The organism is Streptomyces sp. VTCC 41912, from assembly GCF_045799175.1.
GTDB lineage: Bacteria > Actinomycetota > Actinomycetes > Streptomycetales > Streptomycetaceae > Streptomyces > Streptomyces albulus_C.
Genome location: NZ_JBJMAB010000051.1, coordinates 1 through 50755 on the forward strand (window position 1 = coordinate 1; position 50755 = coordinate 50755).

The 50755-nt window shown below is 74.9% G+C and carries 42 protein-coding genes and 1 pseudogene; 24 read left to right on the forward strand and 19 right to left on the reverse strand.

What is annotated here, in order from left to right:
* Positions 1-224: 224 nt before the first annotated feature.
* Positions 225-728 carry a cupin domain-containing protein gene (locus ACJ6WD_RS37330; RefSeq protein WP_376446995.1) on the reverse strand — a complete coding sequence of 168 codons (504 nt, stop codon included), beginning with the start codon at positions 726-728 and terminating at the stop codon, positions 225-227.
* 58 nt (positions 729-786) lie between these two features.
* Positions 787-1017 (reverse strand): hypothetical protein, encoded by a 231-nt coding sequence (locus ACJ6WD_RS37335; RefSeq protein WP_016576591.1) that lies wholly within the window; start codon positions 1015-1017, stop codon positions 787-789.
* A gap of 160 nt (positions 1018-1177) precedes the next feature.
* Between ACJ6WD_RS37335 and ACJ6WD_RS37340 the strand changes: the two genes are divergently transcribed.
* Together ACJ6WD_RS37340 and ACJ6WD_RS37345 are read left to right on the forward strand one after the other, a co-directional pair.
* Positions 1178-2110 (forward strand): DMT family transporter, encoded by a 933-nt coding sequence (locus ACJ6WD_RS37340; protein WP_407617473.1) that lies wholly within the window; start codon positions 1178-1180, stop codon positions 2108-2110.
* Between the two features lie 261 nt (positions 2111-2371).
* Positions 2372-3229, forward strand: a complete 858-nt coding sequence (locus ACJ6WD_RS37345; RefSeq protein WP_407617474.1) for an alpha/beta fold hydrolase — start codon at positions 2372-2374, stop codon at positions 3227-3229.
* A 58-nt stretch (positions 3230-3287) separates the two neighbouring features.
* On the opposite strand, the gene ACJ6WD_RS37350 is transcribed toward ACJ6WD_RS37345, so the two are convergent.
* The 5 genes from ACJ6WD_RS37350 to ACJ6WD_RS37370 form a co-directional block, all read right to left on the reverse strand.
* Positions 3288-4310 (reverse strand): TolB-like translocation protein, encoded by a 1023-nt coding sequence (locus ACJ6WD_RS37350; RefSeq protein WP_407617475.1) that lies wholly within the window; start codon positions 4308-4310, stop codon positions 3288-3290.
* Entirely contained in the window at positions 4307-5659 is a 1353-nt protein-coding gene (locus ACJ6WD_RS37355) for an MFS transporter (RefSeq protein ID WP_407617476.1), read from the reverse strand. The genes ACJ6WD_RS37350 and ACJ6WD_RS37355 overlap by 4 nt, the downstream gene beginning before the upstream one ends.
* A gap of 5 nt (positions 5660-5664) precedes the next feature.
* A complete protein-coding gene (locus ACJ6WD_RS37360) occupies positions 5665-6558 on the reverse strand; it encodes an alkaline phosphatase family protein (RefSeq protein WP_016573628.1) in 894 nt (297 codons plus the stop codon).
* A 130-nt stretch (positions 6559-6688) separates the two neighbouring features.
* Positions 6689-7639, reverse strand: coding sequence for a trypsin-like serine peptidase (locus tag ACJ6WD_RS37365; RefSeq protein ID WP_407617477.1), 951 nt, complete (start codon positions 7637-7639; stop codon positions 6689-6691).
* 106 nt (positions 7640-7745) lie between these two features.
* Positions 7746-8909, reverse strand: a complete 1164-nt coding sequence (locus ACJ6WD_RS37370) for a CaiB/BaiF CoA transferase family protein (RefSeq protein WP_407617478.1) — start codon at positions 8907-8909, stop codon at positions 7746-7748.
* Between the two features lie 132 nt (positions 8910-9041).
* On the opposite strand from ACJ6WD_RS37370, the gene ACJ6WD_RS37375 reads away from it, so the two are divergent.
* Entirely contained in the window at positions 9042-10460 is a 1419-nt protein-coding gene (locus tag ACJ6WD_RS37375) for a tetratricopeptide repeat protein (RefSeq protein WP_376447002.1), read from the forward strand.
* A gap of 10 nt (positions 10461-10470) precedes the next feature.
* Here the strand turns inward: ACJ6WD_RS37375 and ACJ6WD_RS37380 are convergent, their stop codons facing one another.
* The 6 genes from ACJ6WD_RS37380 to ACJ6WD_RS37405 all read right to left on the reverse strand — a co-directional run bounded on the left by ACJ6WD_RS37380 (position 10471) and on the right by ACJ6WD_RS37405 (position 20171).
* The gene (locus ACJ6WD_RS37380; protein ID WP_376558727.1) at positions 10471-12906 is read right to left on the reverse strand and encodes a SpoIIE family protein phosphatase; all 2436 of its coding nucleotides are present in this window, start codon (positions 12904-12906) and stop codon (positions 10471-10473) included.
* 96 nt (positions 12907-13002) lie between these two features.
* Complete coding sequence (locus ACJ6WD_RS37385; protein ID WP_407617479.1) at positions 13003-13776, reverse strand: uracil-DNA glycosylase; 774 nt, start codon at positions 13774-13776, stop codon at positions 13003-13005.
* A gap of 55 nt (positions 13777-13831) precedes the next feature.
* Positions 13832-15937 (reverse strand): PP2C family protein-serine/threonine phosphatase, encoded by a 2106-nt coding sequence (locus ACJ6WD_RS37390; RefSeq protein WP_407617480.1) that lies wholly within the window; start codon positions 15935-15937, stop codon positions 13832-13834.
* Positions 15938-16015: 78 nt separating this feature from the next.
* Positions 16016-17272 (reverse strand): ATP-grasp domain-containing protein, encoded by a 1257-nt coding sequence (locus tag ACJ6WD_RS37395; protein WP_407617481.1) that lies wholly within the window; start codon positions 17270-17272, stop codon positions 16016-16018.
* A 35-nt stretch (positions 17273-17307) separates the two neighbouring features.
* Positions 17308-18546, reverse strand: a complete 1239-nt coding sequence (locus ACJ6WD_RS37400; RefSeq protein WP_407617482.1) for an MFS transporter — start codon at positions 18544-18546, stop codon at positions 17308-17310.
* Positions 18543-20171, reverse strand: a complete 1629-nt coding sequence (locus ACJ6WD_RS37405; RefSeq protein WP_407617483.1) for an AMP-binding protein — start codon at positions 20169-20171, stop codon at positions 18543-18545. Before ACJ6WD_RS37405 ends, ACJ6WD_RS37400 begins: the two co-directional genes overlap by 4 nt.
* A 280-nt stretch (positions 20172-20451) precedes the next feature.
* On the opposite strand from ACJ6WD_RS37405, the gene ACJ6WD_RS37410 reads away from it, so the two are divergent.
* The 14 genes from ACJ6WD_RS37410 to ACJ6WD_RS37475 all read left to right on the forward strand — a co-directional run bounded on the left by ACJ6WD_RS37410 (position 20452) and on the right by ACJ6WD_RS37475 (position 38136).
* On the forward strand, positions 20452-21723 hold the full coding sequence (locus ACJ6WD_RS37410; protein ID WP_407617484.1) for a condensation domain-containing protein: 1272 nt from the start codon (positions 20452-20454) through the stop codon (positions 21721-21723).
* 153 nt (positions 21724-21876) lie between these two features.
* The gene (locus tag ACJ6WD_RS37415; protein WP_407617485.1) at positions 21877-24303 is read left to right on the forward strand and encodes an ATP-grasp domain-containing protein; all 2427 of its coding nucleotides are present in this window, start codon (positions 21877-21879) and stop codon (positions 24301-24303) included.
* A gap of 44 nt (positions 24304-24347) precedes the next feature.
* On the forward strand, positions 24348-26027 hold the full coding sequence (locus tag ACJ6WD_RS37420; RefSeq protein ID WP_407617486.1) for a carbamoyltransferase C-terminal domain-containing protein: 1680 nt from the start codon (positions 24348-24350) through the stop codon (positions 26025-26027).
* A complete protein-coding gene (locus ACJ6WD_RS37425; RefSeq protein ID WP_233660760.1) occupies positions 26024-27364 on the forward strand; it encodes a KamA family radical SAM protein in 1341 nt (446 codons plus the stop codon). Before ACJ6WD_RS37420 ends, ACJ6WD_RS37425 begins: the two co-directional genes overlap by 4 nt.
* Positions 27361-28632, forward strand: a complete 1272-nt coding sequence (locus ACJ6WD_RS37430; protein ID WP_331248125.1) for a pyridoxal phosphate-dependent aminotransferase — start codon at positions 27361-27363, stop codon at positions 28630-28632. Before ACJ6WD_RS37425 ends, ACJ6WD_RS37430 begins: the two co-directional genes overlap by 4 nt.
* 93 nt (positions 28633-28725) lie before the next feature.
* A complete protein-coding gene (locus tag ACJ6WD_RS37435; RefSeq protein ID WP_233660758.1) occupies positions 28726-29439 on the forward strand; it encodes a maleylpyruvate isomerase family mycothiol-dependent enzyme in 714 nt (237 codons plus the stop codon).
* Between the two features lie 20 nt (positions 29440-29459).
* On the forward strand, positions 29460-30593 hold the full coding sequence (locus tag ACJ6WD_RS37440) for an acyl carrier protein (protein ID WP_407617487.1): 1134 nt from the start codon (positions 29460-29462) through the stop codon (positions 30591-30593).
* A 26-nt stretch (positions 30594-30619) separates the two neighbouring features.
* Entirely contained in the window at positions 30620-30874 is a 255-nt protein-coding gene (locus tag ACJ6WD_RS37445) for an acyl carrier protein (protein WP_016573309.1), read from the forward strand.
* Positions 30871-32031, forward strand: a complete 1161-nt coding sequence (locus ACJ6WD_RS37450; RefSeq protein ID WP_407617488.1) for an acyl-CoA dehydrogenase family protein — start codon at positions 30871-30873, stop codon at positions 32029-32031. Before ACJ6WD_RS37445 ends, ACJ6WD_RS37450 begins: the two co-directional genes overlap by 4 nt.
* Entirely contained in the window at positions 32024-33193 is a 1170-nt protein-coding gene (locus tag ACJ6WD_RS37455) for an acyl-CoA dehydrogenase family protein (protein WP_407617489.1), read from the forward strand. The genes ACJ6WD_RS37450 and ACJ6WD_RS37455 overlap by 8 nt, the downstream gene beginning before the upstream one ends.
* Positions 33190-33846, forward strand: coding sequence for a 4'-phosphopantetheinyl transferase family protein (locus ACJ6WD_RS37460; protein ID WP_407617490.1), 657 nt, complete (start codon positions 33190-33192; stop codon positions 33844-33846). The genes ACJ6WD_RS37455 and ACJ6WD_RS37460 overlap by 4 nt, the downstream gene beginning before the upstream one ends.
* Positions 33843-35387 carry an AMP-binding protein gene (locus ACJ6WD_RS37465; RefSeq protein WP_233660753.1) on the forward strand — a complete coding sequence of 515 codons (1545 nt, stop codon included), beginning with the start codon at positions 33843-33845 and terminating at the stop codon, positions 35385-35387. The genes ACJ6WD_RS37460 and ACJ6WD_RS37465 overlap by 4 nt, the downstream gene beginning before the upstream one ends.
* A gap of 139 nt (positions 35388-35526) precedes the next feature.
* Entirely contained in the window at positions 35527-36477 is a 951-nt protein-coding gene (locus ACJ6WD_RS37470; protein WP_233660752.1) for a nucleoside hydrolase, read from the forward strand.
* A 222-nt stretch (positions 36478-36699) separates the two neighbouring features.
* Positions 36700-38136, forward strand: a complete 1437-nt coding sequence (locus ACJ6WD_RS37475; protein WP_407617491.1) for an oxygenase MpaB family protein — start codon at positions 36700-36702, stop codon at positions 38134-38136.
* Positions 38137-38190: 54 nt separating this feature from the next.
* Here the strand turns inward: ACJ6WD_RS37475 and ACJ6WD_RS37480 are convergent, their stop codons facing one another.
* Entirely contained in the window at positions 38191-38592 is a 402-nt protein-coding gene (locus ACJ6WD_RS37480) for a CU044_2847 family protein (protein ID WP_267953314.1), read from the reverse strand.
* Between the two features lie 212 nt (positions 38593-38804).
* On the opposite strand from ACJ6WD_RS37480, the gene ACJ6WD_RS37485 reads away from it, so the two are divergent.
* Positions 38805-40262: an SDR family NAD(P)-dependent oxidoreductase gene (locus tag ACJ6WD_RS37485; RefSeq protein ID WP_233660750.1), complete on the forward strand. Its 1458-nt coding sequence runs from the start codon at positions 38805-38807 to the stop codon at positions 40260-40262.
* Between the two features lie 36 nt (positions 40263-40298).
* Positions 40299-40673 (forward strand): MmcQ/YjbR family DNA-binding protein, encoded by a 375-nt coding sequence (locus ACJ6WD_RS37490; protein ID WP_233660749.1) that lies wholly within the window; start codon positions 40299-40301, stop codon positions 40671-40673.
* Here ACJ6WD_RS37490 and ACJ6WD_RS37495 read toward each other — a convergent pair.
* Positions 40660-41706 carry a zinc-binding alcohol dehydrogenase family protein gene (locus tag ACJ6WD_RS37495; protein WP_233660748.1) on the reverse strand — a complete coding sequence of 349 codons (1047 nt, stop codon included), beginning with the start codon at positions 41704-41706 and terminating at the stop codon, positions 40660-40662. The two genes, ACJ6WD_RS37490 and ACJ6WD_RS37495, sit on opposite strands and share 14 nt — an antisense overlap.
* Before the next feature lie 137 nt (positions 41707-41843).
* On the opposite strand from ACJ6WD_RS37495, the gene ACJ6WD_RS37500 reads away from it, so the two are divergent.
* Both ACJ6WD_RS37500 and ACJ6WD_RS37505 read left to right on the forward strand, forming a co-directional pair.
* Positions 41844-42110, forward strand: a complete 267-nt coding sequence (locus ACJ6WD_RS37500; protein WP_331248132.1) for a GlsB/YeaQ/YmgE family stress response membrane protein — start codon at positions 41844-41846, stop codon at positions 42108-42110.
* A gap of 146 nt (positions 42111-42256) precedes the next feature.
* Positions 42257-42838 (forward strand): TerD family protein, encoded by a 582-nt coding sequence (locus ACJ6WD_RS37505; protein WP_407617492.1) that lies wholly within the window; start codon positions 42257-42259, stop codon positions 42836-42838.
* A 108-nt stretch (positions 42839-42946) separates the two neighbouring features.
* Here ACJ6WD_RS37505 and ACJ6WD_RS37510 read toward each other — a convergent pair whose 3' ends face one another.
* Positions 42947-43762, reverse strand: a complete 816-nt coding sequence (locus ACJ6WD_RS37510) for a hypothetical protein (protein WP_331248133.1) — start codon at positions 43760-43762, stop codon at positions 42947-42949.
* A 156-nt stretch (positions 43763-43918) separates the two neighbouring features.
* Here ACJ6WD_RS37510 and ACJ6WD_RS37515 point away from each other — a divergent pair, with 156 nt between their 5' ends.
* A complete protein-coding gene (locus ACJ6WD_RS37515; RefSeq protein ID WP_233660745.1) occupies positions 43919-44185 on the forward strand; it encodes a hypothetical protein in 267 nt (88 codons plus the stop codon).
* A gap of 139 nt (positions 44186-44324) precedes the next feature.
* Here ACJ6WD_RS37515 and tatA read toward each other — a convergent pair whose 3' ends face one another.
* Positions 44325-44669, reverse strand: coding sequence for a Sec-independent protein translocase subunit TatA (gene tatA, locus ACJ6WD_RS37520; protein ID WP_233660781.1), 345 nt, complete (start codon positions 44667-44669; stop codon positions 44325-44327).
* A gap of 247 nt (positions 44670-44916) precedes the next feature.
* Between tatA and ACJ6WD_RS37525 the strand changes: the two genes are divergently transcribed.
* Both ACJ6WD_RS37525 and ACJ6WD_RS37530 read left to right on the forward strand, forming a co-directional pair.
* The gene (locus ACJ6WD_RS37525) at positions 44917-46332 is read left to right on the forward strand and encodes an LCP family protein (protein WP_407617493.1); all 1416 of its coding nucleotides are present in this window, start codon (positions 44917-44919) and stop codon (positions 46330-46332) included.
* A 92-nt stretch (positions 46333-46424) separates the two neighbouring features.
* On the forward strand, positions 46425-47813 hold the full coding sequence (locus ACJ6WD_RS37530) for a hypothetical protein (RefSeq protein WP_233660743.1): 1389 nt from the start codon (positions 46425-46427) through the stop codon (positions 47811-47813).
* A 46-nt stretch (positions 47814-47859) separates the two neighbouring features.
* Here the strand turns inward: ACJ6WD_RS37530 and mgtA are convergent, their stop codons facing one another.
* The gene (mgtA, locus tag ACJ6WD_RS37535; RefSeq protein WP_376443888.1) at positions 47860-50565 is read right to left on the reverse strand and encodes a magnesium-translocating P-type ATPase; all 2706 of its coding nucleotides are present in this window, start codon (positions 50563-50565) and stop codon (positions 47860-47862) included.
* Positions 50558-50755 (reverse strand): annotated as a pseudogene (locus tag ACJ6WD_RS37540) (transcriptional regulator); the annotation flags it as partial. The gene mgtA and the pseudogene ACJ6WD_RS37540, both read right to left, overlap by 8 nt.

A 50755-nucleotide genomic window follows, 5' to 3' on the forward strand; every position in this document is an offset into this window, starting at 1 on the left:
CCGCACCCAACAGCCCCGCGCAGCGGACAACGCCCGCGCCGCAGGCGCAACGGCGAGACGACCCACGGCGGGAAAGCTGACAACGTGGGAAGCCAGCCAAGCGCAGCGGCAACGCGCCGCAGGCGCAAAAACAGCAACCCCCATGGCGGGACAGCCGACCACGCCCCGCGCCGCCAGGCGCAAACAGCAACCCCCACGGCGGGAAAGCCAAAAACGTGGGAAGCCTAAAGACTCGGCAGGTTGATCACGACTGGCTCCTGCGTGCTGCGTGCGATCACCACCACGGCCTCTTCGTCGGGGCTGGGGTTCTCCTCGCGGTGGGGTACGTAGGGCGGGACGAAGACGTAGTCGCCGGGGGCGGTGCGCAGGCGGACCTCTTCGCGGTGGCCGTCGGTGTCGTCGGCGAAGACGAATTCGGGGTGTCCCTGGACGACGTAGATGGCGGTCTCGGACTCCCCGTGGTGGTGGTTGGCGGACGCGGTCGCGGGTGCGACGTGGGTCTGGCCCATCCAGATGCGTTCCGAGCCGACGCGGTGGCCGCTGATGGCGGCGAACCGTTGCATGCCGCCGGTCTGTGCGGTGTCGCCGTCGAGTGCGTTGGCGCGGACGTGGTGCAGCCGGTCCCGGAGGGGTGCCGGGTCGTGTGCGGGGGTGGGCTCGGGGCCGGGGAGGTGGGGGTGGAAAGCGTCGCCGGGGGCCGGGTCGGCGGGCGGGTCGTGCGGCGTCATGGCGGTCCTTTCGACGGGCCCGGGCGGGTGGGGCCGGGGCCCGTGGGCCGGCCGGGCGTCAACCGATCGCCACATGCTCCCATCGCAGCACGGACCGCGGTTCCGGCCCCGCCTGGCCCTCCGCCACCACCGGCCACGGCATGAGCAGGGGCGAGAGCCGCCCCGGGGCGATGGTGCGCCGGGTCGAGCCGCCGGGGCCGGGGCCGGCGGCGGGTGCGGAGGTGCAGCCGGCCGCGGCGAGGGACGCGGCGGCCAGCGCGGTGGCGAGGAGGGGAGAGATGCGGCGCACGGTCTCACGGTGCGGGAGGCGCGCCCGGTGGCCAAGCGACGCGCCGGGACGTCACGCGGACGAACGACAGCGGCGGACCCTCCTGCACGTCCGTGCCGGGCGGCCCGGCCGGGCTGCGGTTAGCGTCGGGGGCGGGGTCGGCCGAGGGAGAGGTGGGCGCGTGACGGTGTGGGTGCCCGTCGTCTTCGCGGTGCTCGCGGCGGCGTGCAACGCTTTGTCAACGGTGCTTCAGCGCCGCGCGGCACGCACCGTGCCGGTCTCCGCCCGGCTCCGGCTCGGCCTCTTCGCCGACCTGTTGCATCGGGCGGCGTGGCTGGGCGGGATGTTGATGGTGTTGCCGGCCGCCTGTTTCCAGGCGTTGGCGCTGTCGTTGGGTGCGTTGTCGGTGGTGCAGCCGCTCTTCGTGCTGGAGCTGCCGTTGGCCCTGCTCATCGGCCGGGTGTTGCTCGGCGGGCCGGTGCCGGTGCGGATCTCGGGGCGTGGTTGGGCCGGGGTGGGTCTGCTGGTCGTGGGTTTGGGCATCGCGCTGGCGGCGGCCGCGCCCACCGTGGGCCGGGACCACGCCCCGTTGAGCCGCTGGGTGCCGGCCCTGGTCGTGTGCGTGTCGGTGATCGCGGTGACGGTCGGGGCGGGGTTGCGCCGCGGGGCCGGCAGTGTGCGCGCGGCCTGCTTCGGCGCGGCGACCGCGGTGGGGTACGCGCTCACCGCCGCGCTGCTCAAGGACGCCACGCACGCGTGGGAGCGCGGCGGTCCGGCGGAGTTCTTCGTGTCGTGGCAGACCTACGGTTTCGCGCTGATGGGTGTGCTGGCGTTGTTCATGATGGAGAACGCGATGCAGTCCGGTCCGTTGACCGCCTCCCAGCCGGTGCTCACCCTGGGGGACGCGCTGATCAGCCTGTCGCTGGGGGTGACGCTGTTCGACGAGCGGGTCCGCGTCGGCTGGTGGCTGGTGCCGGAGGCGCTGGGCGTCGGCCTGATCCTGTGGGGGGCGGTGTTGCTGTCCCAGGTGTCGCTCGCCCGTGACCTGGCGACCGGTCAGACGGGGGAGCGGTTGGACCGGCCGCCGCGGGGGCGGAGGCGGGGGCGCGGCTGAGCCTCGATTCACCGGTCTGTTCCTGAAGTGATCTTTTGAGGAGGCGGGTGACTCGGCGACGTCGGCGTCCGAGACGCGTTCTGCGGTTTCCGGGGTGGGCGCTGCGGTCGGGTACGTGATCTGCTGCCGGAGCGTGAAGGACGTACATCCTCGTAGGTCACAAGGCGCACTTTCACTTCCCCCGTCATCCACCGGCATCGGTCGTGGATCGAGGTTTAGCCTCACGGGAGTTGATGTTCCTCGGCTTCGGGAGGATGACCTATGGCAGCCGTGCACGTGACCGTGTGGGATGACCGCGATCGGGTGGGAGGAAGCCGGGCCCGGACAGCTTCTGGGGCCCCGGTGACCCCGGCGGACGCTGCTGCCCCGGCCCTCTTCGTCCACAACATCTTCACCTGGGGCAGCGACTCCATGTACGGGTTTGCGGGGCAGCGGCCGCTCGCGGACAGTAGGCGGCTGCTCCTGTTAGATCGTCGGGGATATGGCGACAGCCCGGACACCGCGCGCAGCGACTTCGACGTCGATGCCGAGGACGTCGTGGAGGTTCTCGGCGACGGGGCCTGCGGCGTGGGGCTCGGCGGCGCCCACCTCGTGGGGCACGGGAACGGCGCCGTCGCCGCGCTCATCGCCGCCGCGCGCCGACCCGACCTCGTCCGCTCCCTTGCCCTGATCCAGCCGTCCGCCTTCACCGCCGCCGCGCACCATCCAGTCGTCGCCGACCTCCTCGACCGGGTGCGCGACGGTGCCCCGGGCATCCCGGACGGCTTCACGCCGGAGCAGTATCTCCGTGCCTCCACCGAGGGGTTGGGGATGGTCATGCCCGAGCCCACGTCGCGCCGGCTCCGTGCCGTTGCCACCTCCATGAGGGAGCGGCCCGTCTGGGAGGCGGAGATCCCGCTGGAGGCGGTCCGGGGCGCCGCCCTGCCGGTTCTGGTGATCTGCGGAACCTGGGAGCACGCGCCGGCCGCCTACCGCGAGCACGTGGGGCTTCCCCTCATGGCCGTGGCCGAGTCCCTCACGGACTCCCTCGGGGGCCGTCTCCTGCGGGTGCCCGGCTACTACCCGCACACCCAGGAGTCCGCCGCCGTCAACGCCGCCCTGCGGGAGTTCTGGAGCTGATCCGGTTCGGCAGTCGGCTGCCGGTCCCGCGCGGCCCACGCCGGCCTGGCGGTCCGTCTCATCCGAGGTAGGCGGGGGCGACCGCGGACGTCATCATCCGCCGGGCGGTGCCCGAGCCGTCGGCCGGGACCGTCCACAGGTCCGAGCCGTAGTCGCCGGGGAGCGCGTAGACCAGGGTGGCGTTGCCGGACCAGAGCGCCTGGTCGTCGATGTTGCGGTGTTCGGCGGTGGCGGTCTCCTTCATGGTGGTGAGGTCCAGGACGTAGAGCCGCCAGGGGGCGTCGGGGGAGGCGCCGGGCACGCGCTTCTTGTACGCGATCCGGGCGCCGTCGGGGGAGAGCGAGGGGCACTCGACGTTGGCGTGCAGCGTGGTGAGGGTGCGGGTGGTGCGGTCGCCGCGGACGAGGTAGGTGCGGCCGCCGGTGGCGAGGGTCGCGTAGAAGCGGGTGTCGTCGGCGAAGGTGACGCCCCAGACGTTGATGTCGGAGGCGTGGTAGGGCCGGCCGTCCTTGCGGACGGCGTACTCCTCCAGGTTGTCGTCCAGCGCCCAGGTGCGGGTGTCGGCGATCGCGGTGCGGGTGGAGAAGGCGGTGCCGGCGTACGAGTCGCCGCTGACGAAGACCGTCCAGGCGACGGTCCGGCCGGAGGGGGAGACCCGGGCGCGGGTGGGGATGCCGGGGGCGGGGAAGCTGTGCCGCACCCGCAGGCGGGAGTCGAGGACCACCGCCCGGTAGCTGTCCTGGAGGGTGCCGCGTTCGGCTTGGAGGCAGATGCCGGTGCCGGCGGCGGCGTGGAAGCGCAGGCACTTCACGCCGGAGGCGGTGCGCGGCCCCTGCGGGTGGTCGGCCGGCACCGTGGCGATCTCGTCGCGGTGCGGGCCCCAGGCCAGGTTGCGCACCAGCAACTGCCGCTGTCCGTCGGGGGCGAGCCGGACGTCGCCGGTGCGGACCGCCGGGCCGTCGGCCTGCTGCCGGTCGCGGACGGCGGACCGGTCGGCGGCCCGCAGCACCGCGGCGGTGCCGACCGTGCCCAGCAGTACCACCGCGAACAGCAGCACGGCCAGGCGGGTCTTGCGGTTCATCGGGGTGCTCCCTCGGGGGTGGGGCGGTCACCTTCGGCGGTACCGCCGGGGCTTCGGTCCGGTGCGTCGGGGGTCCGCAGCAGTCGGGCGGCGCCGACCGCGGCGGCGGCGAGGGCGACGGCGGCGACCGCCAGTGCGGACCGTCCGTCCCACAGGCTCCAGGCCGCGCCGAACGCCAGTGAGCAGACGAACCGGGCCAGCGCCTGGCCGGTTCCCACCAGGGCCTGTCCGGCGCCCAGGTGTGCGGCGGGGACGGCGCTCGCGGTGGCGGCGGCCAGCACCCCGTCGGTGGCCGCGTAGAACGCGCCGTGCAGGACCAGCACGGCGACCACCGTGGCCGGTCCGTGCAGCGGGGCGAGGACCAGTGCGTACGCCAGGAGGAGCGCGGCGTGGCCGGCGAGGAAGAGCCGGCGGCGGCCGGCCCGGTCGGCGAGTGCGCCCAGCGGCACGGCGAGCAGCAGGAAGACCGCGGCGGTGCCCAGCGGCAGCAGCGGGAACAGTTCGGCGGGCACGCCCAGTTCGCGTTGGAGGAGGAGGTAGAGGAACGCGTCGCTGACGGTGGTGAGCCCCAGCAGTGCCGCGCACAGCGTCAGTCGGCGCAGTGCGGGGCGGCGGAGCAGCGCCAGCGAGTCGCGCAGTGCGGGGCGGGCGGGCGTCGGGGCGGTGGCGGCGGGCCGGGGTGTGCGGGGTTCGCCGCCGGGCCGGGCGGGGACGAAGAGCACCAGCACCAGTACGCCCAGCGCCGCCACGCACGCGCTCACCGTGAACACCGCGTCGTAGCCGTCGACCGCGATCCGCAGCACCGCGAACGCCGCCAGCGGCCCCAGCAGTGCGCCGGCGGTGTCCATCGCGCGGTGCACGCCGAACGCCCGGCCGCGGTGTTCGGGGCGGGTGGACAGCGAGATCATCGCGTCCCTGGGCGCGGTGCGCAGTCCCTTGCCGGCGCGGTCCACGGCCAGGACGGCGCTGATCGCCGGCAGTCCCTGGGCGACCAGCAACAGGGGCTTGCAGAGCGCGGACAGGCCGTAGCCGAGGCCGGCCATCACCTTGTGCCGGCGTCCGCCGCCGTCGGCGAGGTGGCCGCCGGCGAGCCGGACCAGTGCCCCCACCCCGTTGTTGATGCCGTCCAGCAGGCCGAAGCCGAGCGGCGACAGTCCGAGGGCGGTGACCACGTACAGCGGCAGCACCGCGGTGATCATCTCGGCGGAGACGTCGGTGATCAGGCTGACCGCGCCGAGGGCGAGCACCGTGCCGGGGACCGCGGGCCGCCGCCCCGGGCGGGTGGTGCCAGGGGCGGCGGCGGGACCGGGGGTGCCGGCGGTGCTGTTGCGGGAGTCCGCGAGGTACACGGGCCTCAGTTCCAGATGCCGGTGACGTCGGACGCGGCGGCGGCGTTGCCGGCGTGGGTGCTCAGACCGGCCAGGTCCTCCAGGGTGCGGAGCACGTTGTAGTGGTTGTAGGTGGTGCCGCTGGTGCTGCCGGGCGCGACGTGCGCGCCGTAGAACAGCGTCGGGATGCGGTTGCCGGAGAGGCGGTTGTCCTCGTCGAAGGTGACGACCAGCATGCTGTTGTGGGTCTTGGCCCACTCGGCGTAGCCGCTGAGCTTGTTCTTGACCCAGGTGTCGCCGGTGCCCACCGAGCAGTCGTGCATGTCGTTGCAGAGGTCCGGGATGACGAACGAGACCTTCGGCAGGGTGCTGTAGTCGGACGGGAACTGGGCCATGGTCTTGGCGGTGTTCGTCGGCACGTTGGAGAAGCCGAACCACGGGTTGTGCTTCTGCGCGTACTTCCCGCTGCTACAGGTCGTGGAGCCCTGGCTCGGCAGTCCCTCGTTGTAGCTCGCCCAGGTCTGGCCGGCGGCGATCAGCTCGGAGGCGAGGTTGGGGGCGGACATCGACCCGACCGGGACGCAACTGTCGTCCGTGCGGCCCTGGTTGGAGCCGGAGAACAGCATGTAGTAGTTCGGCTCGCTGGGGTGGGTGAGGCCGAACGACTGGGTGAGGTCGGCGCCGCCGGCCTTGAGGGAGTTCAGGTAGGGCGCGCTGGAACTGCCGACGACCTGGCTGTAGGCGTGGTTCTCCAGCATCACCACGACCACATGGTCGGGGGCGGGGAGTGCGGCGGCCTGCGCGCTGGCGGTGGCGCCGGACGCGGCCCACAGCCCGAGCGAGGCGGCGGCGAGGGCCGCCGCGCCGGCCACTGCGGTGAGGGAACGCCGGGTGCGCTTGCGCGCCGTGACTGCGGTCATGACTGTCCTCCGGACGGGAGTGACGGGCGTAGGGGGTGGGGGAGCGCGGCAACCCTAGAAGCACCCGGCCGGACCCGGCCGACCACCGGGTGAAGAACAAACGAACGAATGCCCTACGCCCGACCGTGCGTCAGGCCGGGGTGCGGGGTGCCGCCGGGGTGTCGCCCCGTACGGCGTGCAGGTACAGCAGCGCGATGTCGACGGTGAAGTACGAGCTGTAGGAGACGTCCGGGGTGTCCCCGCCGGTGTGGTAGCCGCCGATCACGCCGATCAGGGCGTAGCCGGCGAAGTCCCGTACCAGGAAGGGCCCGCCGGAGGTGCCGCCGATGTAGCCGGCGCAGGGGATCTCCAGGAAGTCGCCCGGGGCGGCCGGGTCGGTGCTGGTGTAGCGGTGGGTGGCCGAGGAGCAGTCCAGCGGCTGCGGGTAGCGGGCGTCGCTGCTGCCGGGGTAGCCGATGAGCCGGACGTCGCGGTGGTCGTACCCGGGGTAGGGGAGCAGGTCGAAGCCGCCGGTGACCTGTTGGACCCGGGCGCCGTCCTCGCGCGGCCCGACCCGGACCACCGCGTAGTCCCAGCGGGCGCCGCCGTCCGTGCCCAGGTCGTAGTAGCGCTGGTCGAGGTAGATCCGCTCGACGGGGTAGATGCCGTGCGGCTTCTGGCCGTCGTGGTACTGCGGCACGAACGACAGGTACTTCTTCGGGTCGGCGGAGCGCAGGCAGTGCCCGGCGGTGACCACGAGGTCGCGGTGCGGGCTGCGGATCACCGTCCCGCCGCAGAACCGGCCGGTGTTGCTGCCGTCGGTCCAGAAGAAGGTGCCCACCTGCGGCAGTCCCGCGAAGGGGTGGCTGGGCGGTACCGGCGCGGCGGCCGGCCGGGCCGGTGCGGTGCCCTTCGCCGCCACGGGCTCGGCGGCCTCCATGCGCCCCGCGGTCCAGTACGCGTCGACGGAGGAGGCCGGATCGCCGGGGGCGGCGGCGTGCGCGGGCGGTGCGGGCAGCGCGAGCAGAGCCAGGACGAGCACCAGCAGGGCGGCGAGCGGCGCGGGAACGGAGCGGTCGCGGGCGGCGAGGGGTCTGCCCATGGACGGATTCCTTTCGAAGGAGGGCGGCCCGGCCGTCCGACTCCCGCCGCCGGCCGGGTCCGCGTCGACATCGTCGTACGCCACCGGGCCGCTGGCCAGAGGGGCGTCACCGGTTGCCGGGCGTTTGCCCTGACGTGTCGTCGAGTTCCGCCAGAATGCGCTCGCGGTCCTCGTCCAGGGCCGGGATCCGGTCCATCCGGGGCTCCCGGCCGGGGACGGTGACCGGCGGCAGCAGCGCGTGCAGCGGGCCGACCGGGGAGTCCACGGTGCGCCAGCGGTCCCGGGCGGCGAGCTGGGGGTGTTCGGTGAACCCCGTGACGTCCCGCAGCCGGGCGTGGGCGATCCGGGCGTCGGCCAGCCGCCGCTCGACCTCGCGCGCCGACAGCCGCCCGAACCGTTCCTCGATCCGTTCCCGCAGTGCCGCCCGGTGGGCGACCCGGGCGGAGTTCGTCTCGAACCGCGGATCGGTCGCCAGCTCCGGGAGTTGCAGCACCTGCGCGCAGAACGCCGCCCACTCCCGTTCGTTCTGCACGCCGAGGAAGACCTGTGCGCCGTCCGCCGCGCGGTACGGCCCGTACGGGGCGATCGCGGCGTGTTCGGCGCCGGAGCGGGGCGGGGTGGTGCCGCCGTAGCGGGTGAAGTAGGCGGGGTAGCCCATCCATTCGCCGAGCGCCTCCAGCATCGACACCTCGAAGGCGCCGCCCCGGCCGGTGCGCTCGCGTTCGTAGAGGGCGGTCAGGATCCCGCTGTAGGCGTACATCCCGGCGGCGATGTCGGCCACCGGCAGCCCGATCTTGGCCGGTTCGTGCTCCGTGCCGGTCAGCGACATCGCCCCGGTCTCGCACTGCACCAGCAGGTCGTACGCCTTGGCGTGCGCGTACGGGCCGCCGGTGCCGTAGCCGGAGATGCCGCACACGACCAGCCGCGGGTGCGCCGCCAGCAGCGCCGCCGCGTCCAGGCCCAACCGCTCGGCGGCGCCCGGTGCGAGGTTCTGCACGAAGACGTCGGCGCGGGCGAGCAGCCGCCGCAGCACCGCGGCGTCCTCGGGGCGCTTCACGTCGAGCGCGATCGACTCCTTGTTGCGGTTGAGCCAGACGAAGTGGCTGGACATCCCGCGCACCGTCTCGTCGTACCCGCGGGCGAAGTCGCCCGTCCCGGGGCGTTCCACCTTGATGACCCGGGCGCCGAGGTCGGCGAGTTGGCGGGTGGCGAAGGGCGCGGCGACCGCCTGTTCGAGCGCGACGATGGTGATGCCGTCCAGAGGGAGCATGAGGGGACCTTTCCTGCGGAGACGGGGCGGAGCCGGGCGAGGGGGGTACCTATCTGCCCGTGGATCCGGACCGATGGATCCACGGATCCGACGGGATCCGGCGGCACCCCCACTCACCCCGCAGGAGCCACCATGACAGTCGACCGGCACGGGCACGCCCTGACCGACACCGGTCCCGACGCCCTCGACCTCTACGAACGGGCCCTGGACGACCTGCTGTTCTTCCGTCCCCGCATCGAGGAGAGGGCGCGGGCGCTGCTGACCGCCGCGCCCCGCGCGCCGATGGCGCACGCCCTCGCCGGCTATCTGGGCGTGCTGGGCACCGAGGAGAAGGGCGCGGCGGCCGCCCGCGACGCCTTCACCGCCTTCCGTGCCACCCTCGACGTCGACCGCACCACCGCGCGCGAGCGGATGCACCTGGCCGCGGCGGGCGCCTGGTTGGACGGCGACTACGGCACCGCCGGCCGGATCCTCGGCGAGATCGCCGTCGCCCACCCCCGCGACCTGCTGGCCCTCTTCGCCGGCCACCACCACGACTTCCTCACCGGCGACGCGCTGCGGCTGCGCGACCGGGTCGGCGGGGCGCTGGACGCCTGGGACGAGGACGATCCGCACTACGGCCCGCTGCTCGGCATGTACGCCTTCGGCCTGGAGGAGAACGGCCACTACGAGCACGCCGAACAGACCGGCCTGGCCGCCCTGGCGCGGCATCCGCGGGACGTCTGGGGCATCCACGCGGTGGCGCACACCTACGAGATGCGCGGCCGGTTCACCGACGGCGCGCGCTTCCTGGACGCCCGCACCGACGCCTGGTCGGACGGCACCCTGCTCACCGTCCACAACTGGTGGCACCACGCCCTGTTCGTCCTGGAAGCCGGCGACACCCGCCGGGTCCTGGACATCTACGACGCCGCGGTGCACCACGCCGACTCCGCGGACGTGGCGATGGAACTCATCGACGCCGCCGCCCTGTTGTGGCGCCTGTACCTCGACGGGGACGACCAGGGCGACCGCTGGGCCGCGGTCGCCGACGCCTGGGAGCGCCGCGACGACGGCCCGCACTACGCCTTCAACGACGCCCACGCGGTGATGGCGTACGTCGGCGCGGGGCGTCCGGACCGGGCCGAGCGCCTCGTCCGGGACCGCGAGCGCTGGCTGGCCGGGGTCCCCGCCGGCCCGTCGCCCACCAACCGCGCGATGACCGCCGACGTCGGCCTGCCCGTCTGCCGGGCGCTGCTCGCCTACGGCCGTGGGGACTTCGCCGGCGCCACCGACCTGCTGCTGCCGGTCCGTCACCGGCTGCACGTCTTCGGCGGCAGCCACGCCCAGCGCGACGCGGTCCAGCGCACCCTGGTCGAGGCCGCGCTCCGGGCCGGCCGCCACGACCTGGCCGCCACCCTGCTGAGCGAACGCAGTCGGCTGCGGCCGGTCTGCCCCTACAACTGGTCGGCCAAGGCCCGCCTGGCGGAGCGGTTGGGGGCACCGGAGCGGGCGGCGGCGGCACGGGAACGGGCGGCGGCGCAGGCGGCCGGCGGCGTGCCGGCCGGGTGAGCCGGGCCGGTCAGGTCAGCAGCTGCTCCGCCCAGATCACCTTGCCGTCGGTGGTGTAGCGGGTGCCCCACCGGTGGGTGAACTGGGAGATGAGGAACAGCCCGCGCCCGCCCTCGTCGGTGGTCCGCGGATGCCGCAGGTACGGGGAGGTGCTGGAGCCGTCGCACACCTCGCAGATCAGCGTGTGCTCCAGGATCAGCCGCAGCCGGATCGGCCCCGACCCGTACCGGATCGCGTTGGTGACCAGTTCGCTGACCACCAGCTCGGTGGTGAACGTCAGCGCGGGCAGGTCCCATTCGGTCAGCTGCCGCGCGGCCATCTCCCGGGCCCGGCCCACCAGGGCCGGGTCGGCGGTCAGCTCCCAGGAGGCGAACCGGTCCGGGGCGAGGCCGCGGGTCCGGGCCAGCAGCAGCGTGACGTCGTCGTGCCGCCGGCGCGGCACCAGGGCGCCGAGGACCGCTTCGCCGAGCGCGTCGAGGGAGTCGTCCGGGGCGGCGAGGGCGTGCAGCAGCCGGTCCTTGGCCGGTTCGCCGGCGCCGGGGTCCGCGCCGGCCAGCAGCCCGTCGGTGTAGAGGGCCAGCACGCTGTCCTCCTTGACGGTCACCTCGACGGCCTCGAACGGCAGGCCGCTGACGCCCAGTTGGGGGCCGACCGGCAGTTCGGCGAACGCGGCGGTGCCGTCGGGGGCGACGATGACCGGCGGCGGGTGGCCGGCGCTGGCCATGGTGAAGCAGCGGCCGACCGGGTCGTAGACCGCGTAGAGGCAACTGGTGCCCACCGCGCCGGCGTCCGCGCCCTGGCCGCCCTCCTCCGACACCCGGCTGACGAGGTCGTCGAGGCGGGCGAGGAGTTCCTCCGGCCGCAGGTCGAGGGCGGCGAGGGTCTGCACCGCGGTGCGCAGCCGCCCCATCGTGGCGATCGCGCCGATGCCGTGCCCGCGGACCTCGCCCACCACCAGCGCCAGCCGCGCCCCGGACAGCGGGATCACGTCGTACCAGTCGCCGCCCACCCCGGCCAGCTCGTCCGCGGGCCGGTAGGAGGTGGCCAGGGTCAGCGCGCTGTGCTCCACGACGCCCTGCGGCAGCAGACTGCGCTGGAGGGTGAGGGCCGCGGCGCGTTCGCGGGTGTAGCGGCGGGCGTTGTCCAGGCAGACCGCGGCCCGGGCCACGAACTCCTCGGCCAGCCGCAGGTCGTCGGGGCTGAACGGTTCGCTGCGGGCCCGCCGGAAGAAGCTGGTGACGCCCATCGTCGTGCCGCGCGCCCGGATCGGCACCACCATCGCGGTGTGCAGGCCCTGTTCCCGCAGCAGCCGGCGCCGGCCGCCGGGGATGTCGGCGGCCCACTCCGGGCCCTGCGGGTCCAGCCACTCCACCCGCCACGACTTGCCGTCGACCAGGGCCCGGATGGGCGGGGACCAGGAGTGGTACGAGGCCAGGTCCCCGACCTCGACGACCGCTTCGGGGACGCCCGGTCGGGCCGACTGCTGGCCGCCGCGGCGCAGGGCGACCCGGTCGGTGTCGCCGGGCGGTCCGGTGAGCGGGTCGCCGCCCCGGATCACCGAGTCGAGCAGGTCCACGGTGACGAAGTCGGCGAGGTCGGGCACCGCGACGTCGGCGAGTTCCTGGGCGGTGCGCAGCACGTCGAGGGACTGGCCGATGGCGGTGCCGGCCCGGTCCAGCAGGGTCAGCCGCTGCCGGTTGCGGTACCGCTCGGTGATGTCGAGGACGGTGTAACACACGCCGATGGGGCGGCCGTTGACGCCGTCGAGGCGGACGAACGACATCGCGTGGGCGCGTTCGTAGCGCGGTTCGGACTGCGGGCGCCCGATGTGTTCGTAGCCCAGGACCGGCTCGCCGCTCTCCAGGACGCGCTGCATCTGGGCCTCCAGCGCCTCCGCGTCGAGGCCCGGCTGGACCTCGGCCAGCCGCCGCCCGATCCGTTCCTGCGCGGAGCCGCCGCCGAACCGTTCCAGGGCGAGGTTCGACCACACGAACCGCAGGTCGGTGTCGACCACGGCCATCCCGACCGGCGTCTGCATCAGGAGCTTCTCCAGCACCGCCCGGCTGATCTCCCAGCCGGGGAACGACGACGCCTCGGCGGACACCACCAGCCAGTGCGGGGTGCCGTCGCCGTCGGTCACCCGGGCCAGCTGCACCGTGACGTCGACCAGGGAGCCGTCCTTGCGCCGGGCGGTGAGCGTGCCGCTCCAGCCGCCGTGCGCCCGGCACTCGGTGGCGAGCTCGGACAGCCGGGCGGCGTCGTCCGGGGCGAGCAGGGACGCCGCGGCCCGACCCACCACGTCCGCGGCCGCGTGGCCGAAGAGCCGCTCGGCGCCGTCCGGCCAGCTCTCCACGCGTCCGCGGGCGTCGCACAGCACCAGGGCGGCGTCGGCGATGTCCAGCGGCGCCTGCCGCCCGTCGTGGCCGTGCTCCTCGAAGTCCACCATCAGAGCCGTTCCGTCTCTGCCGGATGACCGGGCGAATGCGTTATATGGGCTATTTACCCCATCTGAGGGTACTGGCCCCGGGACGTTCGGCCCGTCTCACAGCCCGGCGAGTTCACGGGCCCGGGCGAGCAGGGTGACCAGCATGTCCGGGGTGAGCCGGCGGGTGAAGGTGTTCCGCTGGCTGGGGTGGTAGCAGCCGAGCACCCGCAGCTCGCCGCGCCGCGGGCCCGCCGCCAGGGTCACCTCCGCACCGTGGCCGAACGCCGGCCGGGGCCGCGGCACCGGCCAGCCCGCCGCGCCGAGCGCCGGCCACAGCGCGTCCCAGCCGAACCCGCCCAGCGCCACCACCACCCGCAGCCCGGGTGCCAGCAGGCAGAGCTCCCGCGCCAACCAGGGACGGCAGGTCGCCCGCTCGGCCCCGGTCGGCCGGTTCTGCGGCGGCGCGCAGCGCACCGGCGCGGTGATCCGCACCCCGTGGAGCGCCAGCCCGTCGTCCCGGTGCGTGGCGGTCGGCTGCGAGGCCAGGCCCACCGCGTGCAACGCCGCGAACAGGAAGTCGCCGGAGGCGTCGCCGGTGAACATCCGGCCGGTGCGGTTGCCGCCGTGCGCGGCCGGGGCCAGGCCCACCACGGCCAGCGCCGCGTCCGGCGGGCCGAACCCCGGCACCGGCCGCGCCCAGTACTCCCAGTCGCGGAACGCCGCCCGCCGCTCCGCCGCCACCCGCTCCCGCCAGGCCACCAGCCGCGGACAGGCCCGGCACCCGACCACCGCGGCGTCCAGCGCCGACACACCCGCGCACCGCGCCGCCTGCTCGGCCGGGTAGCCGCGCTCCTCCGGGCCGGGCGGCTGCCCGCTCGGCTCCCCGTTCATCGGCGGCCCTCCTCTCCGCGTCCCGTCGCGCGCCGCCGCTGCGGGCACGGCCCGTTCACGCGCCGTCGCCCGGACCGCCGCCGGTCGGGGCGAGCAGCAGCAGCGCCACGTCGTCCAGCCGCTCGCGCCGCGCCCCGCGCCGGGTCAGGACGGCGTCGGCGAGGGTGTCGGGGTCCACCTTCAGGTCCGCCTCGGAAAGCTCGGTGGCCAGGTCCGCCACCCCCTCGTCCAGGTCCCGGCCGGGCCGCTCGACCAGCCCGTCGGTGTAGAGCGCGAGCACCGCCCCCGGCGGCACGGCGACGGTGGTGGCGGAGTAGCGGGTGCCGGGCGCCACGCCCAGCAGCATCCCGGGCGGTACCCGCAGCACCTCGGTGCGTCCGTCGGGGTGGCGCAGCACCGGCGGCGGATGGCCGGCGCTGGCCAGGCACGCCTGGTGCGTACGCAGGTCGAGGTGGACGTAGAGGCAGCTGGTGAACAGGTCGGGGTCCAGGTCGCAGAGCAGCCGGTTGGTGCGGTCCAGCACCTCGTCCGGTGCCGCGCCGGCCGAGGCGTGGGCGTGCACCGCGGTGCGGGCCTGGCCCATCAGCGCGGCGGCCGCCGCGTTGTGGCCCTGCACGTCGCCGATCACGGCGGCCACCTGGTGCTCGTCGAGCCGGATCAGGTCGTAGAAGTCGCCGCCGATGTCCATGCCGCGGGTCGACGGCAGGTAGCGGGCGGCGACCGCCAGTCCGGGGACCGGTGGCAGGCGGTGCGGCAGCAGCCCGGCCTGGAGGTCGTGCGCGAGCTGCTGCTTGGTGTCGTAGAGGAACGCCCGGTCCAGCGCCTGGGCCATCAGGCCGGCCAGCGAGGTCAGCACCTGCCGCTCGGACGGGGTGAAGGTCCGCGGGCGGCGGTACGCCAGGACGCAGCAGCCGACCGGGCGGCCGGAGACGATCAGCGGCAGCACCGCCCGGGCCGCCATCCCGGTCAGTTCCGCCAGCCCGGGGAAGAACCGCTCGGTCTCCTCGACGGTGCTGAAGAAGCTCGGCTCGCCGGTGGCCAGGGCGCGCACGGTGGGGCTGTTCGCGGTGCTGAGCGGGATCCCCTCGAACGCCTCCACGGCGGCCTGCGGGTAGCCGCGATGGCCGACGGTGCGCAGCCGGCCCGCGTCCGCGACGTACATCATCATCCCCTGGGCGCCGAAGGCCGGCACGATCTGCTCGGCGAACAGTTCGGTGACGTCCTGGACGCCCACCGCCTCGGTGAGCGCCGCCGCGAGGTGCAGCACGTGGTACATCTGCCCGGCCCGCAGCGGCATGACCTCGGAGGGCCAGCGGGCCTCCGGATCGGGTTGGTCGTCCGCGGCGCTGATCCACACGCTCACCCCGCGGCCGTCGGGGAACAGCCGGAACGCCAGCCACTGCGCCGGGGGACGGCGGGCGGTGAACGACGCCGGGCGACGGCTGATCACCGCGGCCCGGCACCGGTCCTCGAAGACCGGCCCGGCCAACCAGGGCAGCGCCTCCCAGGGCCGGGACCCGAGCAGCCGGGCCGCGCCGGCGCCCAGCAGCCGGGCGGCGCTCCCGCTCAGCATGGTGACCCGCCCCTCCAAGTCCAGCGCGCAGCCGCCGCCGGGCAGTCGCTCCACGTAGTCGACCGCGGCCAGCGCCTGCTCGGGGCCGACGGTGCGGGCCGGCGGCACCGGGACCACCAGCGGCCCGTCGGGTCCGGGGCCCGCGGGCAGCAGCTCGGCCAGCCGCGGGCAGGCGGCCGCGAACGCGGTCCGTTCGGCGTCCGACAGCTCCGGCGCGTGGCCGGCCGGCCAGAGCAGCACCACCGCGCCCCGGCAGTCGGCGCCGTCGTTCAGGGGGGCCGCGCCCAGCGCGAAGTCGTACGGCAGCGTCACCGCGGTCCGGGGGAAGTCCCGGGCCAACTGCTGGTGGCCGGCCGCCCACACCAGGCGCTGCCCGCGCGCCGCGACCGCGACCGGCAGGGGCGCGGCCAGCGCGATCCGCCGCCAGGGGTCCAGCACCGGCGGCGGGATGCCGCTCAGTGCGGTCAGCCGCAGCACCGGGGCGTCCGGCGCCAGCTCGTAGACCATGGCCGACGAGGCCCCGGTCTCGGCCATCGTCCGCAGCAGCTCCCGACCCAGTGGGGCGTCCGCGGCCCCACCGGTCGTCATGGTCCACCTACCCACGGCCGCGGCACAGTGTTGACGTTACGCCGCCGGGCGGTCGGCGGCAGTGCTGCTGGCGGCGCGCTACCAGCGGGTGGCCAGCTCCACGGGGACGGCGGCCAGGGCCGCGTCGGCCGCCGCGTTGGCCTCGGCGGGCGTGGTGGCGCGCACGATGAGGTGGCCGATCCGGGACAGGTTGTCGTCCGGGCCGCCGACGGCGTCGCCGGGCATCTTGGTCAGTGCGGTGGCCACGACGTGGTCGCCGTGCGGGAGCCGCCCGACCCAGTGCAGCGTCCCGGCCCCGGGGGCGGTCAGGAAGCGGATCGCGGCGGCGGCGTGCCGGCGCGGGGTGACGTCGGGGCGTTCGCCCAGGACGGCCTGGAGGTGGGCGCGGGCCATGTCGATGCCGAGGGCTTCGTGCACCAGCCGCATGATGAGGTCGCCGGGCGGGCGGGCCCCCACCTCGATGACCTTCGGCCGGCCGGTCGGTGCCACCTTCACCTCGGTGTGCGCCAGGCCGTGTCGCAGGCCGAGGGCGGTCACCGCACCGGTGGCCGCGGCGCACACCGCGGCCCTGACCTGCGGGGGCAGCGCCGCGGGCACGGTGTGGCCGAGTTCGGCGCGGTGGGTGCCGGCGGTGGTGAACTTCTCGGTGACCGCGAGGTGGTGGACGGTGCCGTCGGCGAGGACCGTCTCCACGCTGAACTCCGGTCCTTCGACGTGCTCCTGGGCGAGCAGGGTGGTGTCCAGGGCGATGCCGTGCGGCAGTTTGTGGCTCTGGGACTGTGCCCGTCGGGCCGCGGCGGGCAGTTCGGCGGCCGAGTGGACCACCGAGACGCCGATCGACGCGGCGTTCTCGGCCGGTTTGACGACCAGCGGGTAGGTCAGGCCGGCGGTTGCGATCCGCCGGGCGAGGGCGTCCGGATCGGGGGCGGTCACGGTCTGCGGGGCCGGGACGCCGTGGGCGGCGAACGCCTCGGCCATCAGCCGCTTGTTGCGGCCGGCCGGCGCCGGCCCGGGGCGGTGGCCGGGCAGGTCGAGCGCGGCGGCCAGCTGGGCGGCGAGCGGGGTGAGGAACTCCCAGCAGGGCACGATCCCGTCGATGCCGGTGGCGCGGCAGAAGCCGGTCAGGTCGTCGAGGGCACGGGCCGGGTCGGCGAAGTCGGTGAAGGCGGTGCCGGTGATCCGGTCCGTCAACTCCGGCCGGTAGTGCGCGTAGAGCTCCTTGTGGGTGGCCACGTAGGCGTCCAGGCCGAGGCCGGCGGCGGCCGCGAGCAGATCGCCGCCGGCGGCGACGTCGGCTTCCAGGAGCAGCACCTTCCTGCGGGGCTTCGTGGGCACGTCCTTCCTTCCTTGTGGGGCGGGCGGCGAGTGGCTCACCGGCGTGCGCGGCGGCGCAGTGCGGGCGCCAGGGCCAGTTGGCCGAAGGCGGCGAGCAGGCTGAGCGCGGCGCAGGTGAGCCAGAGGACGGTGGGGCCGACGACGAGCAGGCGGGTGCCGACGACCGGGGCGATCAGGAAGCCGGTGCCCCAGGCCATGCCGATCAGGCCGTTGTAGCGGCCGCGCAGCGCGGGTGGCGCGAGGTCGGCGACGACGGCCGCGGTGACCGCGAAGACCAGGATCTCGCCGAGCGTCGCGATCGCGACCGCGAGCCCGTAGTGGACGGCGGAGGTGGCGGTGGCGGCGACCGCGTTGCCGGCCGCGGCGACGGCGAAGCCCAGGGCCAGCAACCGGCTCTTGTCCCGGCCGTCCAGCCGGTGGCCGATCAGTGGTTGGGCGGCGAGGACGACGATGCCGTTGACCGCCATCACCGTGCCGTAGGCGCCGCTCGACATGCCGGTGGCCGTCATCGCCAACGGCAGTGTGGCAAAAGCCTGTTGGAAGACCACGGCGTAGAGCACGATGATGCCGGCGAAGGCCACCATCACCCGGTCCCGCAGCACGGTGCCGAAGCCGCCGGTGGACCCTTCGCGGGTGGCCGGTCGGGTCTCGGGGACGGCCAGCCACACCAGCACTCCGAAGGCCGCGCAGGCTCCGGCGTCGAGCCAGAACAGCAGGCCGAAGCCGTGCGCGGCGAGGTAGCCGCCGAGGACCATGGCGATCGAGAAGCCCAGGTTGACGGCCCACAGCAGCAGGCCGTAGGCGCGGGTCCGGTCGGCGGCCGGCACCGCGTCGGCGACCAGTGCCTGGGCGGCCGGCCGGAACAGGTCGAGGGTGATGCCCAGTACGAAGCAGGCCGCGATCAGCACCGGGAGGCTGCGCGCGCTGCCGAGGACGAGCAGGGTCGCGCCGTTCGCCAGCATCCCGCCGGTGAGCGCTGCCCGCCGTCCGAACCGGTCGGCGAGGTAGCCGCCGAGCGGCTGGGAGATCACCGCGCCGGCGCCGCCGACGGCCAGCACCCAGCCGACGGTGGCGACCGGGACGTTCCGGGCGCCGGTGAGGTAGAGGCTCAGGAACGGATTGACCATCGCGCCCAGCCGGTTGACCAGCGAGCCGCCCCACAGGACCCAGAACGCGCCGGGCAGTCCACCGGCCCGCACCCGCACGAAGCTCCGCAGCCGGCCCTCGGTGGCGAGGCCGGCGGTGGTGGGCGCGGGTTCGCCGAGTCCGGTCACCGGGCGCTCCCGACGGGCGCGGCGTCGGCGTCCTCGGTGGCCGCCGTGGCCTGCGCGACCAGCGCGGCGCGATCGACCTTGCCGTGGGCGGTCGTGGGCAGCCGGTCCAGCACCCGGATCTCCTGGGGGACCATGTACGGGGGCAGCGTCTCGGTGCAGAAGGTCCACAGGTCGCCGGTGTCGGCGGGGGAGTGGCCGGCGGCGAGGGTGACGAAGGCGGCCAGTTGGGTGCCGCCACCGGGCAGCGGCAACGGCAGGGCGGTGGCCGCGGTGACGCCGGGGTGTTCGGTCAACCGCCTTTCCACCTCGCCGAGTTCGACGCGGTTGCCGTTGATCTGCACCTGGGAGTCGATCCGGCCGGCGAAGCGGTAGCCGCCGTCCGGGCCGCGCAGCGCCAGGTCCCCGGAGCGCAGCACGTACTGGCCGGATTCCGGGCACAGCGGGTCGGGGACCAGCGTGGCGCGGGTGGCCTCCGGGTCGCCCCAGTAGCCGGAGAAGAGGGCGGGGCTGCGCAGGTGGATCTCGCCGACCACGTCGGGCTCGTCCACGATCCGGCCGTCGGCGTCGACCAGCAGGATTTCGGCGCCCGGGTGGGCGGTGCCGATGGAGAGCCGTTCGACCTGCTCCGGGAGCGGGTTGGGGACGTCCTCGAAGGAGCAGGCCATGGACTCGGTGGCGCCGTAGCAGTTGACGATCCGGGCGGTCGGCAACAGCTCCTGGAGGCGCCGGAGTTCGAGCAGTGGGAACTCCTCGCCGCAGAAGAGGACCCCGCGCAGCCCGGTCAGTGCGGCCAGCCGCTTGGGTTCGTGGCGCAGCACCTGGCGCCAGATGGAGGGGACGCCGTTGACCTGGGTGGCGCCGGTCTCCCGCAGGATGCGCAGCAAGTGCCTTGGCCAGCGGACCAGTTGGGGTGCGACGGGGATGACGGCGGCGCCGCTGCCCAGGGCCAGTCCGATGTTGAGCAGCGAGAAGTCGAACTGGAGCGGTGAGGTGCTGGCGATGCGGTCGCCGGGGCCGGCGATCCGGTGCGCCAGCATGCCGCGGTAGAACGCGACCACCGCGCGGTGGCTCATCACCACGCCCTTGGGGCGTCCCGTGGTGCCGGAGGTGAAGATGATGTACGCCGGGTCGGTGGGGCAGGGCGTGCGGCGGCGGGGCGGGCGGTGCGCGGGGGCCCGTTCGACGGTCAGGCCGTCGCGGTCGAAGCGTGCGGTCCCGACCGGCTGCGGCACGTCCGTCCGGCTGCCGTTCGCCGCCTGGAGGTGCAGGGCGGGGCGCACGGTGTCGATGAGGGTCTCCAGGCGCTGCTGCGGGGTCTGCGGGCTCACCGGGACGAAGGTGAGGCCCGCTTGCGAGCAGGCGAGGAGCATCGCGAGGGCCGGGGCGCTGGTGTCCGCCTCCAGGATCACCCGGGCGCCGGGTTCGAGCTCCAGCGCCCCCAGGGCCGCTGCCAACGCGTCGGTGCGGGCGCGGAGTTCGGCGTAACTGGTGACGGTGGTCCGGCCGGCTTCGGGCGATTCGACGACGGCGGGGGCGTCGGGGGAGTGCCGTGCCGGGTCGAGCAGGAAGGAGTGCAGGAAGTCCGGGCGGAGGTCGGCGGCGGTCGGGTGCGGCTGCTGACTCACGTTGCTGAATCCCCCTGTGGCGTTCACACACGATGGTTCGGAGCAAAGGCGGGGCAGATCACGGGATATGGGTCGAAAAACTGCCACCGTGTTCCGATATTTGGAAAGATGATTCCGGGAAGTGGCATTCAGGCTCTCATGGCTTTCCGAGCGCCGGCGTGTGAGGTGGATCACTCCACGAGTTGGATCACTTCTTGCCACGTTCGGCGGATTGTGGCAGCGTCGTGCTCTGCATGGAACTCATCTTCCGTATCACGGAAATGCGACATGGGGGATCTGTATGTCCGAGGCAGGGCCACTGTCGCTGGGTCAGCTCTCGGTGTGGCACGACATCCGAGACCTCCCGGCGGCCCGGTGGCACGAACCGAACAACGCCGCCGCCTGGCCCCTGCCACCCGGCACCACCGCCGCGCGGGCCCGCACCGCGCTGCGCACCGTCGTCGCCAGGCACCCGTCCCTGCGCACCCGCTACGACGTCCACGACCCGGCGGCGCCACGGCAGTTGGCGCCCGACGCGGACTTCGACGACGCGCTGCCGACGCTCGACGCCGCACCCACCGACCACCGCGAGGCGGCGGGACCCGACGAACTCGCCGCCCGCCTGGCCGGCGAACCCTTCGACCTGGGGCGTCACCACGGCTGGCGCGCCCGCCTGTTGACGCGCCACGGGGACCCGTCCCACCTGCTGTTCGTCAAGCACCACATCGCCGCCGACGCCTGGGCCCAGGAACTGCTGCACCGCGAGTTCCGCCAGGCACTCGCCGACCCCGACGGGCTCGGCCCCACCCCGCCCGGACCCGCCGACCTGGCCGCCGCCCAGCACGACCCCGCCGGACTCCGCCGACAGGCCGCGGCGCTCGACCACTGGGCCCAACTCCTGGACGGCGCACCGTCGGTGGCCCTGCCCCGCACGCCCGGCGCCGAGGGCGGCACCGTCCAGGCCACCCTGCGCTCCGCCGCCGGCCGCCCGGCCGCACACGCGGTCGCCGAACGCGCCCGGGTCTCCGTCGCCAGCGTCGTCCTGGCCGCCTACGTCCACACCGTGGCCGACCTGTGCGACGCCGACACCCTGTTGGTGCAGCTGATGAGCGCCAACCGCTTCGGCGGCCGCTGGAAGGACCTGGTCACCTCCATGAACCAGTGGGTGCCGGCACTGGTCGAACGGGCCCGCACCGCCGACCTGGTCGCCCTCGCCGACGCCGTCCACTGGAGCTCCCTCGCCGCCTTCCGGCACGGCATGCACGACGTCACCGCCGTCGCCGCACTGCGCGAACGGACGCCGCACGCCGCCGAACCGGCCTGCGCCTTCAACTACGTCGCCCTGCCCGACAGTTCGCCGCTCGACCCGCTCCCGATCCCGGCCTCCGCCGAGGAACCGGTGCTGACCTGGGAAGAGCCCTTCACCACCATCGGCCCGCGATGTTACGCCCGCGCCCTGGAGAGCGACCGCGACCTGACCGTCCGGCTCACCGTCAAGGACCTCGGCCGAGACCGCTGCGCCGCCCTGCTCACCGGCATGCACACCACCCTGCTGGCCGCCGCCGCGGCCTGACCGGCCGCCCGCCCACACCGACGGGGCACCCGGCCCGACGCCGGCCCCGACACCTCACCCGTGCGCAGAGGGAGCCGTCTCCCCTGCCGCCACCGGTGTCCGGCCTGCCCGCCGCCGCCCCGAACCGCGCCCCCCTCGCCCCAGGAGCCCCCGGTGCACCACGTGCTCGTCATCCACCGCTGGACCGACCGCTACGCCGACTACGCCGCCTACCTCGACCACACCACGCACCGCGTCAGCTACGTCACCACCGAGCGGGCCGCCCGACACCTCCCCGTCGAACACGCCGCCGGCGTACGGCTGGTGGACAGCACCGAGGACGTCAAGGCGGTCCGTGAGGCGATCGACGCCCTGGTCGAGAAGTCCGGCCCGGTGACCCGGATCGTCGCGCTCCAGGAGACCGACCTCGACCTGGCCGCCGACCTCCGCGACGCCCTCGACCTGCCCGGCCAACGCGGCGCCGACCTCGAACCGCTCCGCGACAAACTCCTGATGGCCGAGCGACTGGCCGCCGCCGACGTCCCCGTACCGCCGACCGCCGACGCCCCCGACCACGCCGCGGTCACCGACTTCGCCGCCCGCCACGGCTGGCCGGTACTGGTCAAACCGCGCCGCGGCACCGCCAGCGCCGGCATCACCCGCCTGGACTCCCCGGCCGAACTGGCCGACTACGCCTTCCCCCGGGACGGCGCGATGCTGGTCCAACCCTGGCTGCCCGACGAAGTCCTGCACGTGGACGGCGTGTTCACCGGCGACGGCCTCGGCCCCTGGCGGGCCGCCCGCTACCTGACGACCTGCCTGGAGTTCACCACCGGCACCGCCCTGGCCTCCGTCGAGATCGACGACCCCGACCTCCTCGACCGCATCGCCGAGATCACCACCGCCACCACCCGCGCCCTCTTCTCCGGGCCCGCCGTCTTCCACCTGGAGCTCTTCCGCGGCGACCACGGCGCACTGACCGTCCTGGAGATCGGCTCCCGGCCCGGCGGCGCCGAAGTCCCCTTCGTCTGGCGGGAGGTGCACGGCATCGACCTGATGGCGGTGGCCTGCGCCCACCAGGTCGGCACCGAGCCGCCGCCGCTGCCGACCGCTCCCCCGACCGAGGTCGCGGGCTGGCTGCTCGTCCCGCCGTCCGCCCCCCTGCCCTGCCGGGTCCGCACCCCGCCGGCCACCCAGCCGGACGGGCCGTACGCACAGGTCGCGCCGGAGGCCGGGGCGTTGCTCACCGGCGGCGGGTACGAGCACGCCGGGGCCCGGTTCCGCTACCGCGGCGCCAGCAGCGCGGAGGTGGCCGCCGCGGTCCGCCGCACCATGCGCGACGCCGTCCTGGACTGCACCCCCCTCGACCCCGCCGCCCCGCCCCGGCTCGTCGTCATCGGCTGCGGCAACCCGCCCTACCGCGAATACGCCCTGCACACCCTCGCCGGGCACCTGAGCACCGCACTGGTCCAACCCGCCGAGATCGACTGGCAACGGCGCTACGTCGCCGACCGCTTCGTCGCCGCCGACACCACCGACCCCACCGCCACCACCCGTGCCGCCGCCGCGCTGCTCGCCGACCACCCCGGCCCCGGTGCCGTCCTCACCTGGGACGAGGCGCTGCTGGAAACCACCGCCGAAGTCGCCCGCCGACTGCACCTGCCGCACATGAGCCCCGAGGCCGTCCGCCGCTGCCGCGACAAGCTGACCACCCGGCGGCTGCTGGAGCGCGCCGGCGTGCCCTCCGCCCGCTTCCGGCACGTCCACACCGCGGACCAGGCACGCGCCGCCGCCGACGAACTGGGCCCGCAGGTCGTGGTCAAACCCCGCGACCTGGCCGGCAGCATCGGCGTCAGCCTCGCGGACGGCCCCACCGAGGCCGCCCGCGCCTACGCCCGGGCGGTCGGCGCCGCCTTCCCCGGGCTGGGCGCACTGGACGGGGCGATCGTGGAGGAGTACCTGTCCGGACCGGAGATCAGCGTGGACTGCGCGGTCGCCGGCGACACCGTCCACGTCGTCAACGTCGCCCGCAAACGGCTCGGCTTCGCCCCGCACTTCGAGGAGACCGGCCACCTGGTCGCCCCCTGGCGCCACGAACCCTGGGCCGACGAGGTCCGCGCGGTGGTCACCGACGCCCACACCGCCCTCGGCATCCGCACCGGCCTCACCCACACCGAACTCCGCCTCACCCCCACCGGCCCCCGCATCGTGGAGGTCAACGGCCGCCTCGGCGGCGACTTCATCCCGCTGCTCGGCACCCTCGCCACCGGCCTGGACCCGGTCGTCACCGCCGCCGACCTCGCCCTCGGCCGGACCCCCGACCTCCACCCCACCCACGACCGCTGCGCCGAAGTCCGCTTCCTCTACCCCGAACGGGACGGCACCGTCGCCTCGTTGGACGTCACCGCCGCCGCTGCCGAGCCCGGCATCGAACGCGCCGTCCCGCTCGCCACGCCCGGCACCCGCCTCCTGCTGCCGCCGCGCGGCATCGTCCCCCGCCTGGCCGCCCTGCTGGCCACCGGCGAGACGCCCGACGAGTGCGCGGCCGCCCTCGACCGCGCCCAGCGCGCCGTGCGGCACTCCCTCACCCCCCTCCGGTGACCCGGGCCCACCCGGACACCGACCGACGAAGAGAGACACCCGACATGTGGATCCTTGGCGTCAACGCCCCGCCTACCGGCTGGCACGACAGCGCCGCCTGCCTCATCGACGAACACGGCCAGATCGTCGCCTTCTCCGAGGAGGAGCGCCTCAACCGCCACCGCCACTCCCTCTACCGCAAGCCCTTCAGCGCCGCCCGCTTCGTCCTCCACCAGGCCGGCCTCACCCCCGCCGACATCGACGTGGTCGCCCTCGGCTGGGACAGCGAACAGCTCTACCCGCGCCGCTTCGCCACCGACGCCGAGTTCCTCGCCTACGCGGTCGGCCTCGACTTCGGCCCCCACACCCCCGAGGTGGTCCGCGTCCCGCACCACCAGGCGCACGCCGCCTCCTCGTTCTACGCCTCGCCGTTCCGCAAGGCCGGCGTCCTGGTCGTCGACGGCCACGGCGAGAACGAGTCCTCCACCATCTGGACCTACGAGGACGGCGCCGCCCCCCGCCTGGAGCGCACCTGGCAGCGCACCGCCTCCCTCGGCTACGCCTACGACGCCGCCTCCACCTGGCTCGGCTTCTCCTTCCTCAACGCCGGCAAGACCATGGGCCTGGCCGCCTACGGCCGCGCCGCCGGTCTGGAGACCGAACCCCTCGTCGAGATCGCCGCCGACGACTTCCGCCTGGCCGTCGCCCCGCTCCACGAGAACCACGGCACCGCCACCGCCGACGAGATCAAGGAGCAGTACGACACCGTCGTCGGCCGGTGGCGGGAGCACTACGCCCGCATCGCCGGCACCGACGGCCCCGACGCCCCCGAGGAACGCCTCGCCGACGACCCCAAGGCCGTCCTCGTCGCCTACACCGCCCAGCGCATCATCGAGGAGTCCGTCCGCCACCTCGCCGCGCTCACCCGCAAGGCCGCCGGCGTCGACGAGCTCTGCCTCAGCGGCGGCGTCGCCCTCAACTGCAGCACCAACGGCACCCTGCCCGGCCCGCTCTACGTCCCGCCGGTACCGCACGACGCCGGCGTGGCGCTCGGCGCCGCCTGGACCGTCCGCCCGCCCCGCCGGCACACCACCGCGCTCAGCCCCTACCAGGGCACCGACGTGCACGGCCCCGACTACGCCGGCCGCGAGGCGGCGCTGGACACCTCCGACCTCCTCCGCACCGACCTCGACACCGACGCCCTCACCGCCCTGCTCCTGGACGGGCAGATCGGCGCGGTCGCGCAGGGCCGCGCCGAGGTCGGGCCGCGCGCCCTGTGCCGCCGCTCGATCATCGCGGTGCCGAACACCGCCGACGTCAACACCCGGGTCAACACCGTCAAGAACCGCGAACAGTGGCGCCCCTTCGCCGGCGTCACCCGACGCGACTACGGCGAGCGACTCTGGGAACAGCAGGAGCACCTGAGCCGGTACATGCTCGGCGCCGCCAAGGCCACCGAACTCGGCCGGCAGGTCGCCCCCGGCGTTGTCCACGTCGACGGCACGACCCGCCCGCAGGTGCTGCACGGCGACGAAGCACCGGCCGTCGGCGCCGTCCTCGACGCCCTCGACCGACACGGCGCACCGCCGGTGCTGCTCAACACCTCCTTCAACGACAAGGGCGAACCCATCGTCAACACCGCCGCCGACGCGCTGACCGCCTTCCGCGCCATGGACCTCGACTTCCTGGTGCTCGGCGACGACCTCTACCGCAAGCAGGACCGGACCGGGGGTGCCCGCCGATGACGGCCGGTGCCCCGGAAACCACCCGCTTTCGCGCGTACGGGCCCCGCCACATCGACACCATCGCCGACCGCCACGGGCTGCCCGACGAGGTGCGGGAGACCGTCCGCCGGATCTCCCTGGTCCTGCCGTTCCGCGTCAACTCCTACGTCCTGGACCAGCTGATCGACTGGGACGACGTGCCCGGCGACCCGATGTTCCAGCTGACCTTCCCGCAGCGCGGCATGCTCACCGGCGACGACGAGGACCGGCTCGGCAAGCTCTCCGCCGACCCGGCCGACCGGCTGCTGCTGCGCGAGGCCGTCCAGGAGATCCGCGGCCGGCTCAACCCGCACCCCTCGGGCCAACAGCAACTCAACGTCCCCCTCCAGGACGGCGACCCGGTCCCCGGCCTCCAGCACAAGTACCGCGAGACCGTGCTGTACTTCCCCGGCCAGGGACAGACCTGCCACGCGTACTGCACCTACTGCTTCCGCTGGGCGCAGTTCATCGGCGACGCCGACCTGCGGTTCGCCGCGCCCGACCCGGGCGGTCTGCTCGACCACCTCCGCGCGCACCCCGAGGTCCACGACGTGCTGGTCACCGGCGGCGACCCGATGGTGATGTCCACCGACCGGCTGCGCACCCACCTGGAGCCGCTGCTGGACGTGGAGACGGTCCGCACCGTCCGGATCGGCACCAAGTCCGTCGCCTACTGGCCCCAGCGCTTCGTCACCGACGCCGACGCCGACGACGCGCTCCGCCTCTTCGAGCAGGTGGTGGACTCCGGTCGACAGCTCGCGGTGATGGCCCACTTCAGCCACCCGCGGGAACTGGCGACGGACCTGTCCCAACAGGCGATCCGCCGCATCCGCGCCACCGGCGCCGTCGTCTACTGCCAGGCCCCGCTGATCGCCCACGTCAACGACGACGCCGAGACGTGGAGCCGGCTGTGGCGCGCCGAACTCGCGGCCGGCGCCGTCCCCTACTACCAGTTCGTCGAGCGGGACACCGGTCCGCACGAGTACTTCAAGGTGCCGTTGGCCCGCGCCGCGGAGATCTTCGCCGACGCCTACCGCACCCTGCCCGGCCTCGCCCGCACGGTCCGCGGTCCGGTCATGTCGGCCACCCCGGGCAAGGTCGTGGTGGACGGGGTGGAGGAGACCCCCGAGGGGGCGTTCTTCCGGCTGCGGATGCTCCAGGCGCGGCAACCGTCCCTGGTCGGCCGGCCTTTCCGGGCCCGCTACTCGGCCACCGCCGCCTGGCTCGACGAACTGGAGCTGGACCCCGCCACCCCCGCCGACCTCGCGGCGGCCGTCCGCGGCGGGACCACGTCCCGCACCGAAGGGAGCCCGGCATGACCCCCGCCCACCCCAGCGCCCCCGCGCCCTCGCCGAACCTCGCGCTGAACCAACTGGTCGACCGGCGCCGGGCCCGCGGCGAGTCCCTGGTGCACCTGGCGTTCGGCGAGGCCCGCCTGCCGGTCCTGCCGCAGCTCGCGGCAACGTTGGCGGCCGGTGCGAGCCGCGCCGCCTACGGACCGGTGGCCGGCGCCGAGGACGTCCGCACCGAGGTGGCCGGTTACTTCACCCGCCGCCGGCAGCCCACCACCGCCGACCAGGTGGTGGTCGCCCCCGGCAGCAAGCCGCTGCTGATGGCCCTGCAACTGACCGTGCCCGGCGACGTGTTGCTGCCCAGTCCGGCCTGGAACACCTACGCGCCCCAAGCCCGCTACGCCGGCAAACGGGTCTACGGCGTGCCGGTCCCCGCGGAGTGCGGCGGCGTCCCGGCGCCCGACGCGCTGCGCACCGTCCTGCGCGAGGCCCGCGCCGCCGGCGGCGATCCGCGCCTGCTGATCCTCACCCTCCCCGACAACCCCACCGGCACCCTCGCCCCGCCCGCGCTGGTCCGCGAACTCGGCGCACTGGCACGGGAGGAGGACCTGGTGGTCGTCGCCGACGAGATCTACCGCGACATCGTCCACGACCCCGACCGCACCCCCTTCCTCAGCCCGGCCGAGGTGGCGCCCGAACGCACCGTGGTCACCAGCGGCCTGTCCAAGACCCTCGGCCTGGGCGGCTGGCGGATCGGCGTGGCGCGGTTCCCGGCCGGCGACACCGGGGAGCGGCTGCGCGACGGCGTGATCGCCGTCGCCAGCGAACTGTGGTCCACGCTCGCCGGCCCGATGCAGCACGTCGCCGCGTACGCCTACGCCGAGCCGCCGGAGATCACCGACCGGGTGCGGGCCGCGGCCCGGCTGCACGGCGCGGTGGCCCGGGCCGTGCACCGGATCGCGGTCGACGCCGGCGCCGCGTGCCGCCCGCCCACCGCCGGCTTCTACGTGTACCCGGACTTCGAGCCGCTGCGCGCCCGCCTGGCGGCCCGCGGCATCACCGACTCGGCGTCCCTGGCCGGCGCCCTCCTCGACGGGTCCGGCCTCGTCGTCCTCGGTGGCCACCTGCTCGGCGACGACCCGAAGGCGCTCCGCTTCAAGGCCGCCACCAGCCTCCTCTACGGCGACGAGGAGCAGCAGGCGGCGGCGCTGGCGGCCGACGACCCCACCCGACTGCCGCACATCGCCGGTGAACTCGACCGGATCGCGAAGGGGTTCGCCCGGCTCCTCGACTAGCCACGCCCTGCCCCGTTGCCGACCCGGCCGCCCGGACCCGGCGCCCGGCCGGACCGCCGGACCGGGAGCGCACCACCGAAAGGGAACCGCACCATGAAGGAAATACCCCCCACCCCGGAGTCCTTCCGGGAGCTCGCGGCCGCCGCCGACCGGCTGCTGACCGGCCTGGCCGACCTCACCGACGCGGACGTCCCGGCCCCGTCCGCGCTCACCGGCTGGACCCGCGGCCACGTCCTGAGCCACCTGGCCCGCCAGGCACCGGCCCTGGAGCGCCTCTTGACCTGGGCCCGCACCGGCGTGGAGACCCTCCAGTACCCCGACCGCGCCACCCGCGACGCGGAGATCGAGGCCGGCGCCCACCGCTCCGCCGCCGCGCTGGTCGCGGACGTGCGGGAGACCGCGGCCCACTTCCAGCGCAGCGCCGAGGAACTTCCGGAACCCGCCTGGCAGGCCACCGTCCGGCCGTTCACCGGCGAACTCTGCACCCCGCAGAGGGTGTTGGTGATCCGCCTGCGGGAACTCGAACTCCACCACGTGGACCTGGACCTCGGCTACCGCGTCGCGGACATCCCCGCCGGCGCCCGCGACGTCATCCTCGCCGACGTCCTCGGCTACTACGCCCAGGCGGCGGACGTCCCGCCGTTCACCCTGCGCGACGACGGGGGAGCGGAGCTGGCCCGCTACGGCACCGGCGGCCCGGTTGTCTCCGGCAGCCCCGCCGACGCCCTCGCCTGGCTGTCCGGCCGGTCCACCGGCACCGGGCTGCACACCACCACCACGCTGCCCGTCCTGCCGCGGTGGCTGTGACCGAAGGAAGGGGAACGGACATGGCACACCTGGACTTCGGCCCGGTCCACACCGGCCTGCTGGACTGCATCCAAGTCAACTTCGCGGTGCTCGCCGACCACCACCACGGTCCCGGCGCCCACCTGCGGCTCGGCGCCCCCCTCGGCCTGCGTTCCTGGGAGCGCGCCGAGGACGGGCTGCCCACCGTCGACCCGCCGCTGGCCGAGCAACTGGCCACCCTCCCGGCCCTGGTCGGCCTGCGGGTCGTCGACCACGCCCGGTCGACCGGTGCGGAGCTGCCGGCCGCGCTGACCCCCGACGACGGCGTCCGCTACGTCGTCGCGGACGCCCACGAACTGCCCTGGCTGCCCTACCACGGGCGGGCCCACATGCCGCACAGCTTCCTGCTGGCCGCGGGCCCGGACGGCTGGCACGTCACCGACGCCTACCGCAACGAGACCGAGTGGGGACCGGCCACCCCCGGCCACTGGGTGCTGCCCGCGGCCGACCTCGCCGGACTCACCACGGCCGACGTCGTCGAACTGGCGCCGACGGACCTCCCGCCGCTGCCCGCCCTGCGGCCCGCCCCGGACTGCGACGCGACCGCCGCCGACGCCTACCTGGACACCTACGAGAAGTGGCCGGACCGGGCCCGGGCGATCGAACAACTCACCGTCGAGACCTGGCTGTTGGCCCGCACCCGCAAACTGCACGCCACCTATCGTGCGCTGTTCGCCGGCCGCGTCGACGGGCCGGAGCCCGGCCCCGAGGCCGACCACCTGCGCGCCTGGGACAAGGTCGTGGAACAGACCTACCTCGCCCACCGCCGGGTCGCCCGCGGTCGCGCCGAGCCGCCCGGCGTGGTCGACCGCCTGCGCGCCGTCCTCACCGCCGACCGCACGGTCTTCGGGACGGTCCCCGCCCCCGCGGCGCCGCCGGCGGCCGACGACGAACTGCGCCGCCGGGTGGCCGCGGTGGCCGCCGACGTGCTGGGCGTTCCGGTCGCCGACCTGCTCTGCGGGGCCCCGTTCGACTCCTTCCCGGCGTTCAGCTCGTTCCGCCTGGTCGAGATCATCGAACGGCTGGAGAGCGCCCTGGACCGCGAACTCGACGCGGACGAACTCATCCCCGAAAACCTCCGCCGGGTCGACGACCTCTGTCGCATCGCCCGCTGACCAACCACCTTCCTGGAAGAGGCCCCATGGACGCCCGCTTCACCGACATGCTCCGCCCGTTCCTCAAGCACTCCGGCGCCGAACCACTCGACCTCGCCCCGGACACCGACCTGCGCCGGCTCGGCGTCGACTCCATGCAGGCCATCGAACTGCTCTTCACCATCGAGGACACCTTCGGGATCTCCCTGCCGGACGAGGACCTCAACGACACCACCTTCGCCACCGCCGGCAGCCTCTGGCAGGCGATCGCCGCACAGCTGCCCGGCGAGGTCACCGCATGACCGGCAACGACCTCGCGGCCCGGCTGGCCGAGGCGGCGGAGGTTGCCGCCCGGCACGCGGCCCGCACCGACCGGGCCGCGGAGTTCCCCACCGAGGCCCTGGACGCGCTGCGCAGCACCGGCCTGCTCGGCCTCCTGGTCCCGACCGAACACGGCGGACTCGGCGGCACCGCACGGGAGTTGGTGACGGCCGCGGAGGCGCTGGGGCGCGTCGACATGTCCGTCGGCATGATCTTCGCGATGCACTGCCAGCAGGTCCAGGCGGTCGTCCGGTTCGCCGGCGAACGGCTGCGCAAGGAACTCCTCCCGCGGATCGCGGCCGGTGAGTGCTACCTCGCCTCCGTCACCACCGAGGCCGGCAAGGGCGGCCACCTACTCACCGCCGAGGCGCAACTCGTCGATGCCGACGGTCAGTTGACGATCGACCGATTCGCGCCCATCGTCACCGGCGGCAGCCACGCCGACGGCTACCTGATCACCATGCGCAGCCCCGGCGCGGACGCCACCGCGAGCGAGGTGTCGCTGGTCTACGCCCACCGCGACCAGCTCACCCGCACCCCCTCGGGCGACTGGCAGCCGATGGGGATGCGGGCCAGTCACAGCGTCGCCCTGCGGCTGACCGGCCGGGTCCCCGACCACCACGTCATCGGCGAACAGGGCGGCTTCCACCACATCGCCGCCCAGGTCTTCGGCCCGCTGGCGCACCTCGGCTGGTCGGCGGCCTGGCTCGGCACGGCCGCCGGCGCGCTCTCCCGCGTCCTGCGACTGCTGCGCAGCCCGGCCGGCCGCGAGCGCTTCGACCTCGGCTCGGAACTGCTGCTCACCCGGATCTCCCGCGCCCGGCAGCGCCTGGACACCGTCCACGCCCTGCTCCAACAGAGCCTGCGCACCCTGGAGTCCGGCGCCGACCTCGCCGTCCCGGCCCGGCAGCTCCAGCTCAACGCGCTCAAGATCACCGCAGCCGAGGAGTGCCACTCCGCGGTCGACGACCTGGTCACCGCCCTCGGCCTGCGCCACGGCTACCTCCAGGACTCGCCCACCGGCCTGGAACGGGCCCTGCGCGACCTGCGCTCGGCCGCCCTCAACTACAGCAACGACCGGCTGCACCTCGCCGACGGCCGCCTGGCCCTGCGCGACCAGGGAGTCACCTTTGCCTGACAGCCCGCCCGTGCCGGCGAGCCCGCCGACACCCGACCAGGGGACCCCACCGGCACCACCGGCCGCCCGCTACGCCGCCCTCGACGCGCTGCCGGCGACCGCGACCGGCGCCGAGGTGTGGGCCGCGCTCGGCCGCGCCGGCCTGCTCACCCGCGCCTACCGCGACGGCGCCGTCACCGCGGGCACCGACCCCGACGGCCTGGCCGACCTGCTCACCGCCGTCGACGCCCGCTTCAGCATCCCCGCCACCCTCTCCGCCAGCGTCCAACTCGCCACCGCCCTACCGGTCCTGTCCGCCGGCCGGACGCCACTCGCCCGGCAGGCCCTGGACGAGGTGCTGTCCGGTCGGGCCACCGTCACCCTCGCGGCCACCGACGCCACCACCGGCACCGACCTCGCCGCCCTGCGCACCGAGGTCCGGATCGCCGACGACGGCCTGACCCTCACCGGCACCAAACGGTGGATCGCCAACACCACCACCGCGGCCTGGCACCTCGTCCTGGCCCGGCACCGGCCCGGCCGCCACTTCACCCACTTCACCTGGGTCCTGGTCCCCGCCGACGCACCCGGCGTCACCGTCCGGGCCGCCGACTCGGCCCTGTTCGCCCCCTCCGGCACCGGGCACCTCACCCTCGACGACGTCCGGCTCGACCGCGACCACCTGGTCGGCCGCACCGGCTTCGGACTGCCCCTCTTCGCCCGCCACATCGCCACCGAGCGCCTGGCCGGCGCCCAGTGGGGCGTCGCCCTGTGCCGGCGCGTCCTGGCCGACACCCACCGCCACCTGACCCGGCGCCCGCACGGCGAGGGCACACTGTGGGACCTGGACGCGGTGCGGCAGCGCTTCGCGGCCTGCCTGGTCCGGGTGCGGGAACTGCACGCCCTGGCCGCGGACTGCGCGGACGCGGTGGCCCTCCGCCACGACGCCACGGCCGCCGCCGCCCTCAAGGCCGCCGCGGGCTCGACCGTCAACCACGTCCTCGCCGCCTGCGGCCAACTGTGGGGCGCGGAGGGCTTCACCACCGGCGGCATCCAGGAGATCCGGGCCCAGGCGGCGCTGTTCGACATCGGTGGCGGCGCCGGCGAGGTCGTCCTGGGCGCCGTCGCGGACACCGCCGAGGCCGCCCTCGACGGCCTGGTCCGGCCGGGCACCCTGCCGTGACCCGCCCCCTCCGCATCGCCGACCGGGTCTGGTTGAGCACCACCAGCGACCCGCGGGGCCGCCCCGGCCCGGCCCCGGCCAGTCGCCACCCGGACGACCTGCGCCGGGCCGCCACCCTGCCCGAATGGCGGGCCCGTGAATTCCTCGCCGGGCGCGGCCTGTTGCGGCAGTTGCTCACCGCGGTCCGCCCGGACCTCGCCGACGCCGAGATCACCGCCGATCCACGGGGCAAACCCGCCCTGCACGGCCACCCCGGCATCGGCATCAGCGTCTCGCACACCGAGGGCGGGGTGGCCGCCGGAGTCGCCGTCGGCCGGGCCCTCGGCGTGGACCTGCAACGCCCCACCGCGCACGTCGGCCTCGCCCTGACCCGCCGGCTGCCGCCCGACCACGCCCGGCAGCTCGCCGCGCTCCCCCCGGAACACGCCGCGGAGGAGGTCGCCTGGATCTGGACCGCCCAGGAAGCCTGCGTCAAGGCCAGCGGCGCGGGCCTGGCCGGTCGCCCCTGGACCATCCCGGTCCCGCCGGGCGCCCGCCGAGGGCACTGGGGCGGATACCGCTGGACCACCCTGCGCGACCGCTCCACACTCCCGCTGAGCTGCGCCTACACCGACCGCGACGCCCCCGTCGAGAAAGCCGGACCGCCCGCATGAGCACGCCCGCCGCCCGCCACCGCACCCTGTACGACTGGTTCGCCGCCGCCGTCGACCGGCACGGCGAACGCCCCGCCCTGGAAGTCGCCGGCACCAGCCTCGACTACGCCCGACTCGCCGCCCTGGTCGACGCGTTGGCCGCCCGCCTCCGGCAACACGTCGGCGCGCGCCCGCCCCGCCGCATCGGTCTGCTGGCCGCCCGCACCGCCGTGGCCTACGCGGGCTACCTCGCCGTCCAGCGCCTGGGCGCCACCGTCGTCCCGCTCGGCCCGACCTTCCCCGCCGGACGCAACGCGGCCATCGCCCGGGCCGCCGCCCTGGACGCGGTGCTCGCCGACACCACCGCCGACCACCCCGAGCCCCTCGGCGTGCCGACCCTCACCCTCACCGACGACGAACTGGCGGCCCTGCCCGCGACCACCGCCCCGGACGCCCGCACCGCGCACCCCGACGACCTCGCCTACCTCCTGTTCACCTCCGGCTCGACCGGCGTCCCCAAAGGCGTCCCGGTCCGCCACCGGAACGTCTGCGCCTACCTCGCGCACGTCGTCGCGCGCACCGCCGCCGGCCCCGGCGACCGCTTCTCGCAGACCTTCGACCTGACCTTCGACCCCTCGGTCCACGACATGTTCACCGCCTGGGGGAGCGGCGCCACCCTCGTCGTGCCGACCCGCGGCGAACTCCTCGCACCGGTCCGGTTCGTCAACCGGCGGGCCCTCACGCACTGGAACTCCGTCCCCTCGCTCGTCTCCCTCGCCCAACGCCTGCGCGCCCTGAAGCCCGACAGCATGCCGACCCTGCGGCAGAGCATGTTCTGCGGTGAACCGCTCACCCTCCAGCAGGCCGCCGCCTGGCACCGGGCCGCCCCCGCCAGCACGCTGGAGAACGCCTACGGCCCCACCGAACTCACCGTCACCTGCGTCACCTACCGCCTCCCCGCCGACCCGGCCGACTGGCCCGCCACCCGCAACGGCACCGTCCCGATCGGCACCCCGCACCCCGGCCTCGAACTCCGCCTCGACGACGGCGAACTGTGCATGCGCGGCCCGCAGCGCTTCCCCGGCTACCTCGACCCGACCGAGAACGCCGGCCGCTTCCTGGCCCCCGACGGCTCGCCCCACGACCCGGCCACCGCCCTCACCGACGCGCACTGGTACCGCACCGGCGACCGCGTCGCGCCCCTGCCCGGCCCGGCCGGCGCGCAGCCGCCCCTGGTCCACCTCGGCCGCGGCGACCAGCAGGTCCAGGTGCACGGCTACCGTGTCGAACTCGGCGAAGTGGAAGCCGCGCTGCGCGCCCTGCCCGGCATCCGCGACGCGGCCGTGCTGCCCCGCACCACACCCGGCGGCACCGAACTCACCGCCGCCTACACCACCGACGACCCGACCACCACCCCCGACGGCCTGCGCACCGCCCTGCGCGACCGCCTCCCCGCCTACATGGTCCCCGCCTCCCTCACCGCCCTCGACGCGCTGCCCCTCAACCGCAACGGCAAGCTCGACCGGACGGCGCTCGGCGCGGCCCTCGCCCCCACCCCGTGACCCCCTCCCACGACGCGTCGCGCGGCGAGGGCGGCGGGCGCCCCGCCGCCCCCGGAAGGGACCCCGCGACGCCACGGCCCGCCGTACCCTGGCGGTGCCCGCCCGACCCCGCACCGCCACCTGCCGAAAGGGCCCGGCCATGCCCGCACTCCCGCTGATCATCGACACCGACACCGGTTCCGACGACGCCGTCGCCCTCCTGCTGGCCGCCGCCAGCGGACTCGGGGACGTCCGGGCGGTGACGACCGTCGCCGGCAACGTGCCGGTCACCGTCGCCGCCCGCAACGCCCTGATCTCCCTGGAGACCGCCGGCCGCACCGACATCCCCGTGCACCTGGGATGCGGGGGGCCGATGCTGCGCGCCGCGTCCGGCGCGACGGAGGTGCACGGCGAGGACGGGATGGGGGACAACGACCTGCCCGACCCCAGCGCCGCACCCCGCGACGGGCACGCGGTCGAGGCGCTGCTCTCCCATCCCCGCCGGCATCCCGGGGAGTTGACGCTGGTCACCCTCGCCCCGCTGACCAACATCGCCGCCGCCCTGCTGATCGACCCGGAGCTGTTCACCCGCTACCGGCACGTGTACTGCATGGCCGGCGCCCCCGACCTGGCGGGCAACGTCTCGCCGACCGCCGAGTTCAACGTCTGGGCCGACCCCGAGGCCGCCCGGATCGTCACCCGCGCCGCCACCGCCGACAAGGTCACCTGGATCGGCTGGGACGTCTCCCGCAAGGACGCCGTCATGAGCCCCGCCGACCAGCAGCGGCTGGCCGAACTCGGCACCCCCATGGCGACGTTCGCCCACCGCATCAACCGCACCGTCGCGGAGTTCGCCCGCACCGTGACCGGACTCGCCGGCTACGACCTGCCCGACCCCATCGCCATGGCCGTCGCCCTCGACCCCGGCCTCGTCACCGAGCAGGAACGGGCCCACGTCGAGATCTCGCTCGCCGACGAGACCCGCGGGCAGATGGTCATCGACCGGCGACTGGTCGCCCCGCCCGCCAACCTCACCCTGGTGCGCCGCGTCGACGAGGCCGGCTTCAAGAAGCTGCTCTTCGACACCGTCGCCGCCCCCGACCCCCGCTGAGCCCGGCCGGCGGACGGGGACCGCCGGCGCCCCGGGACGCCTCGACCGCGCCGACGCGGGCCGCCTGCGGCAAACCCGCCGGGCCCGCAGATCGCCCGGACGGGTGGTCCCGCGCCGGAAACCCCGTCGCGGAACGGGCGACGGAGGCTACTCCTACGGCTGAGCGGGCACCTCACCTGCCCGTCGAACTGCCGCCGTGCCCCCGCCCGTTGGGAGAAGCCCGTGACCACCGTCCTGCCCGGATCCGACCGCCCGCTGCGCCGCACCCTCGGCGAGCGTCGGATCGCCCTGGTCGCCTGGCGCCTGCTCGTACTCCAGAACGCCGATCCGACGGTCGCCGCCGGCCTCGCGGAGTTCTCCACCTACCGCGCCCATCCCTGGCGGCGGGTGGAGCACACCATGGACAGCGGCAAGCGGCTGTTCTTCGCCGACCAGGAGGGACTGCACCGCGAGATCGGCCGCCTGGAGCGGACCCACCGCCGCATCCAGGGCACCGACGCCGACGGCCGCAACTTCACCGCCCTGGAGCCCGCGGTCCGGGTGTGGGTGCTGGTCACCCTGTACGAGTCGATGACCGCGATGGAGGAGCTGTCCGGAGCACCGCTGGGACCGGCCCAACGCGAAGAGCTGTACGCCGACTTCCGCTCCGTCTGCGACGCGTTCGCGCTGCCCGCGGAACTCTTCCCGGCGACCGCCGCGGACGTGCCCGCCTACGTGGAACGCACCATCCGCGAACGCCTGGAGTACACCGGGGCCGCGCACGACCTGCTCTTCGACATGCTGCGCCAGGCCCCGGCCCCGCGCCGCCTTGGGCGGCTGCGCCCCGCCTGGCCGCTGCTGCGCCCGGTGATCGCCCGCCTGCTGACCGCCCTGACCCTCGCGGACCTGCCACCGTCCTTCCGCGAGCGCTTCGGCCTGCGCCGCAGCCGCAGCGCCGCCGCCCTGTCCTGGACGCTGCACCACGGCGCGCGGCACGTCGTGACGCGGCTGCCCGACCGCCTGCGCTACCGCTCGGGGACGGCCGGTGGCGGCACGGCGGGGCGGGCCACCGCCGAGGAGCCCGGTGCCGGGGGCGCCGTGCCGGTAGGGCGGCCGCCGCGGCCCCGCCGCTCCGGCCGCGGCACCACGCGCCGGGCCCGCGTCGAGACCTTCTTCCGGCAGGTGCTCGACCAGACCGGCGACGGGTACCTGACCGCCGCCGACCTCCAGGCGATGGCGCACAACGTCTGCTGGCAGCTGGAACCGTCCGAGGACCGGGAGGCCGAGGTGTACGCCGGTTTCGACGCCTGGTGGCAGCAGATCCGCACCTCCATGGACACCGACGGTGACGACCGGGTGTCGCTGGCGGAGTTCAGCACGGCCGTGCTCGCCGGCGTCGACCAGGACCCCGCGTACCTCGACAAGGGCCTGCGCCCCGCACTGCGGGCCCTCTTCCGCGCCGCGGACACCGACGGCAGCGGCAGCCTGGGCGCCGACGAGTACCGCGTGCTGTTCGGCAGCTCCCGCATCCATCCGGCCGAGCTCAACCACGGCTTCCGCCAACTCGACGCCGACGGTGACGGGGAGATCACCGAGGAGGAGTTCCTCGCGGCGTTCACCGCCTACTTCACCGCCCGCGGCGACTCCGCGGCCGGCGCCCAGCTGCTGGGACGGCCCTGACGTCGCCCGCCGGGGCCGGACCCGGTCGGGCCGCCGCCCGCCGGCGCCGGCCCCTCAGCCGGTGGGCTGCGGCCGCCAGGTCGCGGTGATCGTCAGCGACGCCCGCCCGCTCCCGGCGACGACGCCGAGCTTGAGGTCCTGGCCCACCTGCACGCCGAACTGCACCGACACCTCGTCGGGCGGCCGCTCGGCGGCGGTGACCGCGTCGTGCACCTCCTGGAGCAGCGGGCCCAGTGGTCGCAGGACGGTGCGCAGCGCCGCCACCGCCTCCGCCGCGGCCCGTCCGCCGCCGTGGGCCGCGCCCGCCTCCGGCGCCGTTCCGCCCAGGAAACCCTCCGCCGCGGCCGCGCCGGGCAGCGCGTCCGGCCGGGTCGGGTCCGGCGCCGGCGCGAGTTCCAGGCGGATGGACGTCCCGTCGGCGAGGGCGAGTTCAGCGTCGTGCGGCACGTCCCTCATTGTGCCGATCACCGGCGGCGGCGACAGCGGAACGGCGGGATCGGCGACGGCCGGCGCGCGCCGCGGCCGCCCGAGGGCCCGGTGCCGTCGCCGCCGGTTTGGCGCGGTCGCCGGCCGCTGGCGTAAAGTTCCGCCGAAGCTCGAACAGGCAATCCCGAGGTCCCACGGCCGGCCTGGAGAGACCGAACGATCCCAGGAAAGCGGCAGCGGCGATGACGGTGACCGAAGAAGGCCGGGCCGAGCGCACCGGAATCGACGCGGAGCGGATGGCGATCTGCTTGAGCGTCCTGGAGGAGCTGGACGCCCTCCCGGTGGACCACCCCGACGCGATCACCATACGGCGGGCCACTGCCGGGATCTTCCGCGAGGTCAAGCGCCGCCGCCGGCAGGAACGCCGCTCCGCCAAGACCGCCCACGACAAGGCGGTCACCGAGGCCACCGCCACCGGGGCCGCCGACCGCATCGACGACGAGACGATGGGCCGCTCCCTGGCCAGCTCGGTGAGCACGGACCTCGCCGGCATCCTGCAGCGGCCCCGCTCCTGCTACGTCTGCAAGTCCCGCTACGTCGAGGTCGACGCCTTCTACCACCAGCTGTGCCCCTCCTGCGCCCAGGAGAACCGGGCCCGCCGGGACGCCCGCACGGACCTCACGGGGCGGCGCGCACTGCTGACCGGTGGCCGCGCCAAGATCGGCATGTACATCGCGCTCCGGCTGCTGCGGGACGGCGCCCACACCACGATCACCACCCGCTTCCCGAACGACGCGATCCGGCGCTTCACGGCGATGCCGGACAGCGCGGAGTGGCTGCACCGACTGAAGATCGTCGGGATCGACCTGCGCGACCCGTCCCAGGTCCTCTCGCTCGCCGAGACGGTGTGCGCCGAGGGCCCGCTCGACATCCTGATCAACAACGCCGCGCAGACCGTGCGCCGCTCGCCCGAGGCGTACCGCAAGCTGGTCGAGGCCGAGTCCGCGCCGCTGCCCGCCGGCGAGCTGCCCGCGGCCGTCGTCCTCGGCCACTTCGGCAGCGGTGCGCCCGCCCTGCCCGCGGCGCCCGACGGCACGTCCGGGCTGTCCGCGACGGACCTCACCGCCCTCGCACTGACCAGCGGCTCCGCCTCGCCGGCCCGGATCGAGGCCGGCACCGCGATCGACGCCGGCGGTCTGGTGCCCGACCTGCACGCGACCAACAGCTGGATCCACACGGTGGACGCGGTCGACCCGGTGGAGCTCCTGGAGGTCCAGCTCTGCAACATGACCGCACCGTTCCTGCTGGTCAGCAAGTTGCGTCCGGCGCTCGCCGGGTCCCCGGCCCGCCGCAAGTACGTGGTGAACGTCTCGGCGATGGAAGGCCAGTTCAGCCGCGGGTACAAGGGCGCCGGCCATCCGCACACCAACATGGCCAAGGCCGCGCTCAACATGCTCACCCGCACCAGCGCCCGCGAGATGCTGGAGACCGACGGCATCCTGATGACCGCCGTCGACACCGGCTGGATCACGGACGAGCGTCCGCATCCGGACAAGATGCGGCTGGCCGACGAGGGCTTCCACGCCCCGCTGGACCTGGTGGACGGCGCGGCCCGGGTCTACGACCCGATCGTCCGCGGCGAACAGGGCGAGGACCTGCACGGCTGCTTCCTCAAGGACTACGCCCCGTCCCCCTGGTGAGCCGATGGCGGCGGGCCCGCGCCGTACCCTGGTGACGTGACCACGACCACCTCCGGATCCGCTGCCGCGCCGGACTCCGACGACGTCCGCCGCCTCGCGCTCGCCCTCCCGCAGACCGCGGAGAAGCAGGCGTGGGGCATGCCCACCTTCCGGGTCGCCGGGAAGATGTTCGTCACCGTGCCCGACGACGAGTCCTCGTTCGCCGTGCGGTGCCCGATGCACGAGCGCGGCGAGCTGATCGCGGCGGAGCCGGAGAAGTTCTGGGTGCCGCCGCACGAGGCCGGCTCGAACTGGGTCCGGGTGCGCCTGGCCGCCCTTGAGGACCTGGACGAACTCCGCGACATCCTGCTCGACTCGTGGCAGCAGGCGGCCCCGCCCGAACTCGTCGCGGCCTACCTCACGACCCGCTGAACTCCCGGTCGGGCACCAGCACCGCCGCCCCTTGGACTCGGTCGCCGGCCAGGTCGGCGAGGGCCTCGGGCGCCCGGCCGAGCGGGTACGGGCTGGTGGTGACCCGGATCCCGATCCGTGCCGCGGTCCTGAGGAACTCCCGCCCGTCGTCCCGGGTGTTGGCCGTCACGCTGCACAGGTTCCGCTCGTAGAAGAGGTGTTCCTGGTAGATGAGCGGCGGAATGTCGGTGAGGTGGATGCCGGCGACGGCGAGCGTGCCCGACCGGTCCAGCGCCGCCAGCGCCACCGGCACCAGATCGCCGACCGGCGCGAACAGGATCGCCGAGTCCAGCGGTTCGGGCGGCCGGTCGTAGGCATCGCCGGTGGACACCGCGCCCAGCGAGCGCGCCAGCTCGCGGGCGCGCTCGGACCGGGTCAGCACGTGCAGCCGGGCCCCTTCGGCCACCGCGACCTGTGCCGCCAGGTGCGCCGAGCCGCCGAAGCCGTAGAGGCCCAGCCGCCCGCCCGGTGGAAGGGCGCAGCGCCGCAGCGCCCGGTAGCCGATGATCCCGGCGCACAGCAGGGGTGCCAGCGTCGTCGCGGGCGTGGATTCCGGCAGCGGGTAGGCGTAGTCGGCGGGGAGCAGGGTGAGGTCGGCGAAGCCGCCGTCCGCGTCCCAGCCGGTGTACTGGGAGGCGGGGCAGAGGTTCTCGGCGCCGGCCCGGCAGTACCGGCACTCCCCGCAGGTGGCCCGCAGCCAGGCCCCGCCGACCCGGTCGCCGGTGCGGAAGCGCGTCACCGCCGCACCCGCGGCAGCCACCCGGCCCACGATCTCGTGTCCCGGTACGGTCGCCGGCCGGTGCGCTGGAAGATCACCCTCAGCGAGATGCAGATCCGTACGACAGACACCGCAAGCCTCCACCGTCACCAGGAGTTCCCCGGGGCCGGGCTCGGGGACGGGGCGGCGCACCGGTGTCAGCGGCCCGGAGGCCATCGGCCCCGGTCGCTCGACGGCCCACCCGGTCAGCGTCTCGGGGGGTGCGGTGCACGCCATGTCCTCAAGCGTCCCGCCGGCCCGTCGTCCCGGCAAACGCTGCGCCGGCCGCCCCGGCCGGTTCCGGCGCGGACAACTTCTACAGTGATGTAGATTTTCGGACCGCACCTACCCAACGACCAAGGAGAGGATGTCCCGTGGGCATCATCAGCTGGATCGTGCTCGGGCTCCTGGCCGGGGCGATAGCCAAGTTCCTGCTTCCCGGGCGCGATCCGGGCGGGCTGGTGGGCACCACGCTCATCGGCATCGCCGGTTCGTTCATCGGCGGCTGGCTGTCGGCGAAGTTCCTGCACCGGCCGATCGCGCACAACTTCTTCGACCTCGCGACCTGGATCGCGGCCGTCGCCGGCGCCCTGGTCCTGCTCGTGGTCTACCGGTTGCTGTTCGGCAATTCCCGGAACTGAAGCGGGGCTCGCACCGGCGGCGGTATCGATTTCCGTCCCGGAATGTCGGCTTCTACTGTGAGGTGGATCGTGGATTCGTCGGTGGAAGCCGGAACTGCCGTGCCGGCGCGTCCGTTTCCAGTTGAGACCGACACATGGGGAATCAGATGAGTGTGAATTTGAGCAAGGGCCAGAAGGTCAGCCTGAGCAAGTCGGACGGCGGCGCGCTCAGCGTGGTCCGGATGGGGCTGGGCTGGCAGGCGGCGCGCCGCAAGGGCTTCCTGGCCCGGCTGACCGCCCGCGAGATCGACCTCGACGCGTCGGCCGTGCTCTTCGCCGGCCAGCAGCCCGTGGACGTCGTCTTCTTCAACCACCTGGTCAGCGACGACGGCTCGGTGCGGCACACCGGCGACAACCTCGTCGGCGGCGCCGGCCAGGGCGGTGACGACGAGTCGATCCAGGTCGACCTGGCACGGGTGCCGGTCCACGTCGACCAGATCGTCTTCACCGTCAACTCCTTCACCGGGCAGACCTTCGCGGAGGTGGAGAACGCCTTCTGCCGGCTGCTCGACGACGCCACCGGCCAGGAGCTGGCCCGTTACTCCCTCTCCGGCGGCGGTTCGCACACCGCCCAGATCATGGCCAAGGTCTTCCGGTCGGGCGGCGGTTGGGAGATGGCCGCGATCGGCACGCCCGCCCAGGGCCGCACGTTCGAGGACCTGATGCCCGCCATCGCCGCGCATCTGTGACTCCCGGCCCGCGCGTCCCCGGTTCCGTTCCCGGCCTGCCGGCGGGCCGGGGCGCGCGGGTGCACCGCCGGTCGCCGCGCGTGCCGCAGGAAGGCCCGGCGGCACGGGTCAGGGCGACCCGGGTGCGGTCGGCCCCGAGAAGCCCGGACGGCCGAAGTCCGGGCTGCTGAAGTCGGGGCCGGCGAAGTCCGGTGAGCTGTAGCCGGGGCCGTCGGACGGCGCCGGACGGGGCTCGCCGCCGCCGGACACCCCGGCCGTGGCCGGGCGGGGGAGCGCCGGCCGGCCACCGGGTCTCCCGTCGCCCGTCGCGCGGTCGATCCGACCGAGCAGGAAGGGCGTGATCGCCCGCTCCAGCAGCGCCAGTTGCCAGGCTTCGTGCGCCCGCACGACCGCCGGATCGGTCTCGTCCGGCGTCCGGGCCTCGGCCGCCGCCCGGTTGCGGGAGGCCGCCACCAGCATCCAGACCAGTCCGGTCAGCGCCGCCACGACGGCGACCCCGGCGGACGTCCAGCCGGCCGCGATCAGTTCGTCGGCGAGCCGGGACGGTGCCGCCACGGTGTGCAGGCCGAAGCCGAACAGCAGGAAGACGGCCGCGGCGGTGGCGGCCAGTCCGGGCACCAGCACGCCCAGCGCGGGGAGCACCCCACCGCTGCGGGACGTCGTGCCGACGGCCGGCGGGGGCGGTACCGCCCGGGTGCCGTCGGCCGCGGCGCCGCGCAGGCGGACGAGTTCGCGGTGTTCGGCGGCCGCCGCGGCGGCCAGTGCGTCGCGTGCGTCGAACGCCGCGCTGCGCAACTGCTCGGCGTTGAGGGCACCGGCCGTGCGCGACAGTGCCGACCTGACCTCCGGGGAGTTCAGGGCCTGGTCGACGGTGCGCTCGAACGCGGTGGTGTCCGGTGCCTGTAAGCGGTCGTTCTGGTGCACGTGTATTCCCCGATGGATAGAGGGCCAAGATTGCCCGACGGTCCGGCCCGGTGCCGGGCGGCGCCCCGCGGACGGTGGCGTGTTGCGGCCACTGTCCGGACAACGCGGCGCACCCCTTGATGGTTCCCTGATTGCGCAATCCCTAAAGTGTTGCTCATGGACGAAAAGGACGCGGTATCGGTCGCGGTAACGGGCGTGGGTGTCGAGGTGGAGCGGTGGGAGATCGCGGTGCTGACCGGCGGCCCCGCCGACGGGGTGCGACTGCGGGTGACCGGCCGGCCGGGCGTGCTCCAAGTGAGCCGTCCCTGCCGGGTGGAGAGCGCCCCGGACGGCCTCCAGGTCGCGGCACTGCACATCTACCGCCGCGACCTGAAGGTCAAGAGCGAGCCGCTGCGGTACGGCTTCGACGGCGTGAGTCCGTGAGGCACGCGGCGGGTCGGGCCCGGAAGCGGGGTAGGCCCTCCGTGGGCGGTCCTCGCCGGGCCGCCCGCGAGGAGCGGTCCCACGGTGGGCGGCGGTCCTCGGTGGACGGGGTGCGGTGCGTGGCGCCGGTCGGTCGACGTCAGTGTGCGGGGTTCGGGCCGGCTTCCCGCTCCGCGTGGGCGGCGGCCGGTCGCTCGGTGCCCATGCCGCCGGGTGCCGCACCGCCGGTGGTGCCGCTGGCGGCTGCGCCGGGCGCCGGGTGGATGGTGCGCGCGGCCTCCGCGTGCTCCGCCGGGCCAGGGGTGTAGGTGGTGGTCGGCGGCGTGCCGTCGTCCTCCTTCATCGCCTTGGTCTCGCTCTTGAGGATGCGCAGCGACTTGCCCAGTGCCCGGGCGGTGTCCGGCAGCTTCTTGGAGCCGAAGAGGAGAATCACCACGAGCGCCACGATCAGCAGGTGCCAGGGTTCCAGTCCATTGCGCAGCATCGCTGCCACCCTTCTCTCGTTGTCACCACGGTCGGTCTTCGCGGCCGTCGTCGCGCGGACCCGGCCGGGAGTTCACTTGCTACATTGCGCAACTGTATAACCCTGGGCAGGGGGGATCCGTCTGCCGGCAGGAAAAAGCACGGACGAGGGTGTACACGTGACACGCAGCCACGCGGCAGGGGCCGCACACGGAGGCGGCAAGGGGGGCGGGGAGGGACTCGTCCGGGGACCGCGGCGCGGGGTGCGCATGACCGCCGCGACGACCCTGGCGCTCCTGGTCCTGCTGGTCGCCGGCGCCGGCTGGCTCTACCTCCAGCTCAACGGGGACATCACCACCTTCGGCGCGGACGGCCTCAGCCGGGACCGCCCCGCCGCCGGCGCCGGCAGCAACGTCCTGGTCATCGGCTCCGACTCGCGGGCCGGCGGGAACCGCCGCCTCGGCGGCGGGGAGGGCGACGTGGGGCGCTCCGACACCGCGTTCCTGCTGCACGTCCACGGCGACGGCCGGCACGCGCTCGCGGTCTCCTTCCCCCGCGACACCCTCGTGGAGATCCCGCCGTGCCGGCTGCCCGACGGGCGGTGGACGCCACCGCGCTCCGCCGCGATGTTCAACTCCGCGTTCACCGTGGGCGGCACCGCCAAGGGGAACCCCGCCTGCACCCAGAACACCGTCGAAGCCCTCACCGGGCTGCGGGTGGACCACACCGTAGTCGTCGACTTCGCCGGCTTCGCCGCACTGACCACCGCGGTCGGCGGGGTGCCGGTCTGCCTGCCCCAGGACGTCCACGAGGGCGACCTCAACCCGCACTTGGGGGCGCCCGGCAAGCTGGTCTTCCCCCGCGGCCCGCAGACCGTCTCCGGCCAGCGGGCACTGGACTACGTCCGGCTCCGGCACGGACTGGGGGACGGCTCCGACATCGGCCGGATCAAACGCCAGCAGGCGTTCACCGCCGCACTCGTCAAGAAGGTCAGGGCCCGCGGCATGAACCCCTCCGCACTGCTCCCGCTGGCCCGGGCGGCCACCGCGGCCCTGACCGTCGACCCCGGGCTGGGCACGGCGGACCGGCTGCTGGCCTTCGCCCTGTCGATGAAGGACATCGACCTGCACGACACCAAGTTCCGCACCCTGCCCTGGCGGTACCAGGGCGCCCGGGTCGCGGTCGTCCACCCCGCCGCCGACGAACTCTGGGCCGCCCTGCGCGCCGACCGCACCGTGGACGACCTGGACGCCGGCGGCACCGGCCGGTCCGGCGCGCCGGACGACGGCAAGGCCGCCACCCCGCCGCCCCCCGCCCCACCCGGCACCGGCATCGCCGTCACGGTCCACAACGGCACCACCGTGCCGGGGCTGGCCGCGCACGCCGCCGCCGAACTGCGGGCCGCCGGGTTCACCGTCCTCGCCACCGGCACCGCCGGCTCCCAGCAGCACGCCACCACCCTCGTCGCCTACGGCCCCGGCCAGCAGGACCGGGCGCAGACCGTCGCCCAGCACTTCCCCGGCGCGCTCCTGCGACCCACCCCCGCCCCCGGCATCGCCCTCACCCTCGGCCGGGACTACGCCGACCGGCCCGCCGCGGGCGGCCCGCCCGCACCGCCGGCGCCGGCGGACGGGGCCGGGCGGTCCGCCGACGACGACCCGTGCGCCGATCTCTCGTACGGTTAGCCGGAGCGCCTCCCGGCGATCACCGGCACCGGTACGTCACCTTCCGCCCATGTCCCCCCTGTCGTCCTGACGTTGAGGAGAAGATCAGTCCCATGACAGCCCTCCGCCGGCCCTCGCCCGGCGTTCTGACCAGAGTCCTGCCCAGGGTCCTCGCCGCATTCCTGCTGACGGCCCTGGCGCTGCTCGCCGGGACGGCCGTCGTGCCGCAGCCGGCGCACGCCGCCGGCACCGGCCTGGACGCGGTGGCCGACGCCCTGAAGAAGAGCCCGGTCTACGTCGATCCGCGCGTCCGCGACCAGCTCCCGGACGCCGACCGCAACGCGCTCGCGCAGAAGATACGGGACGCCGACAAGCCGGTCTTCGTGGCCGTCCTGCCGGACGTCCCGGAGTTCCCCCGGGCCACGCTGCTGCGGGACCTGCGCACCAAGGTCGGCATCACCGGCGTCTACGCCGTCCACCTCGGCGCCAACGGCTTCAACGCCGGCGCCGACCCGCAGGTGCTGTCCCACAACGCGGCCCGCAACCTCACCGGCGCCGTGCGGGACTCCCACAAGGGCGACGCCAAGGGCATGGTCACCGACTTCGCCCAGCAGGCCGTCGGGCAGGCCCGCGGCGAGGCACCGTCCTCCTGGAACGCGGGCGACGGCGGCTCCGCCACCGGGCTGCTCGTCGGCGGGGCCGTGGTGGTGGTCGGCGGCGTCGGCGGCTACGCCCTCTTCCGCCGGGCCAAGAAGCAGCGCGAGGAGCGGGAACGCGCCGAGCTGGAGGCGCTGCGGGTGGTCGTCGACGAGGACATCACCGCCTTCGGCGAGGAACTGGACCGCCTCGACTTCAACCCCTCCGAGCCCGGCGCCACCGACGCCATGCGCACGGACTACACCGGCGCCCTGGACGCCTACGACCTCGCCAAGTCCAAGATGGCCGAGGCCCGCCGCCCCGAGGACGTCCGGCCGGTGACCGAGGCCCTGGAGGACGGCCGGTTCGCGCTGGCCACCCTGGCCGCCCGCCGCACCGGCGCCCCGCTGCCCGAGCGCCGGCTGCCCTGCTTCTTCGACCCGCGGCACGGACCCTCCACCGCCGACGTCCAGTGGGCCCCGACCGGCGGCACGCCGCGCCAGGTCCCGGCGTGCGCCGCCGACGCGACCCGGATCGCCGACGGCCTGGAGCCGATGGCCCGCACCGTCCAGACCCCGGGCGGCCCGCAACCCTACTGGGACGCCGGACCGGCCTACTCCCCGTGGGCCGGCGGCTACTTCGGCGGCGGCAGCGTGCTCACCGCGATGGTCGCCGGCACCCTGCTCGGCTCGGTGCTCAGCGCCCCGTCCGCCTACGCCGACTCGTCGTTCGCCAACGGCCCCGAGGGCGGTACCGCGTCGGGCGCCGACTTCAACCCCGCGGACTTCGGGGGCGGCTTCGGCGACGGCGGCGGATTCGACGGCGGGGGCCTCGACGGCGGCGGTTTCGGCGGCGGCGACTGGTGAGCCGCCCGCCCCGCTGACCTCCCGGCGCCGGCGCGTGCCCGGCGGATCAGTCCGTTGATCCGCCGGGCCCGCCCGTACCGTTCTCCCGGCGCGCGTACCGTATCCGCGCGAACGCCAGCGCCGCCCCGTAGAGCATCAGGACCACCGAGAGCAGCAGGTAGTACAGCGGCGGCGGGGCCGACATGGCCAGCACCGGCGCCAGCGGCGAGACCGGCAGCAGCAGACCGACCACCGCCAGCGCGGTCACGGCCAGGTGGACCGGGCCCACCGTCCGCCGCTCCGCCGCCCGCCGCCCGGTACGCAGCAGCAACATCACCATGCCCTGGGTGAGCAGGTTCTCGGTGAACCACCCGGCGTGGAACATCGTCGGGCTGTCCGTCCCGGCGGTGACCTTCGCGGTGAACGCCAGCACGGCGAAGGTCGCCAGGTCCGCCGTGGCGTTGATCAGGCCGAACGCGGTGATGAAGCGCAGGAAGACCCGCGGCCGCAGCACCGCCGGCCGGCGCGCCGCGCCCACCGCCGGCTGGTCGAAGGCGAGCGAGAGCTGCGCCGCGTCGAAGCACAGGTTCTGCACCAGGACCTGCGCCGGGAGCATCGGCAGGAACGGCAGCAGCAGCCCCGCCGCCAGCATCGCGATGACGTTGCCGAGGTTGGACGACAGGGTGATCCGCAGGTAGGCGCCGATGCTGCCGCTGGCGTTCCGGCCGGCGGTGATCGCCCGGTCGATGGCGGTCAGGTCCTTCTCCGCCAGCACCACGTCGGCGCCCTCGCGCGCCACCGGCACCGCCCCGCGCGGGCAGATCCCCACGTCGGCCGCGTGCAGCGCCGGCAGGTCGTTGACCCCGTCGCCCAGGAACCCGGTGGTGTGCCCGGCACCCCGCAGCGCCGTCACGATCCGGGCCTTGTCCTGGGCCGTGCAGCGCGCCACGACGGCAGCCCCCTCGACCGCCGCCGCCAGCGCCGGGCCCGTCAGCCCGGCGAGCCGGCCGGCGGTGAGCACCTCACCCGGGGCCAGCCCCAGGTCCCGGCAGGCGCGGGCGGCGGTCCCCGGGTGGTCGCCGGTGAGCACCTTCACGGCCACCCCGCGCTCGGCCAGTACCCGCAGGGCGTCCTCGGCGGACGGCGCCAGCGCGTCGCTCAGCGCCACGAAACCGACGAAGGTCAGCCCCCGCACGTCCCCGTCCGCGTATCCGCCGAGCCGGGGCCTGCGCTCGCCGCGGGCCACCGCCAGCAGCCGCAGGCCGTCGGCCGCCTCCCGGGCGGCCCACCCCAGCAGCCGCTCGCGCGCCGCGTCGTCGAGCTCGGTCTCCGCCCCGTCGGCGCGCACCCGCCCGCACCGGGCGAGGACGTCCTCCACGGCGCCCTTGACCACGAGCGTGTGCACACCGTGCCGCCCCGGCTGCCGGATCACCGCCGTGGACATCCGCACCACGGGGTCGAAGGGCAGCGCCGCGATCCCGTCGTACTCCAGCGGATCCGTGTCCTGTTCGTCCGCGGCGGCCAGGATCGCCTCGTCCAGTGCGTCCGGCACCGGCAGTTCGGCCAGCTCGATGGTCCAGAAGCTGTTCACCGCCGCCCAGTGCAGGACCTCCGGATCGGGTGCGCCGTCCGGGCCGGCCGACCGCACCACGACCGGCCGGTCCTGGGTGAGGGTGCCGGTCTTGTCCAGGCACAGCACGTCGATCGCGCCGAGGTCGTGGAGGGCGGGCAGCCGCTTGACGATCACCCCGCTGGTCCGGGCGAGCAGGGCGGCGCCGCGGGCCAGCGCCGTGGTCACGATCACCGGCAGCATCTCCGGCGTCAGGCCCACCGCCACCGCCACCGCGAACGGCAGCGTCTCCAGCCCCCGCCCGCGCAGCGCGGCATTGGCCATCAGCACCAGCGGCGGGGTCAGCAGCATGAAGCGGATCAGCGTCCAGGCGATGCCGTGCACCGACCGGTCGAAGGCGGTCTCGCCGCGCCGCCGGGCCCGCCCGCGGTACGCGGCGGCGAACCGGGTGTCCGCCCCCGTCGCCACCACCAGGCCGGTCCCGCCGCCCGTCGCCACGCTGCTGCCCTGGAAGCACACGTGCGGGGGCTCGGACGCGTCCGGGTGGCCGTCGGGCGGGGCGTCCAGTGCCTGCTTCGGCACCGGCGCTGACTCCCCGGTCAACGCCGCCTGGTGCACCGTCAGCCCGCTGGCGCGCAGCAGTCGCAGGTCCGCCGGCACCAGGTCGCCCGGACCCAGCCGCACCAGGTCACCGACCACCAACTGGTCGACGGGCACCTCCCGCACCTGCGGCGCCGCGTCCCCGTCCGGCCGGCGCTGCACCGTCGCGGTGGTGGCGACCAGCTCCTGCAACGCCGCCATCGCCCGGCCGGCCTGGTGCTCGCCGCCGGACCGCAGCGCGCAGCTGACCACCACCAGCGTCATGATCACGCAGGCCGTGCCCCAGGACGCGACGGCCGCCGAGACCAGCCCAAGGCACAGCAGCACCGTGGTGAACGGGTCCCGCAGCGCGCCCAGGAAGCGCCGCGGCCAGGACACCGGCCGCCACGACGGGACGGTGTTCTCCCCGAACCGGGCCAGCCGCTCCTCGGCCTGCGCCTCGGTCAGTCCGCGCGGTCCGCTGTCCAACCGCCGCATCAGCTGCAACGCCGTCAGCGCCGCCGGCTCCACCGGTCCCCCCACCGGCCCGGCCGCAGCCGCGCGCGCCGCGTCGGCGTCCGGGGACAGCGGGTCGGTCCCCGGCGCCGCGGTGATCTCAGGCACCGAGCTGACGCGGGCGGGCCGGCGCGGCCCCCTCGCTGCGGGCGGCGAGTTGGACGACGAGCGTGCGCATCACCGCGACCGTCTCGGGATCGTCGACGAAGTACACCACCCGGCGGCCCTCGCGGCGGGAGCGGACGAGGCCGGCCAGTTTGAGCTTGGAGAGGTGTTGGCTGATGGCGGGCAGGGCGCC

Excerpts from the sequence above, each read along its gene's own strand:
- ACJ6WD_RS37330 (WP_376446995.1), bottom strand. The coding sequence starts at position 728 with ATGACGCCGCACGACCCGCCCGCCGACCCGGCCCCCGGCGACGCTTTC.
- ACJ6WD_RS37345 (WP_407617474.1), top strand. The coding sequence starts at position 2,372 with ATGGCAGCCGTGCACGTGACCGTGTGGGATGACCGCGATCGGGTGGGA.
- ACJ6WD_RS37350 (WP_407617475.1), bottom strand. The coding sequence starts at position 4,310 with ATGAACCGCAAGACCCGCCTGGCCGTGCTGCTGTTCGCGGTGGTACTG.
- ACJ6WD_RS37360 (WP_016573628.1), bottom strand. The coding sequence starts at position 6,558 with ATGACCGCAGTCACGGCGCGCAAGCGCACCCGGCGTTCCCTCACCGCA.
- ACJ6WD_RS37365 (WP_407617477.1), bottom strand. The coding sequence starts at position 7,639 with ATGGGCAGACCCCTCGCCGCCCGCGACCGCTCCGTTCCCGCGCCGCTC.
- ACJ6WD_RS37370 (WP_407617478.1), bottom strand. The coding sequence starts at position 8,909 with ATGCTCCCTCTGGACGGCATCACCATCGTCGCGCTCGAACAGGCGGTC.
- ACJ6WD_RS37375 (WP_376447002.1), top strand. The coding sequence starts at position 9,042 with ATGACAGTCGACCGGCACGGGCACGCCCTGACCGACACCGGTCCCGAC.
- ACJ6WD_RS37380 (WP_376558727.1), bottom strand. The coding sequence starts at position 12,906 with ATGGTGGACTTCGAGGAGCACGGCCACGACGGGCGGCAGGCGCCGCTG.
- ACJ6WD_RS37385 (WP_407617479.1), bottom strand. The coding sequence starts at position 13,776 with ATGAACGGGGAGCCGAGCGGGCAGCCGCCCGGCCCGGAGGAGCGCGGC.
- ACJ6WD_RS37390 (WP_407617480.1), bottom strand. The coding sequence starts at position 15,937 with ATGACGACCGGTGGGGCCGCGGACGCCCCACTGGGTCGGGAGCTGCTG.
- ACJ6WD_RS37410 (WP_407617484.1), top strand. The coding sequence starts at position 20,452 with ATGTCCGAGGCAGGGCCACTGTCGCTGGGTCAGCTCTCGGTGTGGCAC.
- ACJ6WD_RS37420 (WP_407617486.1), top strand. The coding sequence starts at position 24,348 with ATGTGGATCCTTGGCGTCAACGCCCCGCCTACCGGCTGGCACGACAGC.
- ACJ6WD_RS37425 (WP_233660760.1), top strand. The coding sequence starts at position 26,024 with ATGACGGCCGGTGCCCCGGAAACCACCCGCTTTCGCGCGTACGGGCCC.
- ACJ6WD_RS37430 (WP_331248125.1), top strand. The coding sequence starts at position 27,361 with ATGACCCCCGCCCACCCCAGCGCCCCCGCGCCCTCGCCGAACCTCGCG.
- ACJ6WD_RS37435 (WP_233660758.1), top strand. The coding sequence starts at position 28,726 with ATGAAGGAAATACCCCCCACCCCGGAGTCCTTCCGGGAGCTCGCGGCC.
- ACJ6WD_RS37440 (WP_407617487.1), top strand. The coding sequence starts at position 29,460 with ATGGCACACCTGGACTTCGGCCCGGTCCACACCGGCCTGCTGGACTGC.
- ACJ6WD_RS37445 (WP_016573309.1), top strand. The coding sequence starts at position 30,620 with ATGGACGCCCGCTTCACCGACATGCTCCGCCCGTTCCTCAAGCACTCC.
- ACJ6WD_RS37450 (WP_407617488.1), top strand. The coding sequence starts at position 30,871 with ATGACCGGCAACGACCTCGCGGCCCGGCTGGCCGAGGCGGCGGAGGTT.
- ACJ6WD_RS37465 (WP_233660753.1), top strand. The coding sequence starts at position 33,843 with ATGAGCACGCCCGCCGCCCGCCACCGCACCCTGTACGACTGGTTCGCC.
- ACJ6WD_RS37470 (WP_233660752.1), top strand. The coding sequence starts at position 35,527 with ATGCCCGCACTCCCGCTGATCATCGACACCGACACCGGTTCCGACGAC.
- ACJ6WD_RS37480 (WP_267953314.1), bottom strand. The coding sequence starts at position 38,592 with ATGAGGGACGTGCCGCACGACGCTGAACTCGCCCTCGCCGACGGGACG.
- ACJ6WD_RS37485 (WP_233660750.1), top strand. The coding sequence starts at position 38,805 with ATGACGGTGACCGAAGAAGGCCGGGCCGAGCGCACCGGAATCGACGCG.
- ACJ6WD_RS37495 (WP_233660748.1), bottom strand. The coding sequence starts at position 41,706 with ATGGCGTGCACCGCACCCCCCGAGACGCTGACCGGGTGGGCCGTCGAG.
- ACJ6WD_RS37505 (WP_407617492.1), top strand. The coding sequence starts at position 42,257 with ATGAGTGTGAATTTGAGCAAGGGCCAGAAGGTCAGCCTGAGCAAGTCG.
- ACJ6WD_RS37515 (WP_233660745.1), top strand. The coding sequence starts at position 43,919 with ATGGACGAAAAGGACGCGGTATCGGTCGCGGTAACGGGCGTGGGTGTC.
- tatA (WP_233660781.1), bottom strand. The coding sequence starts at position 44,669 with ATGCTGCGCAATGGACTGGAACCCTGGCACCTGCTGATCGTGGCGCTC.
- ACJ6WD_RS37525 (WP_407617493.1), top strand. The coding sequence starts at position 44,917 with ATGACCGCCGCGACGACCCTGGCGCTCCTGGTCCTGCTGGTCGCCGGC.
- ACJ6WD_RS37530 (WP_233660743.1), top strand. The coding sequence starts at position 46,425 with ATGACAGCCCTCCGCCGGCCCTCGCCCGGCGTTCTGACCAGAGTCCTG.